The following is a 57671-nucleotide window of genomic DNA, read 5'->3' on the forward strand; positions in this document are numbered from 1 at the left end:
TAATTACGCCTTTCAGACGCTGATTGGCATTGGGCGTACGGCGACCGTTGAACCAGTCGAGCACTACCGGCAGATGATCAAGCGATGGATTTTTCGCCCAGGCCTCGGTTAGCGCTGGCAGCAGCTGTTTTTGGCTGGCTTTAATCTGGGACTGCAGCTCCGGGTGTTGCGCGGCAAGCTGTTCCAGCGGCCAGCTCAGCACGCGGCTAAACCAGGCATAAATATCGCCGAATGCAGACTGACCTGCCTCGAGGCCAATAAAATGCGGCACCACGCTGCCATCAACCTGGCCGCAAATGCCTTTCACCGCGCGCTCGCCGACGCTGTGCTTGTCGGCAATCAGAATGTCGCAGGTCGACGTGCCGATGACTTTCACCAGCGTATTGGGCTGTGCGCCCGCGCCGACCGCCCCCATATGGCAGTCAAAAGCGCCGCCGGCAATCACCACGCTTTCCGCTAACCCCAGACGCTGTGCCCACTCGGCGCACAGGGTGCCAACCGGCAGGTCGGCCGTGAAGGTATCGGTAAACATTGGGTATTGCAGATGGCGGTTGAGGATGGGGTCAAGTTCGTCAAAGAAGCTGGCTGGCGGCAGACCGCCCCAGCTTTCATGCCACAGGGATTTATGCCCGGCGCTGCAGCGACCGCGGCGAATATCCTGCGGGCGTACGGTGTTGGAGAGCAGGGCCGGAACCCAGTCGCACAGCTCAATCCACGAGACCGCAGCTTCGGCAACCGCGTGGTCCTGGCGAGTCACATGCAGGATTTTGGCCCAGAACCATTCGCTGGAATAAATACCGCCGATATAGCGGGAGTAATCGCTCTTGCCCGGCGTGTGGCACAGGCGGGTGATTTCTTCAGCTTCTTCTACTGAGGTGTGATCTTTCCACAGAACAAACATTGCATTTGGGTTTTCCGCGAACTCCGGACGCAGCGCCAGTACGTTGCCGTCGGCATCGATGGGGGCCGGGGTTGAACCGGTACTGTCAACGCCAATGCCGACCACTTCCGCGCGTTGTTCCGCGCTCAGTTTGGCCAGTACGGTTTTCAGCGCCGCTTCCATAGATTCAATGTAGTCGCGCGGATGATGGCGAAACTGGTTGTTCGGGCCGTCGCAATACTGCCCTTGCTGCCAACGTGGGTACCACTCTACGCTGGTGGCGATTTCTTCACCGGTGGCACATTCCACTGCCAATGCGCGTACTGAATCACTGCCAAAATCGAGGCCAATTGCAATCGCCATCGTCTTACTCCATCCAAAAATACGGGTATGGATAAACAGTAGTGAGTGGGGATAAAAACCGTCAGGCAGGATCCGCTAATCTTATGGACTAAAATGCTGTGGGATCACAAAGTGTGACGCTGTGCAAATAATCAATGTGGACATTTCTGCCGTAGTTATAGACACTTTTGTTAGCTGATTTTGACGTTGGCCCAGTACATGTTTTTTACAAATTGCTTTTCACAAGCGGGGTTGATGGTCCATTGCCGCAAACACTGCGGCACGCAGGGGCGATGCCGATGATGTCTGGCGTTATATGGACAAATTGTTTCTTAGCAGAATATAGGGAGTATTGAAATTATGGCTGAAACGCAAAACGATCCCTTGCTGCCAGGCTATTCGTTTAACGCGCATTTGGTGGCCGGATTAACCCCCATTGAGGCAAACGGGTACCTGGATTTTTTTATCGACAGACCGCTGGGGATGAAGGGTTATATCCTCAATCTCACCATCCGTGGCGAAGGGGTTATTAATAATCAGGGCAAGCAGTTTGTCTGCCGACCTGGTGATATTTTGCTGTTTCCACCTGGAGAAATTCACCATTATGGACGTCATCCTGACGCCAGCGAATGGTATCACCAGTGGGTTTACTTTCGCCCGCGCGCTTACTGGCAGGAGTGGCTGGCCTGGCCGGCCATTTTTGCCCAGACCGGTTTCTTTCGTCCGGATGAAGCGCATCAGCCGCATTTTAATGAACTGTTTGGGCAGATAATCAACGCCGGGCAGGGAGAAGGCCGCTATTCCGAACTGTTAGCGATTAATTTACTGGAGCAGTTATTGCTGCGACGGATGGAAGCTATTAACGAATCGCTGCACCCGCCCATGGACAACCGCGTACGCGATGCCTGCCAGTACATCAGCGATCACCTGGCGGACAGTAATTTTGACATCGCCAGCGTCGCGCAGCATGTCTGCCTGTCGCCTTCCCGCTTGTCGCATCTCTTCCGCCAACAGCTTGGAATTAGCGTATTAAGCTGGCGTGAGGATCAGCGCATCAGCCAGGCGAAGCTATTGCTGAGTACCACACGTATGCCGATCGCCACCGTCGGGCGCAATGTTGGCTTTGACGATCAGCTCTATTTTTCTCGTGTTTTCAAAAAATGTACCGGCGCCAGCCCGAGCGAGTTTCGCGCTGGATGTGAATAAAAAGTGAATGATGTGTCCTGAAAGTTGTCATAACTCGCAATCTATTCAGACAATTGATGGCTTGACGAAGTTGAGAAGGGTTATCAAAATCCCTGATTCGTAAATCTGACGGACACATTATGCAAGCATTGCTTGAACACTTTATTCTCCAGTCCGCCTTGTACTCTCTGATCGCCGTACTTCTGGTGGCCTTTTTGGAGTCGCTGGCGCTGGTTGGCCTGATTCTGCCCGGGACCGTGATGATGGCGGGGCTGGGGGCGCTGATTGGCAGCGGCGAACTGAACTTCTGGCATGCCTGTCTTGCGGGCATCATTGGTTGCCTGTTGGGGGACTGGATCTCCTTCTGGTTGGGTTGGCGCTTTAAAAAGCCGCTGCACCGTTGGTCGTTTATGAAAAAGAACAAGGCGTTGCTGGATAAAACCGAGCACGCGCTGCATCAGCACAGCATGTTTACTATTTTGGTGGGCCGTTTTGTCGGGCCGACGCGTCCGCTGGTGCCAATGGTGGCGGGCATGCTGGATCTGCCTGTCGCTAAATTTATCGTCCCGAACATTATTGGCTGCATCCTGTGGCCGCCGTTCTACTTCTTGCCGGGGATCCTGGCGGGGGCGGCAATTGATATTCCTTCTGATATGCAGAGCGGAGATTTCAAATGGTTGCTGCTGGGGACGGCGCTGCTGCTATGGGTGGGCGGTTGGCTGTGCTGGCGGCTGTGGCGCAGTGGTAAAGCGGCTGTCGATCGCTTAACTGCGTATTTCCCCCGCAGCCGTTTGCTGTATCTGGCGCCGTTGACGCTCGGGATCGGCGTGGTCGCGCTGGTGGCGTTACTGCGTCATCCGCTGATGCCGGTGTATATCGATATTCTGCGTAAGGTCGTGGGTTACTGACGAATCTTTTGCCGGATGGCGGCTTCGCCTTATCCGGCAACGCACTATGCTTTAATGCCCAGCAGCGCCGAGGCGCTGACCTGACCGCGTAATAACTCATCCGTTTCGCCCTGCCAGGCGATGCGCCCGTCGGCGACCACAACCGATCGGGGCGCAATTCGCGCCGCATCTTCTACGCTGTGAGAAACCATCAGCAATGTAAGCTGTTTCTCGCGACAGACCTCGGCGACCAGCGTTAACATCTCCTGGCGCAGCGCAGGATCGAGCGCAGAGAACGGTTCATCAAGCAGCAAAATGGGTTGTTCTCGCACCAGGCAACGTGCCAACGCCACGCGTTGTCGCTGTCCGCCGGAAAGTTCACCGGGGAGGCGCTCCAGCAGAGAGTCGATCCCCATTTGCTGGGCGATGTGGCGCATTTTCTCCCGCTGAAGCGCGTTCAGCTTCAATCCCGGATTAAGGCCCAGGCCAATGTTTTGCTGCACGCTCAGGTGGCTGAACAGGTTATTTTCCTGAAACAGCATGGAAACGGGGCGGCGTGAGGGCGGCGTGGCGGTGTGATCTTCACCTTCAATCATCATCGTGCCGCTGGCTGGCGTGAGAAAGCCGGCAATCAGATTCAGCAACGTACTTTTCCCGGCGCCGCTGGGCCCGAGCACCGCTACCTGCTCGCCGCGCGTGACCGACAGCGTAAAGCGCATGGGCAAATGGTGATAAAGCCATGTGATATCAATCAGTTTTAACATTTCGACCCGGCAATTTTTCAATAACGGTAAACAGCGTAAAGCACAGGATCAGCAGTAATAACGCCGTAACCGCGCCATCCTGACTGCGATAAGAGCCAATCTGCTGATATAAATAAAACGGCAGGGTGCGGAAATCCTCATTACCAAATAACGCCACCACGCCAAAATCGCCAATCGACAGCACGCAGGCAAAAGCCATCGCCTGCGCTAGCGGACGCTTCAGGGCGCGCAGTTCAACCACTTTCAGCCGCGACCATCCCTCTATTCCCAACGACTGGCACAACATACTGTAGCGCGCAGTGACGTCACGCATTGGGTTTTCCAGCACTTTCAGCGCGTAAGGGATCGCCATCAGCGCATTGGTAAAAATGACAATGCCGTCGGCAGATTCGGGGAGCCCAATAGTATTATTGAGCAGCAGAAAGAAGCCGGTAGCTAGCACGATACCCGGCATGGCGAGGATCATCATGCCGCTCAGCTCCAGCATTTGACCTGCCAGCACCTGCTGTCGGGCACGTAGTTCACGGCTGCTCCATAACAGCATCATGGTGAGTACAATGCACAACGCTCCTGCCGCCAGCGCAATGCGCAGCGAGGTTCCCAGCGCCTGCCACAGTACAGGTTGCCTAAGAACATCCAGCATATGGCGGTTAAAGCCATCGACAATCACCGCCAGCAGCGGCGGCAACAACAGCAGCAGGGCCAGAATAATCAGCAGAGCGTCTGTCAGGCGGCTGTGCAAACGATCGTCGGGATCGCGCCAGCCCTGAACCAGCGTGGTGCCGGGAGCAATAGCGCGGCTCAGACGTTGGCTGAGCAGTACCAGCGCTAAACAACAAACCATCTGGATCAACGCCAGCATGGCTGCACGACCGGGATCGTAATCAAAGTTAAGCGCCTGATAAATCGCCAGCTCGATGGTGGTGGCCTGCGGTCCGCCGCCCAGCGACAAAACGGTGGCGAAGCTGGCGAAACAGAGCATAAAGATGAGCGCCGCCACGGGAAGGATCTGACGGCGTAGCCATGGCCATTCAACAAAGCGGAAGAAATGCCAGCCGCGCATACCCAACTGAGCGGCTAACTGTCGTTGTTCGCCGGGAATATTTTCCAGTGATTGCAACAGCAGACGACTGGCCATCGGCAGATTGAAAAAGACGTGCGCCAGCAGAATGCCCTGTAAACCGTATGGCGAAAAGGTCCATTCCAGCCCCAATGTATGCCAGAGCGAGGCCAGCCAGCCCTGACGACCATAGACGCTAAGAATACCGAAGACCGCCACCAGCACTGGCAGGATTAGCGTCATCGCGCACAGGCGCAGCAGCGCCAGACGTCCAGGAAAACGACGACGATAGAGCGCTCTGGCCAGGAAAATCGCCGGGATGACCGACAGCACTGCGGATAAAAAAGCCTGCCAGAAAGAAAAGCGCACCACGTGCCACAGGTAGTCGTCCTGCCACAGCGAGAGCCATTCTCCCTGCGGGGCGTTAAACCACAGTGCCAGAAACGCGGCCAGGGCAACGGCCACCATCAGCGTGGCGGCGGTAAGCCCTGGAACCAGCCAGCCGGGAATTAACGGCTGACGGCGCGTTGCCATTCGCTAATCCATGCCTGGCGTTGAGCCGCAACCTGCTGCGGCGTAAATTCCAGCGCGGTGGCTGGTTTATTCAGTTGCTCGAATCCTGGCGGCAGGGCGACCTGCGTTACCGGATACATCCAGTTGCCGGTCGGAATCGCATTCTGAAATGCCGGAGACACCATAAACTTCAGGAATTTCTCGGCCAGTTCCGGCTGCTTGCTGGCCGCGGTACGGGCGGCGACTTCCACCTGCAAATAATGGCCCTCGCTAAAGTCGGCTGCGGCGTAGTTGCCTTTTTTCTCGGCGATGATGTGATAGGCCGGAGAGGTGGTGTAACTGAGCACCAGATCGCTTTCACCTTTCAGGAACAGGCCGTAGGCTTCGCTCCAGCCCTTGGTGACGGTGACGGTTTTGGCTGCCAGTTTCTGCAACGCCTCTGGCGCTTTATCGCCATAGACTTTCTGCATCCATAGCAGCAGACCCAGACCAGGCGTGCTGGTGCGCGGATCCTGATAAATGACGCGCCATTTCTGGTCGCTTTCTACCAGTTCTTTCAGACTTTTGGGCGGATTCTTCAGCTTGTTCTTATCGTAAACGAAGGCGAAATAGCCGTAGTCAAACGGAACGAAGGTATCGTTTTTCCAGCCGCCGGGCACGTTAACGGCGTCACCTGGTACACCGCTTTTGGCGAACAATTTGGTTTGCGTTGCGGCTTCCAGAAGGTTGTTATCCAGACCCAGCACGACGTCGGCTTTGCTGTTTTTTCCTTCCATGCGCAGGCGGTTAAGCAGTGAGACGCCATCTTCCAGCGCGACCAGTTTCAGCTCGCAGTTGCAGTCAGCTTCAAAGGCTTTTTTGATTGTCGGGCCTGGGCCCCAGTCAGCTGCGAACGAGTCGTAGGTGTAGACGGTCAGTACAGGTTTAGCGAAGGCAGGCGCTGCGCACAGCAGTAAAAGCGGAAGACATTTTTTAAACACTTTGCACCTCAAGAGTTGGGTGGCAAAGGACTTGAGGAACTGACTCAAATCCCTTCGCCGGCATTATCCGGATCAGGTTCGACGGGTATCTCTCAGCCCATACGCAGATCGAATGATTTTGTGTATGTTTTTTATTTAGCACCCCGTTGAGAACGGCGTTAGTGTAATGATTTTGTTGCTCAGCAGCAATTAAGGATCCGGCGGTGCAAACCACGCCGATTTAAAATCAAACCAGCCTAGAGTATTCATGCGTAGCCCGCGCATACTGCGCTGGCCCTGAATGATCAGCCAGTGGTGGATCAACGGCACAATGGCCTTTGTCGCGAGCATCTGTTGGCACCATGCCGCCAGGCTCATTTCACCGGTTCGCCAGCGGGCGGCATCGTTTTCCCAGTCCCGCGAGATACAGTTTTGCAGTAATGGGACTTCGCAGAGATGCGCGAACAACGAGAAGTCCAGCGGTAGGGTAAAGTTGGCGCTGTTGAGCCAGATATCACTGACTATTTCACCCGCATGCCATTGATCGTAGTCGATCTCCTGAATATTCAACTGTACCTGATGTTCCGCCAGCAGCGTTTTCATGATCTGCGCGATAATCCGGTGTTCGATGTGATCGCGATAGTAAGTGAGAGTCAGCGTTTCCAGTCCGGCTGGTTTTTCACCATGGCCGGGTCTGGCATGGTGCCAGCGGGGAAGCAAACCGTAGGCGGGGAACCACAGTCGCTGGTACTGTTCGTCGGCGTGGCAGATTAAATGGGTTGGCGAGAGAACGCGGCTAGCCCACTCGCGGACCTCCTGATTAGCGCCACGGTGGGTGCGCGTATCAAACAGCAGGTAGTAGCAGCCTTCTTCGAGCCGGCTCTCGATCGCCTTTTCATCCTCCGTGGGGCCTTTTAGCGTCAACCCGCCGCCAGGCTCTTCGCCGATGTCGGGCAGCACCCAAACGTTAACTTCGTCGATCAGCGCCCGGTAGCCAAAGTAATCATCAAATGCGTGAATCTTCAGTTGGTTATTGGTATTGCGAATCACCGCATATGGGCCAGTGCCAATCGGGTGACTGGAGAAGTTATTTAACGTTTCCCATTCTCGCGGCAGGATCATGGCGGGGACTTGCCCCAATAACCAGGGAAGCCAGCGGTCAGGCTGGGACAGATGGATATCCAACGTCCAGGCCGTGGGCGAGACGATTTGCGTGATGTGTGAGTACAGCGGCAGAGCGTTAATGCGCGTCAGCGAGGCGATGACATCTTCCATTTCCAGTTCGCGGCCATGATGGAAATGGATCCCCGGGCGCAGGAAAAATCGCCAGTGTAAAGGTGAAATCTGCTGCCAGTGATGGGCGATGTCCGCTTCCAGTTCCCCATTTTCCTCATTTACCCGTATTAGGGCGCTGAAGATTTGCCGGGCGATATGGGTTTCGGAGCGGCGCAATGCCGTACCCGGAAGCAGGTTGTGCATGGGACGATAATAGAGAACGCGCATGATGTGTCGACCCTGGCGAAAACTGCGGCCGAGGTGGGAAACCAGCATCTGCCGTACGGCCGTTTTGTCACCGACCAGTTGCACCAGTTGATCGATGCGATCCTGTTCCAGCAGGTCTTCTGCCCGCTGCTGCTGGAGCGCCAACCCGGTATAGAGGAATGTCAGGCGCGAGCGTTTACCTCGTCCAACTTCGGCTTCCCACGTTAACCAGCCGCGTTCCTGCATGGTATTAAGCAGCGTACGCATATGGCGGCGCGAGCAGCTCAGAAGCTCCGCCAGCTCGTTAAGCGTCGTGTCTTGCGTTTTGCCGTCGCAGCATTGCCACAGACGGATGAACTGTTGTTGCAAACGACCAGAAGACATAAAAGGGGAACTCCTGCGGAAAACTCAGCAATTTTATAATCCCTATATTAAGCCAATAATAAATTCCGATGAAGCGATGAGACAACGAAGGGGTCATCTATGCGTCAGTTCTGGTTGGAGTACTTTACCGCGACGGAAAAATCGTCCTGGTTGGCTTGCCTGAGCGCACCGCAGCGCTTAAAGATGCTCGAAGAGCTGATGCAGTGGGAGGTGACAGCCTGACTCCTGAATTGGGAATTGCAGACATCATGTGTGACTGAGTATTGGTGTAAAATCACCCGCCAGCAGATTTTTTCTGCTGGCTTTTTTCGTTTCAGCTGCGCTTAAAAGGAAAGATATGCTCTGGATTATGACCATGGGACGGCGCCTCAACGGCGTTTACGCGGCATTTATGCTGGTCGCTTTTATGATGGGCGTGGCGGGGGCATTACAGGCCCCCACGCTGAGCCTGTTCCTGAGCCGTGAAGTCGGGGCGCAGCCATTTTGGGTCGGGCTGTTTTACACCGTCAATGCGATTGTCGGGATCGTTGTCAGCCTGGGTCTCGCGAAACGATCCGACAGCCAGGGCGATCGGCGCAAGCTGATCATGTTCTGTTGCCTGATGGCAATTGGCAACGCGCTGCTGTTTGCGTTTAATCGCCACTATCTTACGCTGATCACCTGCGGTGTGCTGCTGGCCTCGCTGGCGAATACCGCGATGCCGCAGCTGTTTGCGCTGGCGCGAGAATATGCTGATAACTCCGCGCGTGAAGTGGTGATGTTTAGCTCGGTGATGCGTGCGCAGCTTTCACTGGCATGGGTGATTGGACCGCCGCTGGCCTTCATGCTGGCGCTGAATTACGGCTTTACGGCGATGTTTTCCATTGCCGCAGGGATTTTTGCCATTAGCCTGGTGCTGATTGCGCTGATACTGCCGTCCGTCGCGCGGGTGGAGCAGCCTGTAGATGTGCCGCTCGAACACACTGGCGGTTGGCAGGACAAAAATGTGCGCATGCTGTTTATTGCCTCCACGCTGATGTGGACCTGCAATACCATGTACATCATCGATATGCCGCTGTGGATAAGCCTTGAGCTGGGCTTGCCGGACAAGCTGGCCGGGATCCTGATGGGAACGGCGGCTGGGCTGGAAATTCCGGCGATGATTCTGGCGGGCTATTACGTGAAGCGCTTTGGTAAACGGCGAATGATGATCGCGGCAGTTGCGGCGGGCGTGCTGTTTTATCTGGGTTTAATCTTCTTTCACAGCCGTACGGCGCTGCTGGTGCTGCAACTGTTTAACGCGGTATTTATCGGTATTATCGCCGGGATAGGCATGCTGTGGTTTCAGGATTTGATGCCCGGACGAGCGGGGTCAGCGACCACACTATTTACTAACAGTATTTCAACGGGAGTCATCCTGGCGGGAGTGATTCAGGGAGCTGTTGCGCAAAGCTACGGCCACTTTGCCGTCTATTGGGTGATTGCGGCAATTTCTGTCGTTACGCTGGTGATGACCGGGCGGGTGAAGGACGTCTAATCATGTTGCCGGATGCGCTGCGCTTATCCGGCCTACAGTTGGAGTGCGTTTGTAGGCCGGATAAGCGCAGCGCATCCGGTATCGCAATGACTAGCGCATAAACGCTGGCTGCTTGTCTTCATACTCGGTGATGGCCGCTTCATGCTGCAGCGTCAGCCCGATGCTGTCCAGACCATTCAGCATGCAGTGGCGGCGGAAGTCGTCGATTTTAAAGCTGTAGGACTTATCGCCTGCTTTCACCACCTGCGCCTGGAGATCCACTTCAAATTTAATCCCCGGGTTGGCTAACACCAGCGCGAACAATTCATCTACCTGCGCGTCGCTCAGGGTCACCGGCAACAGTTGGTTATTGAAACTGTTGCCGTAGAAGATGTCGGCGAAGCTTGGCGCGATCACCACTTTAAAGCCGTAATCGGTCAGCGCCCATGGCGCATGTTCACGTGAAGAGCCGCAGCCAAAGTTTTCCCGTGCCAGCAGAATTGAGGCGCCTTTATATTCCGGGAAGTTCAGCACAAACTCTGGATTAGGCTGTTGCCCCTTTTCGTCCAGGAAACGCCAGTCGTTAAACAGATGTGCGCCAAAACCGGTGCGCGTAACCTTCTGCAAAAACTGTTTAGGAATAATTGCGTCGGTATCAACGTTGGCGGCATCCAGTGGGACAACCAGGCCGGTATGCTGGGTAAATTTCTCTGCCATGGTAGTTTCCTTATTTGATGCTGCGAATGTCGGCAAAATGACCGGTGACGGCGGCAGCGGCAGCCATGGCCGGACTGACTAAGTGCGTACGACCACCGCGGCCCTGACGACCTTCAAAGTTACGGTTGCTGGTGGATGCGCAACGCTCGCCAGGGTTCAGGCGGTCATTGTTCATGGCCAGGCACATGGAACAGCCAGGCAAACGCCATTCAAATCCTGCTTCGATGAAGATCTTGTCCAGACCTTCCGCTTCCGCCTGCGCTTTCACCGGACCAGAACCCGGCACTACCAGCGCCTGAACGCCAGGCGCGACTTTACGTCCTTTGGCGATTTCCGCCGCGGCACGTAAATCTTCAATACGCGAGTTGGTGCAGGAACCGATGAACACTTTATCGATAGCCACTTCAGTTAAAGGAATGCCCGGTTTCAGCCCCATATACGCCAGCGCTTTTTCAGCCGATGCGCGCTCAACGGGATCGGCAAATGAAGCCGGATCGGGAATATTATCGTTCACCGAGATGACCTGACCCGGGTTCGTACCCCAGGTGACCTGCGGCGCGATCTCTTCTGCCTGCAGAGTAACGACGGTATCAAACGTTGCATTGTCGTCGGTTTTCAGCGTTTTCCAGTACTCTACCGCGTGGGCGAAATCCTCGCCTTTCGGTGCGTGTAAACGACCCTGCACATAGTTAAAGGTCGTTTCATCCGGTGCGACCAGACCCGCTTTGGCGCCCATTTCAATGGCCATGTTGCACAGGGTCATGCGGCCTTCCATGCTCAGCGCGCGGATGGCTTCGCCGCAAAACTCAACGACGTGTCCGGTACCGCCTGCGCTACCGGTTTTACCGATAATCGCCAGTACGATATCTTTAGCGGTAATGCCAGCCGCTGCTTGACCGTTGACTTCAATCTTCATGGTTTTGGCGCGCCCCTGTTTCAGGGTCTGCGTTGCCAGAACGTGTTCAACCTCAGAGGTGCCAATACCAAAGGCCAGTGCGCCAAATGCGCCGTGTGTGGCGGTGTGGGAATCGCCGCAGACGATGGTCATACCCGGCAACGTTACGCCTTGCTCAGGTCCCATCACGTGGACGATACCCTGATACGGGTGGTTCAGGTCGTACAGTTCGACGCCAAATTCATTGCAGTTTTTGATCAATTCCTGCATCTGAATACGCGCCATTTCGCCGGAGGCGTTAATGTCTTTGGTCTGCGTGGAGACGTTGTGGTCCATGGTGGCGAAGGTTTTACCGGGCTGGCGCACCTGACGTCCATGCGCGCGCAGGCCATCAAACGCCTGCGGAGAGGTCACTTCATGCACCAGATGCCTGTCGATATACAACAGCGGGGTTTCGTTTTGCGCTTCAAAGACAACGTGCGCATCAAACAATTTTTCGTATAACGTTTTAGCCATGATTACACCCCTTCTGCGACGTAACGGGCAATGATGTCACCCATTTCATCAGTACCGACTGCGGCAGCGCCACGGGCTAAGTCACCGGTGCGAATGCCTTCTTCTAATGCGCGATTGATGGCGCTCTCAATAGCGGTGGCCGCATCATTGGCATCCAGGCTGTAGCGCAACAGCAGCGCCAGCGACAGGATTTGGGCGATAGGGTTGGCAATGTTTTTCCCGGCGATATCCGGGGCGGAACCGCCTGCGGGTTCGTACAGACCAAAGCCCTGCTCATTCAGGCTGGCGGACGGTAACATACCCATTGATCCGGTGATCATGGCGCATTCGTCAGACAGGATGTCGCCAAACAGGTTGGAGCACAGCAGCACGTCGAACTGGGACGGATCTTTAATCAACTGCATTGTCGCGTTGTCGATGTACATATGCGCCAGTTCAACGTCTGGATATTCATTCGCAATTTCATTGACGATTTGGCGCCAAAGAATCGATGTTTGCAGTACGTTGGCTTTATCAATCGATGTGACTTTGCGGCGGCGCTGGCGAGCGGATTCAAACGCGATACGCGCAATACGCTCGATCTCAAAACGGTGATAAACCTCGGTATCAAATGCTTTTTCATGTTGACCGCTGCCTTCGCGGCCTTTTGGCTGACCGAAGTAGATCCCGCCGGTCAGCTCGCGCACGCACAGGATGTCGAAACCGTTCGCGGCGATATCTGCCCGCAGAGGGCAAAATGCTTCCAGACCCTGGTACAGCTTAGCCGGGCGCAGGTTGCTGAATAATTTGAAATGCTTACGTAATGGCAGCAGCGCGCCGCGTTCAGGCTGCTGGTTTGGCGGCAGATTTTCCCATTTCGGACCGCCAACGGAGCCAAACAGAATGGCGTCAGCTTGCTCACAGCCTTCAACCGTTGCAGGCGGCAGCGGCTGACCGTGGTTATCAATAGCGGCACCACCCACGTCGTAGTGGCTGGTGGTAATACGCATGTTAAAACGGTTGCGGATTGCGTCCAGTACCTTCAGGGCTTGCGCCATCACTTCCGGGCCAATACCGTCACCCGGCAAAACAGCAATATGATAATTCTTCGACATCACACGGTTTCCTTGTTGTTCTCGTTGTTCTGAGCTTTGCGTTGCAATTCTTTTTCGACTTCTTCGGCGCGCCAGATGTTATTCAGCACATGAACCATTGCTTTAGCAGAAGATTCGACGATATCCGTAGCCAGACCGACGCCGTGGAAACGACGACCGTTATAGTTGGCCACGATATCTACCTGACCCAGCGCATCTTTACCGTGCCCTTTGGCGGTCAGGCTGTATTTCACCAGTTCGATGTTGTATTCAGTCACACGGTTGATGGCCTGATAAATGGCATCGACCGGACCGTTACCGTTCGCCGCTTCGGCTTTGACTTCTTCACCGCAGGCCAGCTTGACGGAGGCGGTGGCAATGTCATTTGAGCCGGACTGTACGCTGAAGTAATCCAGACGGAAATGCTCCGGCTCTTCCTGCTGTTTATTAATAAAGGCCAGTGCTTCCAGGTCGTAATCAAATACCTGACCTTTTTTATCCGCCAGCTTCAGGAACGCGTCGTACAGGTTGTCCAGGCTGTATTCATTCTCTTTATATCCCATCTCGTCCATACGGTGTTTAACCGCGGCGCGTCCGGAACGGGAAGTCAGGTTCAGCTGCACCTGGTTCAGGCCGATGGATTCAGGCGTCATGATTTCGTAGTTTTCACGATTTTTCAGCACGCCGTCCTGATGGATGCCGGAGGAGTGGGCAAACGCCCCGCTACCGACAATGGCTTTGTTGGCCGGAATAGGCATGTTGCAGATTTGGCTGACTAACTGGCTGGTGCGCCAGATTTCCTGGTGATTAATACGAGTCTGTACGTTCAGGATATCTTTGCGCACTTTGATCGCCATGATCACTTCTTCCAGTGAGCAGTTACCGGCGCGTTCGCCGATGCCGTTCATCGCACCTTCCACCTGGCGAGCACCGGCGTGGACGGCTGCCAGCGCGTTGCCGACGCCCAGGCCTAAGTCATCATGGGTATGTACGGAGATGATGGCTTTATCGATATTCGGTACGCGTTCATACAGACCAGAAATGATTGCCCCAAATTCGAAAGGCATAGTGTAGCCAACGGTATCGGGGATATTAATGGTTTTGGCACCCGCATTAATCGCCGCTTCAACCACGCGGGCCAGGTCGGCGATAGGGGTTCGTCCAGCATCTTCGCATGAGAACTCCACGTCATCCGTATAATTACGCGCACGCTTAACCATGTAGACAGCGCGCTCGATCACTTCATCCAACGTGCTGCGTAATTTCGTCGCGATATGCATCGGCGAAGTGGCGATAAACGTATGAATGCGAAAAGCCTCGGCGACTTTCAGAGATTCTGCGGCGACGTCGATATCTTTTTCTACGCAGCGTGCTAAGGCACAAACGCGGCTGTTCTTAACCTGACGAGCGATGGTTTGTACGGACTCAAAGTCACCCGGTGAAGAGACCGGGAAACCGACTTCCATCACGTCAACGCCCATTCGTTCGAGGGCCAGCGCAATCTGCAGTTTTTCTTTCACACTCAGGCTCGCCTGTAACGCCTGTTCACCGTCGCGTAAGGTGGTATCGAAAATAATGACTTGCTGGCTCATGGTTTAGGTCCTTGGTCTTTAGGGCGCCTTGCTTCGAGCATAAAAAAACCCGCGCAACGGCGCGGGTTTTTTGTCTTAACTGGAGCTGACTTAATGCTGAATGTCGTCCACCAGTCTACCGCGCAACGAAGGTGCGTTTAGTAGTAGTAGACCGTTGAAACGAGCAATGTAAGTCATCAATCAAGCTCCAGGCGAATGCGATATGCTTTTAGTGGTACTGGATATGAAGACTGATGTCAACCCCATCCCTCGGGAAGGCTCTGATTAAGGGATGAAATTTCTGCAAAACTTAAGCGAATTGTGCTGAATTTTTCGGGGTATATAAAATTAATCCGCTGATGGCTGAACATACTTTTCACGGTTTGACATATTTGAGCATATTTATTTGCATTTATTGTAACGATGAATCGAAGAAAGCTACTCTATTGAGATTTTATATCTTTATGATTTGCCTGTTCTTATAGCAACTCTGAATGTGTTAAGCCAGCCTGACGCCACATAATTGATAAATTAATGTTAACTTTTAATGTATTAATAATATAAACATTTAATTAAAACTTAAATACGTATTCACGGTGCGTATGATTGTGTATTCGTCGTGCTTATGGTTATATTGTTTTTGAAATTTAAACATATGAATCATCGTGCAGTGACCTCTGCCACACTGCGCTCGCATTGGTCTTTTGTTCATTTAGGTTTGTGCCTTTATGTTTTCCTAATTTTAATGTTTTTTCTTTTTCTCATTTTATATGCATGGTAAATCATATTAACGGAGATTATTTCTTCACTCCGTCTGGGAAAAGGGAGTTTAGAGTGACAGTGGAGTTAAATATGCCAGAAGTAAAAATAATAGATAAAACGAATCTTATAGAGATGGGTAAGCCACAGCTTCGTATGGTTGATCTCAATCTATTAACCGTTTTCGATGCGGTGATGCAGGAACAAAATATTACCCGTGCCGCGCATACGTTGGGGATGTCGCAACCCGCTGTCAGTAATGCGGTCGCGCGCCTGAAGGTCATGTTTAACGATGAGCTTTTTGTTCGATATGGACGCGGGATACAGCCTACAGCAAGAGCTTTTCAGTTGTTTGGCTCTGTTCGCCAGGCATTGCAATTAGTGCAGAATGAACTGCCTGGTTCCGGCTTTGAACCTGCCAGCAGTGAGCGTGTTTTCAATCTCTGTGTATGTAGCCCGTTGGATAATATTCTTACTTCATTGATTTATAATCGAGTTGAGCAAGTCGCACCGAATATTAATGTCGTTTTTAAATCTTCACTCAATCAAAATACTGAGCATCAATTACGTTATCAGGAAACTGAGTTTGTTATTAGCTATGAAGAGTTCCGTCGTCCAGAATTCTCCAGTATTCCATTATTCAATGACGAAATGGTGTTAGTGGCGAGTAAAAAGCATCCGCGTATTAGTGGCCCATTGCTGGAAAGCGATCTCTATAATGAACAGCATGCCGTGGTTTCCCTCGATCGCTTCGCATCATTCAGCCAGCCGTGGTATGACACACCGGATAAACAATCCTGCGTGGCTTATCAGGGAATGGCATTAATTAGCGTGCTTAATATTGTGTCGCAAACGCATCTGGTTTCTATTGCGCCGCGTTGGTTGGCAGAAGAGTTCGCCGATTCTTTAGAACTGCAAATATTGCCTTTACCTTTAAAATTGAATAGCCGCACATGTTATCTTTCATGGCATGAGGCTGCGGGTCGCGATAAAGGACATCAATGGATGGAAGAGCTGTTGGTCTCCGTCTGCAAGCAGTAGCAGTTGGCAGAATAAATCGGGGGATACATCTGGTTTATTCTGCTTTTTTCTTTATGTCTGAAATTTTATGCTGAACTCTACTTTTTATATATACCCTGACCTGTAAAAAAATAGAGTAATTGCTGTAAGTCTCCCTTTTTAAGCGATTATTTATCATATCAATTGCTTATGATGGTTTAATTCTCCATTTATTCGATTCTTTCCTCCGTTTTATTCTAATTTACTCCAGTGCCACCCCTTCGGAGTCAATTGCCATGCGTCATCGTCAGCGGTTAATGTGTTGTTAAACCGTAATTCATTATAAGAGTGAGGCAAGCCATGGAGATGTTGTCTGGAGCCGAGATGGTCGTCCGATCGCTCATCGATCAGGGTGTGAAGCAGGTATTCGGTTATCCCGGGGGGGCCGTCCTCGATATTTATGATGCGCTACATACGGTCGGCGGTGTTGATCATGTGCTGGTCCGTCATGAACAGGCCGCGGTACATATGGCTGATGGCCTGGCGCGCGCCACGGGGGAAGTCGGCGTTGTTTTGGTCACTTCCGGACCGGGGGCAACCAATGCAATCACCGGGATTGCAACGGCATATATGGATTCCATTCCACTGGTGATCCTCTCCGGACAGGTTGCCACCTCCCTGATTGGCTACGATGCCTTTCAGGAGTGCGACATGGTGGGCATATCCCGCCCAGTGGTAAAACACAGCTTCCTGGTTAAACAAACGGAAGACATCCCGCAGGTGCTGAAAAAAGCCTTCTGGCTGGCGGCAAGCGGTCGTCCGGGACCGGTGGTAGTGGATTTGCCGAAAGATATTCTGAATCCGGCGAAAAAACTGCCTTACAGCTGGCCGGAGTCTGTAAGTATGCGTTCATATAATCCGACAACGACCGGACATAAAGGTCAGATAAAACGTGCTCTGCAAACGCTGGTAGCGGCGAAGAAACCGGTGGTCTATGTGGGCGGTGGCGCGGTGAATGCCGCCTGCCACCAACAGCTGGGGCAGATTGCCGAAGCACTGAATCTGCCGGTTGTTTCCTCGCTGATGGGGTTAGGCGCGTTTCCGGCCAGGCATCGCCAGGCGCTGGGTATGTTGGGCATGCACGGTACTTACGAAGCCAATATGACCATGCATCATTCCGATGTGATCTTTGCCGTCGGCGTTCGCTTCGACGATCGAACGACCAATAACCTGGCCAAATATTGCCCGAATGCGACCGTACTGCATATCGACATCGATCCGACCTCCATTTCAAAAACCGTCACGGCGGATATTCCGATTGTGGGCGATGCTCGCCTGGTGCTGGATCAGATGCTTGAGTTGCTGGAGCAGGAAAAATCACAGCAGCCGCTGGATGATAACCGTGACTGGTGGCAACAGATTGAACAATGGCGCGCCCGTCAGTGCCTGAAATACGACACGCAAAGCGAAAGTATTAAACCACAGGCGGTAATAGAAACCATCTGGCGTCTGACGAAAGGGGAGGCATATGTGACCTCTGATGTTGGTCAGCATCAGATGTTTGCCGCACTTTACTATCCGTTCGATAAACCACGCCGCTGGATTAACTCAGGCGGCCTCGGCACCATGGGATTCGGTTTACCCGCGGCGTTGGGGGTGAAAATGGCGCTGCCCGATGAAACGGTGGTGTGCGTGACCGGAGATGGCAGCATTCAGATGAACATCCAGGAGCTGTCGACGGCGCTGCAATATGAACTGCCGGTGCTGGTGCTCAACCTTAACAACCGCTATCTCGGCATGGTCAAACAATGGCAGGACATGATCTACTCCGGGCGCCACTCCCAGTCTTACATGCAGTCGCTGCCCGATTTTGTACGCCTTGCCGAGGCTTATGGGCATATTGGTATCCAGATTAATCATCCAGATGAACTGGAGAACAAGCTGGGCGAAGCGCTGGAACATGTGCGTAACCATCGTCTGGTGTTTGTCGATGTCACCGTCGATGGCAGTGAGCATGTCTACCCGATGCAGATTCGTGGGGGCGGGATGGATGAAATGTGGTTAAGCAAAACGGAGAGGACCTGATTATGCGCCGGATATTATCAGTATTGCTGGAAAACGAGTCGGGTGCATTGTCGCGTGTGATTGGCCTCTTCGCCCAGCGTGGATACAACATTGAAAGCCTGACCGTCGCGCCGACTGACGATCCGACCTTATCGCGGATGACGATTCAGACGGTTGGGGATGAGAAAGTCCTGGAGCAGATCGAAAAGCAGCTTCACAAGCTGGTGGATGTTCTGCGCGTCAGCGAACTGGGGCAGGGCGCGCACGTTGAACGAGAAATCATGCTGGTGAAAATCCAGGCCAGCGGTTATGGCCGGGAAGAGGTGAAACGTAACACGGAGATTTTCCGCGGGCAAATCATCGACGTTACGCCGTCGATCTACACCGTACAACTGGCGGGCACCAGCGATAAGCTGGATGCGTTTCTGGCAACCCTGCGTGAAGTCGCCAAAATTGTGGAGGTTGCCCGTTCCGGCGTGGTGGGACTTTCTCGCGGCGATAAAATTATGCGTTAACGTGCAGGGATAACGTAGGCCTGATGAGGCGCGCTAGCGTCGGCATCAGGCAATTATACCTTGCCGGATGGTGCTAATGCTTATCCGGCCTGGGCGAGAAGCATTGGCTATCGGTTGCTTTTTTTTTGCGAAATCAGCAGTAACCAGAGACAAAAGCGGTTGCCGCAGTCATTATTCTGCGCTTAGATGTTAAGAAGTTTAACCCATGCCATCTAAAAGGTTATGGTTTGTACATTTTACGCAAGGGGCAATTGTGAAACTGGATGAAATCGCTCGGTTGGCCGGCGTTTCGCGAACGACTGCAAGCTACGTTATTAACGGCAAAGCAAAGCAATATCGCGTAAGCGACAAAACGGTCGAAAAAGTCATGGCGGTGGTGCGTGAGCATAATTACCACCCGAACGCCGTGGCGGCCGGGCTACGTGCTGGACGCACACGTTCTATTGGGCTTGTGATCCCGGATCTCGAGAACACGAGCTATACCCGGATCGCAAACTATCTGGAGCGCCAGGCGCGTCAGCGCGGGTATCAACTGTTGATTGCCTGCTCTGAAGATCAGCCGGATAACGAAATGCGTTGTATTGAGCATCTTTTACAACGCCAGGTTGATGCCATTATTGTGTCGACCTCCTTGCCGCCTGAACACCCGTTCTATCAGCGCTGGGCGAACAGTTCATTCCCGATTGTGGCGCTGGACCGCGCGCTGGATCGCGAACATTTCACCAGCGTGGTGGGCGCAGACCAGGATGATGCCCAAATGCTGGCGGAGGAGTTACGTAAATTCCCTGCTGAAACCGTGCTCTATCTGGGGGCGCTCCCTGAATTATCCGTCAGTTTCTTGCGCGAACAGGGTTTCCGTACCGCATGGAAAGACGATCCGCGTGAAGTGCATTTCCTCTATGCCAACAGCTATGAACGTGAAGCGGCCGCGCAGTTGTTTGATAAATGGCTGGAAACGCATCCAATGCCTCAGGCGCTGTTTACCACGTCGTTTGCTCTGCTGCAGGGAGTGATGGATGTGACCCTGCGTCGCGACGGGCAGTTACCGTCTGATTTGGCGATTGCGACGTTTGGCGACCACGAACTGCTCGACTTCCTGCAGTGCCCGGTACTGGCGGTAGCGCAGCGTCATCGCGATGTTGCTGAGCGCGTGCTGGAGATTGTGCTGGCAAGCCTGGATGAGCCGCGAAAACCAAAACCAGGATTAACGCGTATACGGCGTAATCTGTACCGTCGCGGTATACTTAGCCGTAACTAAGAGCCTCAATTGATGATGTCGGCGGGATAAGCCTCTGACGTCATCAATTATTCCATTCTCAGAAATAACCGCATTATAATTAAGAATATTCTTTAGAATTATCTGAAATTGATTCTTAAATTATGCCGAATTAAAAATGCAACTCTCCATTTTTGGGTTATTGAGAAGTAACGACGCGTTACGGTTGTATTATTTTGTTACATGCTTGTAGGGATTTGCCGAATTAACAAACACTTTGCTGCTGCGTTGTGGCAATCTCACCTTCACCTCGGTCCTGTGCGGCGTACAGACTGATTAACTGGTACTGTTATCTCGCTGCATATTGTCCTAAAATGCCGCTCGCGTCGCAAACTGACACTTTATATTTTCTTTTGATGATATTCAGTTGTTTTAAACAATCATGAGTTGTTGGATTTTTTTCTTACAAATATTCATGACGTTAATTTGCTTCGTTTGCTGTACGGAATTTGTTCAACGCTGATATTAGCCGTAAACAATGTGTTTTTTGCTCCGCTAAGCGCCGTGACTTGCTTGACAAGGTTTTCCTCCGCTCCGTAAACTCCTTTAAGTGGGAATTTGTGGGATAAAGTGGTAATCGGGGGTGAGGCTGGCATGTTCCGGGGAGCAACGTTAGTTAATCTCGACAGTAAAGGGCGCTTATCCGTGCCTACCCGTTATCGGGATCAACTGCTCGAGAGCGCTACCGGTCAAATGGTTTGCACCATTGACATCCATCACCCGTGCCTGCTGCTGTACCCCCTGCCTGAATGGGAAATCATCGAACAGAAGTTATCGCGTCTGTCGAGCATGAATCCAGTTGAGCGTCGCGTACAGCGCCTGTTGTTGGGTCATGCCAGCGAATGTCAGATGGATAGCGCTGGTCGCTTATTGATAGCGCCCATTCTGCGGCAACACGCAGGGTTAACGAAAGAAGTGATGCTGGTTGGGCAGTTCAATAAGTTTGAGCTGTGGGATGAAACGACCTGGTATCAACAGGTCAAGGAAGATATCGACGCTGAGCAGTCTGTTACCGGCGCGCTGTCGGAACGATTGCAGGATTTGTCTCTATAAAATGATGGAAAATTATAAACATACAACGGTGTTGCTGGATGAAGCCGTAAACGGCCTGAATATTCGTCCAGACGGCATCTACATTGACGGGACATTTGGTCGCGGTGGTCACTCACGTCTGATCCTCTCCCAGCTTGGCGAAGAGGGACGTTTACTGGCCATCGATCGCGATCCGCAGGCTATTGCCGTTGCACAGACGATTACCGATCCCCGTTTTTCCATCGTCCATGGACCTTTTTCTGCGCTGGCTGACTACGTCGCCGAGCGCGGACTGACCGGTAAGATCGACGGGATTCTTCTCGATCTTGGGGTTTCTTCTCCGCAGCTTGACGACGCTGAGCGCGGATTCTCATTTATGCGTGACGGTCCGTTAGATATGCGAATGGACCCGACACGCGGTCAGTCAGCGGCCGAATGGCTGCAAACCGCCGATGAAGCAGACATTGCCTGGGTGATCAAAACCTTTGGCGAAGAGCGCTTCGGCAAACGCATTGCTCGCGCCATCGTGGAGCGCAACCGCATCGAACCAATGACCCGCACTAAAGAGCTGGCAGAGGTGATTGCGGCGGCAATGCCGGTGAAAGACAAATTCAAACATCCCGCGACCCGTACCTTCCAGGCGGTGCGCATTTGGGTGAACAGTGAACTGGAGGAGATAGAGCAGGCGCTAAAAAGCTCGCTCAGCGTGCTGGCACCAGGTGGTCGCCTTTCGATAATCAGTTTCCATTCGCTTGAAGATCGCATTGTGAAACGCTTTATGCGCGAACAAAGCCGTGGTCCTCAGGTTCCGGCTGGAATACCGATGACCGAAGCGCAGATCAAAAAACTGGGCGGCCGTGAGTTAAGAGCACTAGGCAAGATGATGCCGGGTGAAGAAGAGGTAGCTGAAAATCCTCGTGCCCGTAGTTCAGTTCTGCGTATTGCAGAGAGGACGAACGCATGATCAGCAGAGTGACAGAAGCCCTCAGCAAAGTTAAAGGATCGATAGGAAGCAACGAGCGCCATGCCTTGCCTGGCGTGATCGGTGACGATCTTTTGCGGTATGGGAAGCTGCCACTCTGCCTGTTCATTTGCATTATTTTGACGGCGGTTACCGTCGTGACAACAGCACACCATACGCGGTTACTGACCGCGCAGCGTGAGCAGCTGGTTCTGGAGCGAGATGCGCTGGATATCGAATGGCGTAACTTGATCCTTGAGGAGAACGCGCTCGGCGACCATAGCCGTGTTGAACGGATCGCAACGGAAAAGCTGCAAATGCAGCATGTTGATCCCTCACAAGAAAATATCGTAGTACAAAAATAAGGATAAACGCGACGCATGAAAGCAGCGGCAAAAACGCACAAACCAAAACGCCAGGAAGAACAAGCCAACTTTATCAGTTGGCGTTTTGCGTTACTGTGCGGCTGTATTTTGCCGGCACTGGGTTTTCTGCTCGGGCGCGTTGCCTGGCTGCAAATCATCGCGCCGGACATGTTGGTGCGTCAGGGCGACATGCGTTCTCTGCGCGTCCAGGAAGTGTCTACGTCACGCGGGATGATTACCGACCGCTCAGGTCGTCCGCTGGCGGTGAGCGTTCCGGTGAAGGCGATTTGGGCCGACCCGAAAGAGGTGCATGATGCAGGCGGCGTGAGCGTTGGTGAACGCTGGCGGGCGTTGTCGACTGCCCTGAACCTCCCACTCGATCAACTGGCTTCCCGCATTAACGCCAACCCGAAAGGGCGCTTTATCTATCTGGCGCGTCAGGTAAACCCTGACATGGCTGACTACATCAAGAAACTGAAGCTGCCAGGTATTCATCTGCGCGAAGAATCCCGCCGTTACTATCCTTCCGGAGAAGTGACCGCTCACCTCATCGGCTTTACTAACGTCGACAGTCAGGGGATTGAAGGCGTTGAGAAGAGCTTCGACAAGTGGCTCACCGGGCAACCGGGCGAACGTATTGTACGTAAAGACCGTTATGGCCGCGTCATTGAGGATATTTCCTCTACCGACAGTCAGGCGGCGCATAACCTTGCGCTAAGCATTGATGAGCGTTTACAGGCGCTGGTTTACCGTGAACTGAATAACGCGGTGGCGTTTAACAAGGCGGAGTCAGGCAGTGCGGTACTGGTGGATGTGAACACCGGTGAAGTGCTGGCAATGGCCAACAGTCCGTCTTACAACCCGAATAATCTCACCGGTACGCCGAAAGATGCGATGCGTAACCGTACCATTACCGACGTGTTTGAGCCGGGTTCTACCGTCAAACCGATGGTGGTGATGACGGCGCTGCAGCGTGGTGTGGTACGTGAAAATACCGTACTTAACACCATCCCTTACCGAATTAATGGTCACGAAATCAAAGACGTGGCGCGTTATAGCGAATTGACCCTCACCGGGGTTTTGCAGAAGTCGAGTAACGTCGGTGTTTCCAAGCTGGCGTTAGCGATGCCGTCCTCAGCGTTAGTAGACACTTACTCACGTTTTGGGCTGGGAAAAGCGACCAATTTGGGGTTGGTCGGAGAACGCAGTGGCTTATATCCTCAAAAACAACGGTGGTCTGACATAGAGAGGGCCACCTTCTCTTTCGGCTACGGGCTAATGGTAACGCCGTTACAGTTAGCGCGAGTCTATGCAACGATCGGCAGCTATGGCGTATATCGTCCGCTGTCGATCACCAAAGTTGACCCTCCGGTTCCTGGCGAGCGTATCTTCCCGGAATCAACCGTGCGTACCGTGGTGCACATGATGGAAAGCGTGGCGCTGCCCGGCGGCGGCGGCGTGAAGGCGGCGATTAAAGGCTATCGTATCGCCATTAAAACCGGTACGGCGAAAAAAGTAGGCCCGGATGGCCGCTACATCAACAAATACATTGCTTATACCGCAGGCGTTGCGCCTGCGAGTCAGCCGCGCTTCGCGCTGGTTGTTGTTATCAACGATCCGCAGGCGGGTAAATACTACGGTGGCGCCGTTTCCGCGCCGGTCTTTGGTGCCATCATGGGCGGCGTACTGCGCACCATGAACATCGAGCCGGATGCGCTGACAACGGGCGATAAAAATGAATTTGTGAATAATCAAGGCGAGGCAACAGGTGGCAGATCGTAATTTGCGCGACCTTCTTGCTCCATGGGTGCCGGGTGCACCGGAGCGAGCACTGCGGGAGATGACGCTTGACAGCCGTGTGGCTGCATCGGGCGATCTCTTTGTCGCAGTATTGGGTCATCAGGCGGACGGGCGTCGGTATATCCCGCAGGCGATAGCGCAAGGTGTGGCTGCCATTATTGCAGAAGCAAAAGATGAAGCTACTGACGGTGAAATCCGTGAAATGCACGGCGTGCCGGTTATCTATCTCAGCCAGCTTAACGAACGTTTATCTGCACTGGCAGGCCGTTTTTACCACGAGCCTTCTGAAAAAATGCGTCTGGTCGGCGTGACCGGGACCAACGGTAAAACCACCACTACCCAATTGCTGGCGCAGTGGAGCCAACTGCTTGGCGAAACCAGCGCGGTAATGGGAACAGTAGGCAATGGCCTGCTGGGCAAAGTGATCCCGACGGAAAATACTACCGGCTCAGCCGTTGATGTCCAGCATGTGCTGGCGGGGCTGGTTGCGCAGGGCGCAACGGTTGGCGCGATGGAAGTGTCTTCACACGGTCTGGTTCAGCATCGCGTGGCGGCGCTGAAGTTTGCCGCATCAGTATTTACTAACTTAAGCCGTGATCATCTTGACTACCACGGCGATATGGAACATTACGAAGCCGCGAAATGGCTGCTGTATTCCACGCACCAATGCGGTCAGGCCATCGTCAACGCGGATGATGAAGTCGGTCGTCGCTGGCTGGCCAAACTCCCGGATGCGGTTGCCGTTTCGATGGAAGACCACATCAATCCGAACTGTCACGGTCGTTGGTTAAAAGCGGTTGACGTGAATTATCACGACAGCGGGGCAACGATTCGTTTTACCTCCTCATGGGGTGACGGCGAAATTGAAAGCCACCTGATGGGCGCGTTTAACGTCAGCAATCTGCTGTTGGCGCTGGCGACGCTGCTGGCGCTGGGATATCCGTTAGCTGATTTACTGAAAACGGCGACACAATTGCAGCCGGTTTGCGGGCGTATGGAAGTGTTCAGCGCGCCGGGTAAAACCACCGTTGTGGTTGATTATGCCCATACGCCAGATGCGCTGGAAAAAGCGCTGCAGGCGGCACGTCTGCACTGTGCTGGCAAACTGTGGTGCGTCTTTGGTTGCGGCGGCGATCGCGACAAAGGCAAACGCCCGTTGATGGGCGCGATTGCTGAAGAGTTTGCTGATGTTGTCGTGGTGACCGATGACAACCCACGTACTGAAGAGCCGCGCGCCATTATTAACGACATTCTGGCGGGGATGCTGGATGCCGGACAGGCGAAGGTAATGGAAGGTCGCGCAGAAGCGGTGACAAACGCCATTATGCAGGCGAAAGAAAATGACGTGGTGCTGGTGGCCGGTAAAGGTCATGAAGACTACCAGATCGTTGGTTCACAGCGCCTCGACTATTCTGACCGCGTCACGGCAGCGCGTCTGCTGGGGGTAATCGCATGATTAGCGTAACGCTCAGCCAACTGGCGGAGATCCTCCGTGGCGAATTAAAAGGGGCCGATCTGACCCTTGATGCGGTGACAACCGATACGCGTAAAGTGACGCCGGGCTGCCTGTTTGTGGCGCTGAAAGGCGAACGCTTTGACGCCCACGATTTTGCCGACAAAGCGCAAGAGAGCGGGGCGGGTGCGCTGCTGGTCAGCCGTCCGTTGGACACCGATCTGCCGCAGTTGATTGTTAAAGATACGCGTCTGGCGTTTGGTGAACTGGCCGCGTGGGTTCGCGCCCAGGTTCCGGCGCGCGTTGTTGCGCTGACCGGCTCTTCCGGGAAAACATCCGTCAAAGAGATGACGGCGTCCATTCTGAGTCAATGCGGCAACACCCTATATACCGCGGGCAACCTGAACAACGACATCGGCGTACCGATGACGCTGCTGCGCTTAAACAACGATTACGACTATGCCGTAATTGAACTCGGCGCCAATCATCAGGGTGAAATCGCCTGGACCGTTGGTCTGACACGTCCGGAAGCGGCGCTGGTGAACAACCTGGCCGCCGCGCATCTGGAAGGCTTCGGCTCTCTGGCCGGTGTTGCAAAGGCAAAAGGTGAGATTTTTACCGGCCTGTCAGCGAACGGTATCGCCATTATGAATGCCGACAACAACGACTGGCTGAACTGGCAAAGCATCATCGGCGATCGCAAAGTCTGGCGCTTCTCGCCGAATGCGGCTAACAGCGACTTTTCGGCGGATAACGTTCATGTGACCTCACACGGCACAGAGTTTTCGCTGCAAACGCCAACCGGAAGCATTGATGTTCTGCTGCCGCTGCCGGGTCGTCACAACATTGCTAACGCCCTTGCGGCGGCTGCGCTCTCTATGGCGGTAGGCGCGACGCCAGAGGCGATCAAAGCGGGCCTGAAGGATCTGCAAGCGGTGCCGGGGCGTCTGTTCCCGGTTCAACTGGCAGAAAATCAGCTGCTGCTGGACGACTCCTACAACGCTAACGTCGGCTCAATGACCGCAGCGGTACAGGTGCTGTCCGAAATGCCCGGCTACCGCGTGCTGGTGGTTGGCGATATGGCAGAGCTTGGCGCGGAAAGCGAAGCCTGCCACGTACAGGTAGGTGAGGCTGCAAAGGCTGCAGGTATCGACCGGGTGCTGAGTACAGGGAAACTGAGTCAGGCAATTAGCCACGCCAGCGGCGTTGGTGAGCATTTTGCGGATAAAACCGCGCTGACCGCGCATCTTAAGGCGCTGATTGCAGAACATCAGATCATGACGATTTTAGTGAAGGGTTCACGTAGTGCCGCCATGGAAGAGGTAGTACGCGCATTACAGGAGAATGGAACATGTTAGTTTGGCTGGCCGAACATTTGGTCAAATATTATTCCGGCTTTAACGTCTTTTCCTATCTGACGTTTCGCGCCATCGTCAGCCTGCTGACCGCGCTGTTCATCTCTTTGTGGATGGGCCCGCGCATGATCGCCCGCTTGCAAAAAATGTCCTTTGGACAGGTCGTACGTAACGACGGTCCGGAATCACACTTCAGTAAACGCGGTACGCCGACCATGGGCGGGATTATGATCCTCACCGCGATTGTTATCTCCGTACTGCTATGGGCATACCCGTCGAATCCATATGTATGGTGTGTGCTGGTGGTATTGGTCGGTTACGGCATTATCGGTTTTGTCGATGACTACCGTAAAGTGGTACGCAAAGACACCAAAGGCCTGATCGCGCGCTGGAAATACTTCTGGATGTCGGTGATTGCGCTGGGCGTGGCTTTTGCGCTGTATCTGGCCGGTAAAGATACCCCCGCCACCGAGCTGGTGGTGCCATTCTTTAAAGACGTGATGCCGCAACTGGGACTGTTCTACGTCCTGCTGGCGTACTTTGTGATTGTGGGGACTGGTAACGCGGTTAACCTCACCGACGGCCTTGATGGTCTGGCGATTATGCCGACCGTGTTTGTGGCCGCGGGTTTTGCGCTGGTGGCCTGGGCGACCGGTAACATGAACTTCGCCAACTATCTGCACATTCCTTATTTACGTCATGCCGGCGAACTGGTGATCGTCTGTACGGCGATTGTCGGCGCGGGCTTAGGCTTCCTGTGGTTTAACACCTATCCGGCGCAGGTCTTTATGGGCGACGTCGGATCGCTGGCGCTGGGCGGCGCGCTGGGCATTATTGCCGTGCTGCTGCGTCAGGAATTCCTGCTGGTGATCATGGGCGGCGTATTTGTCGTAGAAACCCTGTCGGTCATTCTGCAGGTTGGCTCCTTTAAGCTGCGCGGACAGCGCATCTTCCGTATGGCGCCGATTCACCATCACTATGAACTGAAAGGCTGGCCGGAACCGCGCGTAATTGTGCGCTTCTGGATTATTTCGCTGATGCTGGTGCTGATTGGCCTGGCAACGCTGAAGGTACGTTAATCATGGCTGATTACCAGGGTAAAAAAGTCGTCATTATCGGTCTGGGTTTGACCGGGCTGTCCTGCGTGGATTTCTTCCTGGCGCGTGGCGTGACGCCGCGCGTAATGGATACCCGCGCGACGCCACCTGGTCTGGACAAATTACCGGAAGCGGTTGAGCGTCATGTTGGCAGCCTGAATGATGACTGGCTGCTGGCCGCCGATCTCATCGTCGCCAGCCCTGGTATCGCCCTGGCGCATCCTTCGCTGAGCGCCGCCGCCGATGCGGGAATTGAAATTGTTGGCGACATTGAGCTGTTCTGTCGCGAAGCGCAGGCGCCGATCGTCGCGATCACCGGTTCCAACGGGAAAAGTACTGTTACTACGTTGGTAGGCGAGATGGCGAAAGCGGCCGGTGTGAACGTGGGTGTTGGCGGTAATATCGGCCTGCCCGCGCTGATGCTGCTGGACGACGAACGTGAGCTGTATGTTCTGGAACTGTCGAGCTTCCAGCTGGAAACAACCTCCAGCTTACACGCCGTAGCCGCCACCATTTTGAACGTCACCGAAGATCATATGGACAGATATCCGTTTGGCTTGCAGCAGTACCGTGCGGCCAAACTGCGCGTCTATGAAAACGCGAAAGTCTGCGTGGTCAACGCTGATGATGCGCTGACCATGCCGATTCGCGGGGCGGATGAGCGTTGCGTGAGCTTTGGCGTCAACATGGGTGACTATCACCTGAACCGTCAGCAGGGCGAAACCTGGCTGCGGGTGAAGGGGGAAAAAGTCCTCAACGTGAAAGAGATGACGCTTTCCGGCCAGCATAACTATACCAATGCCCTGGCCGCGTTGGCGCTGGCGGATGCTGCGGGTCTGCCGCGGGCGTCGAGTCTGAAAGCGCTGACCACGTTTACCGGTCTGGCGCACCGTTTTCAGACCGTGCTTGAGCACAACGGCGTGCGCTGGATTAACGATTCTAAAGCCACCAACGTGGGCAGCACTGAGGCCGCGCTGAATGGCCTGCATGTTGATGGTACTTTGCACCTGCTGCTGGGCGGCGACGGGAAATCCGCTGACTTTATGCCGCTGCAACGTTACCTGACCGGCGACAACATTCGTCTGTACTGCTTTGGTCGTGATGGCGCGCAGCTTGCCGCTCTGCGACCTGACGTTACGGAACAAACTGAAACCATGGAGCAGGCAATGCGCCTGCTCGCACCGCGCGTGAAACCGGGTGATATGGTGTTGCTGTCGCCCGCCTGCGCCAGCCTCGACCAGTTCAAAAACTTTGAGCAACGCGGTGACGTCTTTACCCGCCTGGCGAAGGAGTTGGGTTGATGCGCTTATCTCTCCCTCGTCTGAGAATGCCGCGCTTACCGGGACTGGGTGTCCTGGCGTGGGTCTTCGCGGCACTTAAAGGCTGGGTGATGGCTTCGCGTGATAAAGACGCGGACAGCCTGATCATGTATGACCGCATGCTGCTGTGGCTGACCTTTGGTCTGGCAGCGATCGGCTTTGTGATGGTGACATCGGCATCGATGCCCGTAGGGCAACGTCTGGCGGGCGATCCTTTCCTGTTTGCCAAGCGTGACGCGCTGTACATCTTCCTCGCGTTCTGTCTGGCGATGGTGACGCTGCGTCTGCCGATGGAGTTCTGGCAAAAATACAGTACGACGATGCTGATAGCCTCGATCATCATGCTGTTGATCGTGCTGGTGGTGGGGAGTTCCGTTAACGGTGCGTCGCGCTGGATTGCGCTGGGGCCGCTGCGTATTCAGCCTGCGGAATTTACCAAGTTGTCGCTGTTCTGTTATCTCGCCAACTACCTGGTGCGTAAAGTTGATGAAGTGCGTAACAACCTGCGCGGCTTCTTAAAACCAATGGGCGTGATCCTGGTGCTGGCTATTTTGCTGCTGGCACAGCCTGACCTGGGTACGGTGGTGGTGCTGTTTGTCACTACCCTGGCGATGCTGTTTCTCGCCGGTGCGAAACTGTGGCAGTTCATTGCCATCATCGGCATGGGGATTTCCGCGGTTGTGCTGCTGATCCTTGCTGAGCCGTATCGTATTCGCCGCGTAACCTCCTTCTGGAACCCATGGGAAGATCCGTTCGGCAGTGGCTACCAGCTGACGCAATCGCTGATGGCTTTTGGTCGCGGTGAGGTTTGGGGGCAAGGCTTAGGTAATTCCGTCCAAAAGCTCGAGTATTTACCGGAAGCGCACACCGACTTCATCTTCGCCATTATTGGGGAAGAGCTGGGTTATATCGGTGTGGTATTGGCACTTTTAATGGTATTCTTCGTCGCTTTTCGCGCGATGTCGATTGGCCGTAAGGCGCTGGAAATTGATCACCGTTTTTCAGGCTTTTTAGCCTGCTCCATTGGGATCTGGTTTAGCTTCCAGGCACTGGTAAACGTCGGCGCTGCAGCGGGTATGCTGCCAACCAAAGGTCTGACGTTGCCGCTGATCAGTTATGGTGGTTCCAGTTTGTTGATTATGTCGACGGCCATCATGTTTTTGTTACGTATTGATTATGAAACGCGTCTGGAAAAAGCCCAGGCGTTTACACGAGGTGCACGATGAGTGGTCAACCGAAGCGGTTAATGGTGATGGCAGGCGGTACCGGCGGGCATGTGTTCCCGGGGCTGGCGGTCGCGCACCATTTAATGGCCCAGGGCTGGCAGGTTCGTTGGCTGGGCACCGCCGATCGTATGGAAGCGGACTTGGTGCCGAAACACGGCATTGAAATTGACTTTATTCGCATCTCCGGATTGCGTGGCAAAGGCGTCTACGCGCTGCTAGCCGCGCCCGTGCGTATTTTTAACGCCTGGCGTCAGGCGCGCGCCATCATGAAGCAGTTTAAGCCTGATGTGGTGCTGGGAATGGGTGGATATGTGTCCGGCCCTGGCGGATTGGCTGCCTGGTCATTAGGCATTCCGGTTGTACTGCATGAACAGAACGGCATTGCGGGGTTAACCAATAAATGGCTGGCGAAGATTGCAACGAAGGTGATGCAGGCCTTTCCCGGTGCTTTCCCAAATGCGGAAGTGGTGGGCAACCCTGTACGCACCGACGTGCTGGCGCTGCCGTTGCCCGAAGCGCGTCTGGCCGGTCGTGAAGGTCCGGTTCGCGTGCTGGTGGTCGGTGGATCGCAGGGCGCACGTGTTTTGAACCAGACGATGCCGCAGGTTGCCGCAAAGCTTGGCGATGCGGTAACTATCTGGCATCAGAGCGGCAAAGGCGCGCAGCAGACCGTCGAGCAGGCGTATGCCGACGCGGGACAACCGCAGCACAAGGTTACTGAGTTTATTGATGATATGGCAGCGGCCTACGCGTGGGCGGATGTCGTGGTTTGTCGCTCAGGGGCGCTGACGGTGAGCGAGATTGCCGCCGCAGGTTTACCCGCGCTGTTTGTGCCGTTCCAGCATAAAGACAGACAGCAGTACTGGAATGCGCTGCCGCTGGAAAAAGCGGGCGCCGCCAAAATTCTCGAGCAGCCGCAGTTTACTGTGGATGCCGTCGCCAGCACCCTTGCCGGGTGGTCGCGAGAAACCTTATTAACCATGGCAGAACGTGCGCGCGCCGCATCCATACCGGATGCCACTGAGCGCGTGGCAAATGAAGTGAGCCGGGCTGCCCGGGCGTAATTGTGGTGATGCCTTTTGCATCGCATGAACTAAGAAGTTAATGGCTAAAGAATGAATACACAACAACTGGCAAAACTGCGTTCCATCGTGCCCGAAATGCGTCGCGTTCGGCACATCCACTTTGTCGGCATCGGTGGTGCTGGTATGGGCGGTATTGCCGAAGTTTTGGCCAATGAAGGTTATCAGATCAGCGGTTCTGACTTAGCGCCGAATCCGGTAACGCAGCAGTTGACGAATCTGGGCGCCACGATTTTCTTCAACCATCGCCCTGAAAATGTGCGCGATGCGAGCGTAGTGGTGGTCTCCAGCGCCATTTCTGCGGATAACCCGGAAATTGTTGCGGCGCATGAAGCGCGCATTCCGGTGATCCGTCGTGCGGAAATGCTGGCGGAGTTAATGCGTTTTCGTCACGGCATCGCTATTGCCGGTACGCATGGTAAAACCACGACCACGGCAATGGTCTCCAGCATTTATGCGGAAGCGGGCCTGGATCCCACTTTTGTCAACGGCGGTCTGGTGAAGGCCGCGGGCGTTCACGCGCGCCTGGGACATAGCCGTTATTTGATTGCGGAAGCGGATGAAAGCGATGCATCGTTCCTGCATTTGCAGCCGATGGTGGCGATTGTCACCAATATCGAAGCCGACCATATGGATACCTACCATGGCGACTTCGAAAATTTAAAGCAGACGTTTATTAATTTCCTGCATAACTTGCCGTTTTATGGTCGTGCGGTGATGTGCGTTGACGATCCGGTGATCCGCGAGCTGTTACCGCGAGTTGGTCGTCAAACCACAACCTATGGTTTTAGTGATGATGCCGATGTGCGCGTTGAAGATTACCAGCAGATTGGCCCACAAGGGCACTTCACGCTGGTGCGTCAGGGGATGGCCGATTTACGTGTGACGTTAAACGCGCCGGGCCGCCACAATGCGCTGAACGCCGCGGCTGCGGTGGCGGTTGCGACGGAAGAAGGTATTGAAGACGACGCTATTCTGCGTGCGCTGGAGAGCTTCCAGGGTACCGGACGTCGTTTCGACTTCCTCGGCGAATTCCCGCTTGAGCCAGTGAACGGTAAAACCGGGACCGCGATGCTGGTCGATGATTATGGTCACCACCCAACGGAAGTGGACGCCACGATTAAAGCCGCGCGTGCGGGCTGGCCCGACAAAAATCTGGTCATGCTGTTCCAACCGCACCGGTTTACGCGTACACGCGATCTGTATGACGACTTTGCCAACGTGCTGACCCAGGTCGATGCGCTGTTGATGCTGGACGTGTACGCCGCGGGCGAAGCCGCGATTCCGGGGGCCGACAGCCGCTCGCTGTGCCGTACGATTCGTGGTCGCGGTAAGATCGATCCGATTCTGGTATCCGATCCGGCCCTGGTGGCAGAAATGCTGGCACCAGTATTAACCGGCAACGATCTGATTTTGGTGCAGGGCGCTGGAAATATCGGCAAAATCGCGCGTTCCTTAGCTGAAATCAAACTGAAGCCGCAAAACCCGGAGGAAGAGCAACATGGCTGATAAAATCGCGGTCCTGTTAGGGGGAACCTCCGCAGAACGTGAAGTTTCGCTGAATTCCGGCGCGGCCGTACTGGCAGGGTTACGCAAAGGTGGTGTTGATGCCCATCCGGTTGATCCTAAAGAGGTCGATGTCACTCTTCTGAAATCAATGGGTTTTCAGAAGGTGTTTATTGCGTTGCATGGTCGTGGCGGGGAAGATGGCACGTTGCAGGGCATGCTGGAGCAAATTGGCCTGCCATATACCGGCAGCGGCGTCATGGCTTCCGCAATTTCGATGGACAAACTGCGCAGCAAGCTGCTGTGGCAGGGCGCAGGTTTACCCGTCGCGCCATGGGTGGCATTGACCCGCGCTGAGTTCGAAAAAGGTCTTAGCGATGAGGCAGTTACAAAAATTTCTGCGTTAGGTTTGCCGCTGATTGTGAAGCCAAGCCGTGAAGGCTCCAGCGTAGGGATGTCAAAAGTTGAAGAAGAAAATGCTTTGCAGGGTGCATTAGCATTGGCTTTTCAGCATGATGAAGAAGTACTGATTGAAAAATGGCTCAGTGGCCCGGAATTTACAGTTGCGATACTCGGCGAAGAAATTTTACCGTCAATACGTATCCAACCCGCGGGAACCTTCTATGATTATGAGGCGAAGTATCTCTCTGATGAGACACAATATTTCTGCCCTGCAGGTCTGGAAGCCGAACAAGAGGCCCGTTTGCAGGAATTAGTCCTGAAAGCATGGACCGCATTGGGCTGTAAAGGTTGGGGTCGCATTGACGTCATGCTGGACAGCGATGGCCAGTTTTATCTGCTGGAAGCCAATACCTCTCCGGGTATGACCAGCCACAGCCTGGTGCCGATGGCGGCACGTCAGGCAGGCCTGAGCTTCTCGCAGTTGGTGGTAAGAATTCTGGAGTTGGCGGACTGATATGTCGCAGGCTGCGCTGAACACGCGAAACGGTGATGAAGAAGAAGTAAACTCCTCACGCCGCAATAATGGAACGCGTCTTGCAGGAATACTGTTCCTGCTGACAGTGCTGTGCACCGTGTTTGTCAGCGGCTGGGTAGTGTTGGGGTGGATGGAAGATGCGCAGCGTTTGCCATTGTCAAAACTGGTGTTAACCGGCGAACGGCATTACACGCGCAATGACGATATCCGTCAGTCCATCCTGGCGCTGGGTGCTCCGGGTACCTTTATGACTCAGGATGTGAACATCATCCAGAGCCAGATTGAACGTCTCCCCTGGATAAAACAGGCGAGCGTCAGAAAGCAATGGCCTGATGAATTGAAGATTCATCTGGTTGAATATGTGCCAATAGCGCGTTGGAATGACCAACACATGGTGGATGCAGAAGGAAATACGTTCAGCGTCCCAACCGGTCGGGCCAATAAGCAGGTATTACCTATGTTGTACGGACCGGAAGGCAGCGCAAGTGAAGTGTTGCAAGGGTTCCGTGATATGGGGCAGGTGCTGGCTAAGGATAGATTCACCCTGAAGGAAGCGGCGATGACCGCGCGTCGTTCCTGGCAGTTGACGCTGAATAACGATATTAAGCTCAATCTGGGCAGGGGCGATACGATAAAACGTTTGGCTCGCTTTGTGGAACTCTACCCGGTTTTACAGCAGCAGGCGCAAACCGATGGCAAACGGATTAGCTACGTTGATTTGCGTTATGACTCAGGAGCGGCAGTAGGCTGGGTTCCCTTGCCTCCTGAGGAATCTAATCAGCAACAGAATCAGGCACAGGCAGAACAACAATGATTAAGGCGACGGACAGAAAACTGGTAGTTGGACTGGAGATTGGCACCGCGAAGGTAGCCGCTTTAGTAGGGGAAGTTCTGCCCGACGGTATGGTCAATATCATTGGCGTGGGCAGTTGCCCATCGCGAGGTATGGATAAAGGCGGGGTGAATGACCTTGAGTCAGTGGTGAAGTGCGTACAGCGCGCCATTGACCAGGCTGAACTGATGGCAGATTGCCAGATCTCCTCTGTGTATCTGGCGCTTTCCGGTAAGCATATTAGCTGTCAGAATGAAATTGGTATGGTGCCCATTTCCGAAGAGGAAGTGACGCAGGAAGATGTGGAGAACGTGGTACATACGGCAAAATCCGTACGCGTTCGCGATGAACATCGTGTTCTGCACGTTATTCCGCAGGAATACGCCATCGATTACCAGGAAGGTATCAAAAATCCGGTCGGTCTTTCCGGCGTGCGTATGCAGGCAAAAGTCCATCTTATTACCTGCCACAACGACATGGCGAAGAATATTGTCAAAGCCGTTGAACGTTGTGGCCTGAAAGTTGACCAACTGATTTTTGCCGGGTTGGCAGCCAGTTATTCCGTGTTGACGGAAGATGAACGTGAACTGGGTGTCTGCGTGGTGGATATTGGTGGTGGTACAATGGACATCGCCGTTTATACTGGCGGGGCGTTGCGCCACACTAAAGTGATCCCTTATGCAGGGAATGTCGTGACCAGCGATATCGCGTATGCCTTCGGTACGCCGCCGAGCGATGCAGAAGCTATCAAAGTGCGCCATGGTTGCGCACTGGGTTCCATCGTCGGTAAAGACGAGAGCGTTGAAGTGCCAAGCGTGGGTGGTCGTCCACCGCGTAGCCTGCAACGTCAGACCCTGGCAGAGGTCATTGAGCCGCGTTATACCGAGCTGCTCAACCTGGTCAACGAAGAAATTTTGCAATTACAAGAACAGCTTCGCCAGCAGGGTGTGAAACATCATCTGGCGGCGGGGATTGTGTTAACCGGCGGTGCTGCGCAAATTGAAGGTCTTGCGGCCTGCGCACAGCGCGTGTTCCATACGCAAGTACGTATTGGCGCACCGCTGAATATTACCGGTCTGACGGATTATGCTCAGGAGCCGTATTATTCCACGGCGGTGGGGCTGCTTCACTACGGGAAAGAATCCCATTTGAGTGGTGAAGCTGAAGTTGAAAAACGCGTAACGGCATCAGTTGGCTCGTGGATCAAACGACTCAATAGCTGGCTGCGAAAAGAGTTTTAATTTTTAAAGAGACCAACGCACATTCACGGTCTCAGGCGACAGGCACAACGGAGAGAGAAACTATGTTTGAACCTATGGAACTTACCAATGACGCGGTGATTAAAGTCATCGGCGTCGGCGGCGGCGGCGGTAATGCCGTTGAACACATGGTGCGTGAGCGCATCGAAGGTGTTGAATTCTTCGCTGTGAATACCGACGCTCAGGCGTTGCGTAAAACGGCGGTTGGACAGACCATTCAGATTGGTAGCGGCATCACCAAAGGTCTGGGCGCGGGTGCAAACCCGGAAGTCGGTCGTAATGCGGCAGACGAAGATCGTGAAGCTCTGCGTGCAGCGCTTGACGGCGCAGACATGGTGTTCATCGCAGCTGGCATGGGCGGCGGTACCGGTACCGGTGCAGCGCCAGTGGTGGCTGAAGTAGCAAAAGATTTAGGTATCCTGACCGTTGCCGTCGTGACTAAGCCTTTCAACTTTGAAGGCAAGAAGCGTATGGCATTCGCAGAGCAGGGTATCACCGAGCTGTCCAAACATGTGGACTCTCTGATCACTATCCCGAACGACAAGCTGCTGAAAGTGCTGGGTCGCGGTATCTCCCTGCTGGATGCGTTTGGCGCAGCGAACGACGTGCTGAAAGGCGCGGTTCAGGGTATCGCTGAACTGATTACTCGTCCGGGTCTGATGAACGTCGACTTTGCAGACGTGCGCACCGTGATGTCCGAAATGGGCTACGCGATGATGGGCTCCGGCGTGGCAAGCGGTGAAGACCGTGCAGAAGAAGCGGCTGAAATGGCTATCTCTTCTCCGCTGCTGGAAGACATCGATCTGTCCGGCGCGCGTGGTGTGCTGGTCAACATTACTGCGGGCTTCGACCTGCGTCTGGATGAGTTTGAAACCGTGGGTAACACGATCCGTGCATTTGCATCGGATAACGCGACTGTGGTTATCGGTACCTCTCTGGATCCGGATATGAACGACGAACTGCGCGTGACCGTTGTGGCGACTGGAATTGGTATGGACAAGCGTCCTGAAATCACTCTGGTGACCAACAAGCAGGTACAGCAGCCGGTAATGGATCGTTACCAGCAGCACGGTATGGCGCCGTTGACGCAAGAGCAGAAACCGGTAGCGAAAGTGGTTAACGACAATACGCCGCAAACCACGAAAGAGCCGGATTATCTGGATATCCCAGCATTCCTGCGTAAGCAAGCTGATTAAGAATTAGCTGGAATTTGGGAATTGTGGCTCTTTGTGCTAAACTGGCCCACCGAATGTATAGTACACTTCGGTTGGATAGGTAATTTGGCGAGATTATACGATGATCAAACAAAGGACTCTTAAACGTATCGTTCAGGCGACTGGCGTCGGTTTGCATACCGGCAAAAAAGTCACCCTGACATTACGCCCTGCGCCGGCCAACACCGGGGTCATCTATCGTCGCACCGACTTGAATCCTCCGGTAGATTTCCCGGCCGATGCCAAATCTGTGCGTGATACCATGCTCTGTACGTGTCTGGTCAATGAGCATGATGTGCGGATTTCAACCGTAGAGCACCTTAATGCTGCTCTGGCGGGCTTAGGTATCGATAACATCGTTATTGAAGTTAACGCCCCGGAAATCCCGATTATGGATGGCAGTGCCGCTCCGTTCGTTTATCTGCTGCTTGATGCAGGTATTGAAGAACTGAGCAGCGCCAAAAAATTTGTTCGCATCAAAGAGACCGTTCGTGTCGAAGATGGCGATAAGTGGGCTGAGTTTAAGCCATACAATGGTTTTACGTTGGATTTCACCATCGACTTTAACCATCCGGCAATCGACTCCAGCACGCAGCGCTACGCGATGAACTTCTCTGCGGATGCGTTCATGCGCCAGATCAGCCGCGCGCGTACTTTCGGCTTCATGCGTGATATCGAATATCTGCAGTCCCGCGGCCTGTGCCTGGGCGGCAGCTTCGATTGTGCCATCGTTGTTGACGATTATCGCGTATTGAACGAAGACGGCCTGCGTTTTGAAGACGAATTCGTTCGTCACAAAATGCTCGACGCGATTGGTGACTTGTTCATGTGTGGTCATAACATTATTGGTGCATTTACCGCGTATAAATCCGGTCATGCATTGAATAACAAACTGTTGCAGGCGGTCCTGGCAAAACAGGAAGCCTGGGAATATGTGACCTTCCAGGACGATGCAGAACTGCCACTGGCGTTCAAAGCACCTTCGACCGTACTGGCATAATAACTATACACAAAATCATTCAAGTTGCATCAAGGCGGCAACTGAACGAATCCGCAGGAGCGTACACTAGTACGTGACTGGGGTGAGAGAAAGCAGCCAACAAAGAGGCAGCTTGAAAGATGAAGTGTATACCTGTCGCATAAATTCGACTGGTTAATCTGGCACTCTCTCCGGCCAGGTGAGCTAGTCGTTTTTTTTATCTTCCGATTGCAAACCACCTTCTCTGAAGCGACTTTTCCCACAGGTAGATTAAAATACCGTTCGATCGCTGCTTTCTTAAGCATATTTACCCGCGACTTGCGTCATTACTGCTGTGGTGCGAACGCATTAATGGTAATATTTGTGCGCAAAAATGGTTTTGCATTTGTAACCCCAAACGCAGGGTATATCAGGTGGCAATAACGTGAGTGGAATACTGACGCGCTGGCGACAGTTAGGCAGACGGTACTTCTGGCCGCATCTCCTGTTGGGGATGGTCGCGGCTAGTTTTGGCCTGCCCGCGCTCGGTAATGCTGCTGAACCTAATACCCCTGCGAAGGCGACCGCCAGCAATCACGATCAAGGCGCTAAAGTTAACTTTAACCAGCTTGCTTTGCTGGAAGCGACCAATCGCCGCCCGAATTTTACCGTCGACTACTGGCATCAGCATGCTATTCGTACGGTTATTCGCCATCTTTCTTTTGCTATGGCCCCTCAGGCGCTACCCGTTGCCGAAGAGCCGTTGCCAATCCAGGCGCACCATCTTGCGTTACTAAATACGCTCAGCGCGATGCTGACGCAAGAAGGCAGACCGCCCGCGACCGTGAGTCGCGTGACATACGCCAATTTTACCTCTCAGGCCGCGTTTAGCGTTCCGGTCTGGATCAGTCAGCTGCAGGGAATCCGCGCTGGCCCTCAACGCCTCAGCTAAAAAAGAACCTTCCAACTTTTAATTTTCGACTCCGCAATGCGGGGCGTTTGAGATTTTATTATGCTAATCAAATTATTAACAAAAGTATTCGGTAGCCGTAACGAGCGTACGCTGCGTCGTATGCGCAAAGTGGTCAATGTCATCAACGCAATGGAACCGGAGATGGAAAAACTCTCCGATGATGAGCTGAAAGCGAAGACCGCTGAATTCCGCGCCCGTCTGGAAAAAGGCGCCAGCGTTGAGAGCCTGATCCCGGAAGCATTTGCGGTGGTCCGCGAAGCGAGTAAGCGTGTGTTCGGCATGCGCCACTTCGACGTTCAGCTGCTGGGCGGTATGGTCCTGAACGATCGCTGCATCGCGGAAATGCGTACAGGTGAAGGTAAAACCCTGACCGCCACGCTGCCTGCCTACCTGAACGCATTAAGCGGGAAGGGCGTACACGTGGTTACCGTGAACGACTACCTGGCTCAGCGTGACGCCGAAAATAACCGCCCGCTGTTTGAATTCCTCGGCATGACCGTGGGTATCAACATGTCTGGCCTGCCTGCGCCAGCCAAGCGTGAAGCCTACAATGCCGATATTACTTACGGTACCAACAACGAATACGGCTTTGACTACTTGCGCGACAACATGGCGTTTAGCCCGGAAGAGCGCGTTCAGCGAAAACTGCACTATGCGCTGGTCGATGAAGTCGACTCCATCCTGATCGATGAAGCGCGTACGCCGCTGATCATTTCCGGTCCGGCTGAAGACAGCTCGGAAATGTATAAAAAAGTGAACAAAATCATCCCGCACCTGATTCGTCAGGAGAAGGAAGATTCCGACACGTTCCAGGGTGAGGGCCACTTCTCCGTTGATGAGAAAGCGCGCCAGGTTAACCTGACTGAACGTGGTTTGGTGCTGATTGAAGAACTGTTGGTTAACGAAGGCATTATGGATGAAGGCGAGTCGCTGTACTCTCCGGGCAACATTATGCTGATGCACCACGTGACTGCCGCGCTGCGCGCACACGTACTGTTTACCCGCGACGTTGACTACATCGTGAAAGACGGTGAAGTGATCATCGTCGACGAACACACCGGTCGTACCATGCAGGGCCGTCGCTGGTCCGATGGTCTGCACCAGGCCGTTGAAGCCAAAGAAGGCGTAGATATCCAGAACGAGAACCAGACGCTGGCATCTATTACCTTCCAGAACTACTTCCGTTTGTACGAAAAACTGGCCGGTATGACTGGTACAGCAGACACTGAAGCCTTTGAATTCAGTTCCATCTACAAACTGGATACCGTGGTTGTGCCGACCAACCGTCCGATGATCCGTAAGGATTTACCGGATCTGGTGTACATGACCGAAGCGGAAAAAATTCAGGCGATCATTGAAGATATTAAAGAACGTACCGCAAATGGCCAGCCGGTGCTGGTGGGTACTATCTCCATTGAAAAATCGGAAGTGGTCTCTAACGAATTAACTAAAGCCGGTATCAAGCACAACGTCCTGAACGCTAAGTTCCACGCCAGCGAAGCGGATATCGTTGCTCAGGCGGGTTATCCGTCAGCCGTGACTATCGCGACGAACATGGCGGGTCGTGGTACCGATATCGTGCTGGGCGGTAGCTGGCAGGCGGAAGTTGCCGAGCTGGAAAACCCGACTCCGGAACAAATTGCGCAGATCAAAGCAGAGTGGCAGGTTCGCCATGATGCGGTGTTAGCCGCCGGTGGTTTACATATTATCGGTACTGAGCGCCACGAATCTCGTCGTATCGATAACCAGCTGCGTGGTCGTTCGGGTCGTCAGGGTGATGCGGGTTCTTCCCGTTTCTATCTGTCGATGGAAGATGCGCTGATGCGTATTTTTGCCTCTGACCGCGTGTCCGGCATGATGCGTAAACTGGGCATGAAGCCAGGTGAAGCGATTGAACACCCGTGGGTAACTAAAGCGATTGCAAACGCGCAGCGTAAAGTGGAAAGCCGCAACTTCGATATTCGTAAGCAACTGCTGGAATATGATGACGTTGCCAACGACCAACGTCGCGCAATCTACACCCAGCGTAACGAACTGCTGGACGTAACTGACGTTAGCGAGACCATCAACAGCATCCGTGAAGATGTCTTCAAAGCGACGATTGATGCCTATATTCCGCCGCAGTCTCTGGAAGAAATGTGGGATATCCCGGGTCTGCAGGAACGTCTGAAAAACGACTTCGATCTGGACATGCCGATTTCAGAATGGCTGGATAAAGAGCCTGAGCTGCATGAAGAAACGCTGCGTGAACGTATTCTGGCAAACGCTATCGAAGTTTATCAGCGTAAAGAAGAAGTTGTGGGCGCGGAGATGATGCGTCACTTCGAAAAAGGCGTGATGCTGCAAACTCTCGACTCTCTGTGGAAAGAGCACCTTGCGGCGATGGACTACCTGCGTCAGGGTATTCACCTGCGTGGTTATGCGCAAAAAGATCCGAAGCAGGAATACAAGCGTGAATCCTTCTCTATGTTTGCATCAATGCTGGAATCACTGAAGTACGAAGTGATCAGCACCCTGAGCAAAGTTCAGGTACGTATGCCTGAAGAAGTAGAAGCGATGGAGCAGCAGCGTCGTGAAGAAGCTGAACGTTTAGCGCAGATGCAGCAGTTGAGCCATAAAGGTGACGATTCTGCCGCGGCAGAAGAGCTGGCAGCACAAACCGGCGATCGTAAAGTGGGTCGTAACGATCCGTGTCCTTGCGGTTCTGGCAAAAAGTACAAACAGTGCCATGGCCGTCTGAGCTAATAAAATAACTTACTGAAAAGGCGCAGAATTCTGCGCCTTTTTTATGGACGATGAAGATGAAAATATTGCAGATCGCCGTCGGGATTATTCGTAATCAGCACCATGAAATTTTCATAACTCAGCGTGCGGCTGATGCCCACATGGCAAATAAGCTGGAGTTTCCCGGCGGAAAAATTGAAGCGGGTGAAACGCCAGAGCAGGCGCTGATTCGCGAGTTACAGGAAGAAGTGGGCATTACGCCGACCCATAGCTCGCTGTTCGAAAAGCTGGAGTATCAGTTTCCGGACCGGCATATCACTCTGTGGTTCTGGCTGGTTGAAAGCTGGGAAGGCGAACCATGGGGAAAAGAGGGGCAACCAGCGCAGTGGATTGCGCAAGCTGCTCTAAATGCGGAAGATTTTCCGCCGGCGAATGCGCCGGTCATTGAAAAGCTGATTGCTGGCTAATGGTGTTCGTAGGCCGGATAAGGCAACGCCGCATCCGGTAAATTATTAACGGGGCGCAATGCTTGCCCGGCCAACCGTTTTAGCGCAATTACTTCTGCTCTTCACTCCAGTCATCGCTTTCCGACAGATCGCCAGAGCTTGGGATGCGTTTCTCTTCCGCGGCCCACTCACCCAGATCGATTAACTGGCAGCGTTTGCTGCAGAATGGGCGAAACGGACTGACTTCAGCCCATATCACGGGTTTGCCACAGGTTGGGCAGTTGACGATAGTTTGTTCAGACATGTTGACTCCTTAACAGCACGCCAGCTCAAAATCGAGACGCTCAGGCACCTGGCCATTTTCGCTATCCAGCGGCATAAAGCGAATGGCAAAACGGCTCTTATGACCAGAAATTTGCGGATAAAGCTGCGAATCAAGCGGCAGCTGCAAGCGAAGCAGATCGGCATCTTCGCCGTTGTCCTGGTAAAAACCATTCAGGCTGGTTTGCTTACGGAACGGCGCAGAGTTGCGAATCAAATCCAGCACCAGTGCTAGCGCCTGATTGAGCGGATTCAGGCTGGCAAGCCAGGCTTCAACCTGCGCGTCGCGTTGCGGCTGTGGTAAATGCAACCAAATATGCAGGGTTGGCAAATCGAAACTACAGCACCCGCCAGGAATGCTTAAACGCTGACGCACGAGGCCAATCAGACGATCTTCGCGTAGTGTCTGTCCAATACGCGGGGCCGAAATCAGAACGCTGCCCGCGCTTTTTAACTGCTGGCGCAATGCGTCGATCCTGCTTTGATCGACGCCGGGAACTTCAACCCAGGCCTGGAGTTTTCGCTGTTGTCGCTCTAACTCTTTGAGGAGTTCGGTGCGGACTTCACCGCGTTCAAAGACATCCAGTAAATCGCCGATATTACGGAAAAAATGCAGTGCGCCTGCATGGTCTGTAATAGGTAAATTAACGGAGAGCTGTTGGATTAAAAACTCAATGCGCAGCCATGTACGCATCTTCTCATTGAGAGGGTGTTCAAAAAGGACCTGGGTGTACATTACGGTTTTTCCTGTGAGACAAACTGCAACGCGCATTGCAAATAGAGCGCGTGCAGGCGGGCGACATCCGAGGCGATGGCTTCCGGTGCGCCATTATTATCAATAACATCGTCTGCCACGGCCAGACGCGCTTCACGCGTTGCCTGGGCAGCAAGAATTTGTTCAACATGCTCACGCGTGACGTCATCGCGCTGCATCGTGCGTCTGAGCTGTGTCTCGGGGGTAACATCCACCACGAGTACACGGTTGGCTTTTTTATACAGCGAATTTTCTACCAGCAAAGGTACAACCCACAACACATAAGGGGAGGTCGCTTGCTGAAACTGGCGCTGTGTTTCCTGCTGAATAAGCGGATGAAGCAGGGCATTTAGCCAGCTTTTCTCCTCAGGATTGGAAAAAATGCGTTCGCGTAAAATGCGCCGCTGCAACGATCCGTCCGCGGCTATAACCTCGGAACCAAAATGTTCTTCGATCGCCTTAAGGGCAGGTGTGCCGGGTTCAACCACCTGGCGCGCAATAATATCTGCATCGATGACGTTTATTCCGAGGTCAGCGAACGCATTTGCAACGGTACTTTTACCACTGCCAATGCCGCCGGTTAAGGCTACCGTATACCTCATAGATGCAGATCCTGGAGTTTGAGTTTGATTATCAAACAGTTAAAAGTTAAGCGTGCGAAGGCGAGGCTGTTGCAGGATTAACCTACTATTCGCCAGGTAAATTTATGGGATTGTAGCGTAAAAAAAGAGAATTTCGCAGTCTTGCGCGGCATTGATTAGTGCGTATGATAGCGTCACTGGAGTTGTGAGTTTCGATTTTTCGCCATTAACCCCAGGAATCCGCACATGCGTATCGAAGAAGATCTGAAGTTAGGTTTCAAAGACGTTCTTATCCGCCCTAAGCGTTCTACTCTCAAAAGCCGTTCCGATGTTGAGCTGGAGCGTCAATTTACCTTTAAGCATTCAGGTCAGACCTGGTCCGGCGTTCCCATTATTGCGGCGAACATGGACACTGTCGGGACGTTTGCCATGGCAACGGCACTGGCATCTTTCGACATCCTGACCGCTGTGCACAAACACTATTCTGTTGAAGACTGGGCTGCCTTTATCGCGCAGAGTTCTGCCGATGTGCTCAAACACGTGATGGTTTCAACCGGTACCTCTGACGCAGATTTCGAAAAAACCAAACAGATTCTGGCGCTTAACCCAGCGCTGAACTTTATCTGCATTGACGTGGCAAATGGCTACTCAGAGCATTTTGTTCAGTTTGTGTCGAAAGCGCGTGAAGCATGGCCGACAAAAACAATTTGTGCGGGCAATGTGGTCACCGGCGAAATGTGTGAAGAGCTGGTACTTTCCGGCGCGGACATTGTTAAAGTCGGCATCGGCCCGGGTTCTGTATGTACCACGCGTGTAAAAACCGGCGTTGGCTATCCACAGCTTTCGGCGGTTATTGAATGTGCCGATGCAGCCCACGGTCTGGGCGGCATGATTGTCAGCGACGGCGGCTGCACAATGCCGGGTGACGTGGCAAAAGCGTTCGGCGGCGGCGCGGACTTCGTGATGCTCGGCGGCATGCTGGCCGGTCATGAAGAAAGCGGCGGCAAAATTGTCGAAGAGAACGGTGAGAAATTCATGCTGTTCTACGGAATGAGTTCTGAATCTGCCATGACGCGTCACGTTGGTGGTGTTGCGCAATACCGTGCAGCGGAAGGTAAAACCGTTAAGCTGCCTCTGCGTGGCCCGGTTGATAATACCGCGCGTGATATCCTCGGTGGCCTGCGTTCTGCCTGTACCTATGTTGGTGCTTCTCGTCTGAAAGAACTGACCAAACGTACAACGTTTATTCGCGTACAGGAACAAGAAAACCGCGTTTTCAATAGCCTGTAAAAACAGGTCGTTCTGTGAAATGCCTGATGGCGTTACGCTGCCATCCGGCATTTGAATCTATCCCACCCCGCTCATCGCATCTCCCAAATGGAAAATCGGTAAATACATCGCGACGACCAGCGTACCGATGATAAGCCCCGTAATGACCAGCAACGCAGGCTCAAGCAGCGCGGCCAGATTCTCCGCCTGAGACAACGTTTTCTCGCCGTGGTGATGTGCGAGATTGCGCAGCATGGCATCCAGTGAGCCGGAAGCTTCACCTGTTCTGACCAGTTGTATACACAATGGGCTGAATTCACCGCAATTTTTAAGCGCTAACCAGACCGGTTTTCCGGCGCTGATGTCGTGGTGTGCCCGCGCTAAGCGCTGTGACCAGAAAGGGTTGTCCAGCGTTTCAGTCACGCTCTCAAGACCCTGCAAAAAGGGAATTCCTGCATTTTGCGTTAACGCCAGCACGGTGAAGATCTGCGTGAGTTTTTGGCCTCTCACCATCGGCCCTATAACCGGCAGACCGAGCAGTAATGTCTGGCGCAGAATAAGCCAGTACGGTTTCTGCTTTATCAAATAATATACAGCAACCGCGACCAGGCTGAATGCTCCGATCAGCCCTCCCCATTGGCCGCTAAAGTGCGCGATGGCAATAATCCACTGAGTGAGCGCTGGTAGCGGAGTGTTAAACGTCCGGTAAATGGCGGCAAACTCAGGGAGTACAAATTGCAGCATCGCAAACACGACCATTACCGCCATCGTGATAATGATAATCGGATAGCGCAGGGCTTTTTTTACTTTATCGGCAAGTTGCTGTTGATTCTTCTGCTGACGGGCGAGTTCAAAGCAACAGTCGTCCAGCTTCCCCGTAAGCTCTCCGGTGCGGATCATTGCCTGATAAAGAGGCGGAAAAACGTGGTGCCATTGCGACAGAGAGGTGGAGAGAGAAATGCCCTGCTCCATATCGTGAGCCAGCGTGCGCAGTAGCGCCTGCCACTGACGGCTGGGATGCTGTTCAGCCAGCAGGGTTAGGCCTGCCGAGAGCGTTAACCCGGCTTTTAGTAATGTTGCCAGTTGGTGTATGGTTTCGGCGCTTCGTTCACGGCTCCAGTGTGAGGCTTTGGCGCGCATACGGTTTATACGTAGCGGTGTAATACGCTGTTGCTCGAGAGCAAGCATTAATGAGGGGCGGGTATCGGCCCACAATACACCTTCCAGCGGTTGACCTTCGTTGTTAATGCCTTGCCAGCGCCAAAGCTGTTTAGCTGACATGAGGCATGCCCAGTACGCGTATCAGCTCTTCAAATGTCGTTAGCCCTTGTTCGACTGCCTGGCAACCAGTTTCGAAAAGCGTACTCATCCCCAATTGCTTTGCATCTGACTCCACTTCTTCTGCGGACGTACCGTTGGCGATGCTCTGGCGCAATACCGGCGTAACGGGGAGTACTTCAAACAATGCCGTACGACCATAAAATCCTTGATAGCAATGTTCACAGCCAGTGGCCTGCCAATGTGGCAGTGGCGCAGGCCATATCGCTTCCGGGAGCGCGATCGGCGTTTCCAGCCGTTGTCGGCAATGGGGACACAATTTTCTCACCAACCGCTGCGCAATGACGAGCGTCAGCGCGGAGGCGATCATCCAGCGTGCGACCCCCATTTGCTGCAGGCGTATCAGCGTTTCAGTGGTGGAGTTAGTGTGCAGTGTTGATAGAACCAAATGACCGGTTTGTGCGGCTTTTAGGGCTATTTCAGCCGTTTCGCCATCGCGGATTTCACCCACCATGATAATGTCGGGATCCTGGCGCAGCAGCGCGCGTAATACGCCCTGAAAAGTGAGACCGGCGCGAGGATGAATTTGCGTCTGGTTAAGACCTGCGATCGGGATTTCTACCGGATCTTCTACGCTACAAAGATTCACATCCGGGGTGTTTCGGGTTTGCAGCGCACTGTACAGCGTGACTGTTTTACCGCTCCCGGTCGGTCCGGTGACCAGAATTAGCCCCTGAGGCTGCTGTAACGCGTGCGAAAATGCGCCCAGTTGCGCGTCCTGCATTCCTAGCGCGGTGATCTCCAGCGTTTGATCGACCTGATGCAGTAGCCGCAGCACTACTTTTTCGCCGTAGCGACAGGGCAGGGTGGCGATGCGAAACGAGACCGGCTCTCCAGAAATCTCAACGGTAAATTGTCCGTCTTGCGCAAGTCTGTGCTCGGCAATATCCAGACTGCCTAAAACTTTTAGTCTTGCAGTGATAGCGATGCCCATCTCAGTTGTGACTTCCGGTAAAGCATGCAGTACGCCATCTACACGTAATCTGATTCGGTAGTGATTTTCCGCTGGCTCAATATGAATATCAGAAGCCCGTTGCATCAGAGCAGAATGAAACGTCTGATTCAGCAGGTCTGCTGCGCTGGCGCTGCTTTTGGTGACTACAGCCGGGAGCATGTTCCGCGGCGTATGCGTGTGGCCTTCCATTTGCTGACGCGTCCAGCAGACAATGTCTATACGTCGGGTGGTGGCAAAATGCAGCGCGTCCAGCAGTTCGTGGGACGGGGCATCCACGACGGCGATGTGCACCACTTCATTGTCTGCATCCAGTAATATTCCCTGATAACGTTGGCACAGTGCCGTAAGTTGGGTGGTATTCATCTCTTTTCCTTAATTGGTGTCGAAACGGAAAACGTCTTCACAGGCTTGTTGCAGTGCGCTGTCATTCTGGATGACGCAGTTACGACTCCAGCCAGTAATGCCGTTGGCATTGTCCCAACCTGGCGTCATGGTGATGGTTAGTCCGTTCAGACTTTCTTGTCCGCTGAGGCTGACCACCCCTTTTTCAACGCTCATGGCGGAGATATAACGGGTAGTGGCTGGAGAAGGGATGCCATTCGTTCCGGCATCGCAGGTTGCTGTTCCGCCATGCTCAAGCGCACAAAGCTCAACCGCCGTGCGATAGGGAACAAAGGTTTGCAGCATGTCTGTCAGCGCAGCTTTGCGCAGATAGTTTTGATAGGCCGGAATGCCGATGGCGCTAAGGATGGCAATAATGCCAATGACCACCATGAGTTCGATAAGCGTGAAGCCGCGTTGCTTGTCCATCGTTCGCTCCTTGAGTTAGCTGGCGCTACTTTGGCAAACGGTCGGGGTCACGGCGAGAGGCAAAAAACAGAATGGGAAGGCGGGTTCCGAGGATCTTTACGAGATTACAGAATCAAACAACGTATTTGCGAAGAGGCTCGAAGAAACTGCCGAATAGCGGCGAAAACGCTTTCTCCGGCATGCAGAATGGCCCGATAAGCGAAATCACTACCGGGCTAAACCATCAGTATTTAGCGAAAACGCATCGAGAGATCGAGTGCGCGAACATGCTTGGTCAGTGCGCCAACAGAGATGAAATCCACGCCGGTTTCGGCAAATTCGCGCAGCGTTTCATAGGTGACGTTACCCGACACTTCCAGACGCGCCTGGCCGTTGGTGCGTTTGACCGCTTCACGCATTTGGTCAGTTTCGAAATTATCGAGCATGATGATGTCGGCCCCGGCTTTCAGCGCGTCATCAAGTTCATCCAGGCTTTCCACTTCGACTTCAACCGACACATCCGGGTGCAGCCAGAAGGCTTTTTCAACGGCCTGACGTACTGAGCCAGAAGCAATAATGTGGTTTTCTTTAATCAGGAAAGCGTCAGAAAGCCCCAGGCGATGATTCGCGCCGCCGCCGCACAATACGGCGTATTTCAGGGCGGTGCGCAGCCCAGGCAGGGTTTTACGCGTGTCCAGCAACTGGGTTTTTGTTCCCGCCAGCAGGTCGACGTATTTACGCACTTCGCTCGCCACACCTGAAAGGGTCTGCACAAAATTAAGCGCGGTACGTTCGCCGGTCAGCAGCACGCGGGAAGGGCCGTCCAGTTCAAACAGCGGCTGATTGGCCTTGATGCTGTCGCCATCTTCAACATGCCAGGTGATGTTGACATCATCGCCAGCCAGTTGAATAAAGACTTCCTCCACCCAGCGTTTTCCACAAAAAACGCCATCTTCGCGGGTGATCACGGTGGCGTGGGAGCGCATATCTTCGGGCAAAAGCTGTGCGGTGATATCGTTATTGGCATCAACTTCTCCGCCTAAATCTTCACGCAGCGCCTGAGCTACAGCGGCAGGGATATCCAGATTTATGCGTTCCAACAGCGCGTCACGTCGGTAGTCAGGGTTATAGCGGCGAGGCGGCATGATAAAACTCCAAATTGCTAACGAATCATAAGGTGGAAACATGCTACCCTGAACCTGATATGAGCACCACCAATAAGGAGATTCTGCATGTTGTTAGACGAGGGCTGGCTGGCAGAGGCGCGACGCGTTCCCTCTCCTCATTACGATTGCCGCCCGGATGACGAAAACCGTTCTCTGCTGGTGGTGCATAATATCAGTCTGCCGCCCGGCGAGTTCGGCGGACCGTGGATTGATGCGCTGTTTACCGGCACGATTGATCCTAATGCCCATCCTTATTTTGCCGGGATCGCCCATCTGCGCGTGTCGGCCCATTGTTTAATTCGCCGTGATGGTGAAATCGTGCAGTATGTCCCCTTTGATAAACGCGCCTGGCATGCTGGCGTGTCGAACTATCAAGGGCGCGAACGCTGTAATGATTTTTCAATTGGTATTGAGCTGGAAGGGACGGATACGCTGGCCTATACCGATGCGCAGTACCAGCAACTTGCAGCCGTGACCAATGCCCTGATTACGCGTTATCCGGCTATTGCTAACAATATGACAGGACATTGCAATATTGCGCCCGAGCGTAAGACCGATCCCGGGCCCTCTTTTGACTGGGCAAGGTTTCGCGCCCTGGTCACCCCCTCGTCGCAAAAGGAGATGACATGACGCTGTTTACAACATTACTGGTGTTGATTGTTGAACGCCTGTTTAAGCTGGGTGAGCACTGGCAGCTTGATCACCGGGTTGAAGCATTTTTCCGCCGGGTGAAGCATTTCTCAATGATGCGTACCGTAGGCATGGCCCTGATTGCGATGGGGGTGACGTTTCTGCTGCTGCGCGCACTTCATGGACTGCTGTTTAACGTGCCCTTGCTGGTGGTGTGGATCTTAATTGGCTTGCTGTGTATTGGGGCTGGCAAAACGCGTCTTCATTATCATGCCTATCTGAACGCGGCGGCTCGCGATGACGCTCACGCCCGTGAGGCGATGGCCAGCGAGCTGACGCTTATCCATGGTGTTCCGCCGGACTGTGATGAGCGTGAGTTCCTGCGCGAACTGCAGAACGCGCTGCTATGGAACAACTTTCGCTTTTATCTGGCGCCGTTATTCTGGCTGATTGTCGGTGGCCCGTGGGGACCGGTAACGCTGGTGGGTTACGCCTTTTTACGTGCCTGGCAGTCCTGGCTGGCGCGCTATCAGACCCCGCACCAGCGTTTGCAATCGGGTATTGATGCGATCCTGCATGTGCTGGACTGGATCCCGGTGCGTCTGGCGGGCGTGGTCTATGCGCTGTTAGGACACGGCGAGAAGGCGTTGCCAGCCTGGTTTGCATCGCTTGCCGATCTACATACTTCGCAATACCAGGTACTTACGCGCCTGGCGCAGTTTTCTTTGGCGCGCGAACCCCATACCGATAAAGTCGAAACGCCAAAAGCGGCTGTTTCAATGGCGAAGAAGACTTCGTTTGTGGTGGTGGTGGTCATTGCGCTGCTGACAATTTATGGAACACTGATCTAGCGATTGTTGCCGGATAGCGGCATAACCGCCTTATCCGGCCTGGCGCATGTCTAGACCGGATAACGGCGCAATGACTCAATACGTATCCGCTGGCGGCACGCCAAAATCAGGCATCCCGTTTTCGTCCCAGCGCACGAGCTTCAGGCGAGTGTGGCGGTTTGGATCGTACAACGGATCGCCTTCAATTTCGGTGTAATTTCTCGCGTGGTACACCAGCACATCCTCACCTTCCGGCGTTTGCGTAAAGCTGTTGTGTCCCGGTCCGTACTGGCGGTTTTCGTAGCTGGTGGAAAAGACCGGGCGTGGTGATTTGTGCCAGTTCTGCGGGTTGAGCGGATCGGCGTTGAGGTCAATCCACAATAATCCCATACAGTAGTTCTCATCGGTGGCGCTGGCCGAATAGCTGATAAACAGCTTGTCGCCGTGAACCATGACAGCCGGACCTTCGTTGACCCAAAAACCCCGGCATTCCCAGTCATACTCTGGATGGCTGAGCATGACTGGCTCGCCTTTAATCGTCCATGGATTTTCCAGCTCAGCGAGATAGATATTGGAGTTGCCTGCGATATCGGGGGATTTCTGCGCCCACAGATACCACTGTTTTCCCTGGTGATGAAAGGTGGTGGCATCAAGCGCAAAGGTATCAAACTGTGTCTTAATCTGGCCTTTCTCTGTCCACTTGCCTGCCAGCGGATCGGTGTCCGCACATTCGAGCGCAAACATACGGTGCTGGAACATCCCCAGCTTGTCGAGCGCCTGTGTGTGGGTGGCGGCAAAATAGATGTACCACTTGCCTGCCAGATGATGGATCTCAGGCGCCCAGATGAGTTGGCTCATGGGGCCGCTTTCTGGTTTGCGCCAGACGACAACCGGGACGGCGGTGCGCAGCCCTTCCAGCGTGTCAGCGCGACGGAGCTCCAGTCGATCGTATTCGGGCACTGAAGCAATGAAATAGTAGTGGCTACCGTCACGTAAAATAAACGGGTCGGCACGTTGTTCAATAAAGGGATTAGGCCACTGATTCATTAGGCTTTCCTTACGGTTTCAGTCGTTTTTATATCGTGGTATTCATTCAGTTCACGGTAGTTGGCGCGACGCTTTTCTAAATCTGCCTGGATTTGCTGCATAAACTCGCGATCAACTTTCAGCAGACGAACCACGCCTGCGGTAATCAGGTAGCCTACGCCAGGTATGATGGTAAACAGCAGCATAATACCGTTAATGGCGGAGTCGCTTTGCGCTTTCGCCCCTGCGTCGTAGCCGTACCAGGAAAGCAGGAAGCCAACCATCGCTCCGGCAATCGCCAGGCCCAGTTTCAGGAAGAACAGGTTGCCGGAAAAGCTGATTCCGGTGATGCGTTTACCGGTTTTCCACTCGCCGTAGTCATCGACATCCGCCATCAGCGACCAGTGCAGTGGGGAAGGGATCTGATGCAGAATGTTGAGCAGGAAGTAGAGCACCATAATCATCATGGTGGCTTTTGGATCGAAGAAGTAAAACGCGCCGGAGAAAATCGCCAGGATGATATTGGTCCAGAAGAAGACTTTCAGTTTGCACCAGCGATCGGTTAACACCTTTGCCAGCATGCTGCCGATCATCATGCCGACAACGCCAAGGCTGATAAACAACGTGGCAAACTGCGTGCTTTGCTGCATTACCCAGGTCACGTAGTACATAGTGGCGGCCATGCGAATAAAGCCCGGACAGACGTTGCACAGGGTTAACAGCAGAATTTTTACCCACTGATCGTTCTTCCACACGTCCTTCAGGTCTGCTTTTAAGTCGTCGTTAGTCGGGACCGCAGGACGGACGCGCTCACGCACAGTTGCAAAGCAAAACAGGAACATACACATACCGATGAAGGCAAGGACCGCCATCGCCATCTGATAGCCTTTGGCTTTGTCTTCCCCACCAAACCAGTCCGCCATGGGCAACAGGGTGAGCGAGAGTAACAAGGTTGCTATCCCGACCAATACAAAGCGATATGACTGGCAAGCGACGCGTTCCTTTGGATCGTTGGTGATGACGCTGCCGAGCGAGCAGTAAGGAATGTTGATTGCCGTATAGGTGATAGAGAGCAGGAAGTAAGTGACGAACGCATAGATAACTTTGCTGTTATATGTCCACTCAGGGGTGGTAAACATAAGTACGCTGAATAATGCGTAAGGGAAAGCCATCCACAAAAGCCATGGACGAAATCGACCATATTTGCTGCGGGTGCGGTCGGCCATCGCGCCCATTATAGGGTCAGTAACGGCATCGATAACGCGTACTGAGAGCAGTAATACGCCGACCAGGGCAGGCGCCAGACCAAAAATATCTGTGTAAAAGTAGTTAACAAACAACATGATGGCGCCAAAGATGATGTTGCATCCGGCGTCGCCCATTCCATAGCCGATCTTTTCTTTCACCGTGAGCTTACTGGTTTCCATCAACTGCACTCCATTAATGAGATATGGAGAGAATTATTGTCTGGTACCGTTGTTTTTGCGTTGCAGGATAACGCCGCTGATATGGACTAAACAGTCGTGAGTGGGAAAGTGTGAGGCAGGTAACAACCCCCACCCGATGCAGGTGGGGGGAGGGAGAATTAATGCGCTTTAACCGCGCCAGCAGTTTTCTGCTTGCACAGGTAGCCGATGCCAAGAATGGCAATCCATACCGGAATTAAGTATACCGAAATCGCCATACCCGGCGTCATCAGCATAATCACCAACACCGCAGCCATGAAAATCAGGCACACCCAGTTACCCAGCGGATAAAGCAGCGCCGGGAAGCGTGTGGTAACGCCCTGCTGCTGTTTGGCTTTGCGGAACTTCATGTGCGCCAGGCTGATCATTGCCCAGTTGATCACCAGTGCGGAAACCACCAGCGCCATCAGCAGGCCAAAGGCGGATTCCGGCGCCAGATAGTTGATCAGTACGCACAGCGCCGTAACCAGTGCGGAGACCAGAATGGTGTTTACTGGTACGCCGCGTTTGTCGACGTTCATCAGCGCTTTTGGCGCATTGCCTTGTTGTGCCAGACCGAACAGCATACGGCTGTTGCAGTATACGCAGCTGTTATAGACAGAAAGGGCAGCGGTCAACACTACGATGTTCAGGGCATTAGCAACAAAGGTGTCGCCCAGCTCGTGGAAAATAAGGACAAATGGGCTGGTATCAGCCGTGACGCGCGTCCACGGCATCAGGGAAAGCAGAACCGCCAGCGAACCTACATAGAAAATCAGGATACGGTAGATAACCTGGTTGGTTGCTTTGGGAATGCTTTGCTCCGGGTTATCGGCTTCTGCCGCGGTGATCCCGACCAGCTCCAGCCCACCGAAAGAGAACATAATAATAGCCATCATCATCACCAGACCGGTGAATCCATGCGGTAGGAAGCCCCCCTGGTCCCACAGGTTACTGACGCTGGCCTGCGGACCGCCGTTGCCGCTAAACAGCAACCAGCCGCCGAACAGGATCATCGCAACCACGGCAATGACTTTAATAATGGCAAACCAGAACTCCATTTCGCCAAACACTTTCACGTTGGTCAGGTTGATGGCGTTAATCAGCACGAAGAAGGCCGCCGCAGAAACCCAGGTTGGGATCTCTGGATACCAGAATTGGATATATTTACCCACGGCTGTCAGTTCAGCCATGGCAACCAGCACGTACAGAACCCAATAGTTCCAGCCAGAAGAGAAGCCTGCGAAACCGCCCCAGTATTTATAAGCAAAGTGGCTAAAGGAGCCTGCAACCGGCTCTTCAACCACCATTTCACCTAACTGACGCATAATCAAAAAGGCGATAAAGCCGGCAATAGCGTAACCCAGAATAATACCCGGTCCTGCAGACTGGATAACGGATGCGCTACCGAGGAATAACCCGGTACCAATCGCGCCACCCAGTGCGATTAGCTGTATATGGCGGTTCTTAAGACCGCGCTTGAGCTGATCGCCATGCTGTTGACTTTCCATCATTAAACCTCGTGTGTGGTTTTACTCTTCATATTTCGAGTACTTATTTTTTGAACTACGCAGTAATGCGTGTGTAAGTTTGCAATTCCGTTTGTTGTATTAATTAGTTTACAGATGCTTTAGATAAAATGTTGCCTTAAGACTTTTGTCTTGATCAGAATAATGATATGCGAGCGCGAATGCACCTGCTTTGTGCGGGGAAGATGACGAGTTGAATAAAAAGAAACCATTTGTAAATACGAGTTTATCTACCACAAAATTTCCGTTTTGAATTTCTATTCATTAATTGTGGTTGATACGTCGATAAATAAGCAGGTGAATCGGTTCAGATGAGATAATATTTCGTTTCAATTCCGTTAAAACTACCCCGTGGTGGGTAAATTTAACATTTGTGCATAGTTACATGTTTGAAACGTTATTTCTGTAATGTTGTTAAAATATGCCCCCTTTACTGATTTCAATCAAAACCTGTATGGACAGAAGGTGAATACTTTGTTACTTTAGCGTCAAGAACATGAAATTGGTAAGACCAATTGACTCCGGGCAAATGGCTTAAGACAGGAAATCATGGCCTACAGCAAAATCCGCCAACCAAAACTCTCCGATGTGATTGAGCAGCAGCTGGAGTTTTTAATTCTTGAGGGGACACTTCGCCCCGGAGAAAAACTCCCACCGGAACGCGAGCTGGCAAAACAGTTCGACGTCTCCCGCCCCTCCTTACGCGAGGCGATCCAACGCCTTGAAGCGAAGGGGTTACTGCTTCGTCGTCAGGGCGGTGGCACTTTTGTTCAGAGCAGCCTGTGGCAGAGCTTTAGCGACCCACTGGTAGAGCTGCTCTCCGACCATCCTGAATCCCAGTTTGACCTGCTTGAAACGCGCCATGCGTTGGAAGGTATTGCAGCTTATTACGCTGCACTGCGCAGCACGGATGAAGACAAAACGCGTATCCGTGAACTCCACCATGCAATCGAGCTTGCGCAACAGTCCGGCGATCTTGACGGCGAATCTGATGCGGTACTTCAGTATCAAATTGCTGTCACCGAAGCGGCACACAATGTAGTGCTGCTCCATTTGCTAAGGTGTATGGAGCCGATGTTGGCCCAGAACGTTCGGCAAAACTTCGAATTGCTGTATGCGCGTCGCGAGATGCTGCCGCTGGTAAGCAGTCATCGTACCCGTATCTTTGAAGCAATCATCGCCGGGAAGCCTGAAGAAGCGCGTGAAGCGTCTCATCGTCACCTGGCCTTTATCGAAGAGATTCTGCTGGACAGAAGCCGTGAGGAAAGTCGTCGTGAACGCGCCTTACGCCGCCTGGAGCAACGAAAGAATTAGTGATTTTTCTGGCAGAACGTTAACCAGAAGATGTTGTAAATCAAGCGCCATATAAAGTGCGCGGCAACTAAACGCAGAACCTGTCTTATTACGCTTTTGGTTGTTCAAAATAATTCGGGTTGTATCGCGGCGGCAAGCGCGCGAGTTGCCAGGAGCATAGTGAACTATGTGACTGGTGCGAGGAAGCGCAGCCAACAAAGAGACAACCTGAAGTATGAAGAACAAAGAGCGTAATGGGACAGGTTCCAGATAACTCAACGTATTAGATAGATAAGGAATACCCCCATGTCAGAACGTTTCCCAAATGACGTGGATCCGATCGAAACTCGCGACTGGCTACAGGCGATCGAATCGGTCATCCGTGAAGAAGGTGTTGAGCGTGCTCAGTATCTGATCGACCAACTGCTTTCAGAAGCCCGCAAAGGCGGCGTGAAAGTAGCGGCAGGTGCAGGGGCCAGCAATTATGTAAACACTATTGCCGTTGAAGATGAACCGGAATACCCGGGCAATCTGGAGCTGGAACGTCGTATTCGTTCTGCTATCCGTTGGAACGCCATCATGACCGTACTGCGCGCGTCTAAAAAGGACCTCGAGCTGGGTGGCCACATGGCATCCTTCCAGTCCTCCGCAACGGTATATGATGTTTGCTTCAACCACTTCTTCCGTGCACGCAACGAGCAAGATGGCGGCGATCTGGTGTACTTCCAGGGCCACATCTCTCCGGGCATCTACGCACGCGCATTCCTGGAAGGTCGTCTGACTGAAGAGCAGATGAACAACTTCCGTCAGGAAGTACATGGCAAAGGCCTGTCTTCCTACCCGCACCCGAAACTGATGCCGGAATTCTGG

General features: G+C 53.4%; 52 protein-coding genes and 1 riboswitch (2 of these 53 cut by a window edge). Of the genes, 32 read left to right on the forward strand and 20 right to left on the reverse strand.

What is annotated here, in order from left to right; translation table 11 throughout:
* Positions 1–1243, reverse strand: the 5' portion of a protein-coding gene (gene araB / locus OGV80_RS05015) for a ribulokinase (protein WP_286513898.1). The gene continues 467 nt to the left of window position 1, outside the view; only the first 1243 of its 1710 coding nucleotides appear in the window; it begins with the start codon at positions 1241–1243; the stop codon falls past the left edge of the window.
* Between the two features lie 339 nt (positions 1244–1582).
* On the opposite strand from araB, the gene araC reads away from it, so the two are divergent.
* Together araC and OGV80_RS05025 are read left to right on the forward strand one after the other, a co-directional pair.
* Entirely contained in the window at positions 1583–2428 is an 846-nt protein-coding gene (araC, locus tag OGV80_RS05020) for an arabinose operon transcriptional regulator AraC (protein WP_006686679.1), read from the forward strand.
* Positions 2429–2547: 119 nt separating this feature from the next.
* On the forward strand, positions 2548–3315 hold the full coding sequence (locus OGV80_RS05025) for a DedA family protein (RefSeq protein ID WP_286513900.1): 768 nt from the start codon (positions 2548–2550) through the stop codon (positions 3313–3315).
* A gap of 44 nt (positions 3316–3359) precedes the next feature.
* On the opposite strand, the gene thiQ is transcribed toward OGV80_RS05025, so the two are convergent.
* From thiQ to sgrR, 4 genes are all read right to left on the reverse strand, one after another.
* Positions 3360–4058, reverse strand: coding sequence for a thiamine ABC transporter ATP-binding protein ThiQ (gene thiQ / locus OGV80_RS05030; RefSeq protein WP_043018410.1), 699 nt, complete (start codon positions 4056–4058; stop codon positions 3360–3362).
* Complete coding sequence (gene thiP / locus OGV80_RS05035) at positions 4042–5652, reverse strand: thiamine/thiamine pyrophosphate ABC transporter permease ThiP (protein WP_075145211.1); 1611 nt, start codon at positions 5650–5652, stop codon at positions 4042–4044. The genes thiQ and thiP overlap by 17 nt, the downstream gene beginning before the upstream one ends.
* Positions 5628–6611 carry a thiamine ABC transporter substrate binding subunit gene (thiB, locus tag OGV80_RS05040; RefSeq protein ID WP_172862688.1) on the reverse strand — a complete coding sequence of 328 codons (984 nt, stop codon included), beginning with the start codon at positions 6609–6611 and terminating at the stop codon, positions 5628–5630. Before thiB ends, thiP begins: the two co-directional genes overlap by 25 nt.
* Positions 6612–6642: 31 nt before the next feature.
* Positions 6643–6767: riboswitch (TPP riboswitch) on the reverse strand.
* Positions 6768–6800: 33 nt separating this feature from the next.
* Complete coding sequence (gene sgrR, locus OGV80_RS05045) at positions 6801–8456, reverse strand: HTH-type transcriptional regulator SgrR (RefSeq protein ID WP_075145209.1); 1656 nt, start codon at positions 8454–8456, stop codon at positions 6801–6803.
* A gap of 99 nt (positions 8457–8555) precedes the next feature.
* Here sgrR and sgrT point away from each other — a divergent pair, with 99 nt between their 5' ends.
* Positions 8556–8678, forward strand: coding sequence for a glucose uptake inhibitor SgrT (sgrT, locus tag OGV80_RS05050; protein ID WP_043018414.1), 123 nt, complete (start codon positions 8556–8558; stop codon positions 8676–8678).
* A 115-nt stretch (positions 8679–8793) separates the two neighbouring features.
* The gene (locus OGV80_RS05055; RefSeq protein ID WP_043018415.1) at positions 8794–9972 is read left to right on the forward strand and encodes a sugar efflux transporter; all 1179 of its coding nucleotides are present in this window, start codon (positions 8794–8796) and stop codon (positions 9970–9972) included.
* A 90-nt stretch (positions 9973–10062) separates the two neighbouring features.
* Here OGV80_RS05055 and leuD read toward each other — a convergent pair whose 3' ends face one another.
* The 5 genes from leuD to leuL all read right to left on the reverse strand — a co-directional run bounded on the left by leuD (position 10063) and on the right by leuL (position 14921).
* Complete coding sequence (gene leuD / locus OGV80_RS05060) at positions 10063–10668, reverse strand: 3-isopropylmalate dehydratase small subunit (RefSeq protein WP_043018416.1); 606 nt, start codon at positions 10666–10668, stop codon at positions 10063–10065.
* Between the two features lie 10 nt (positions 10669–10678).
* Positions 10679–12079, reverse strand: a complete 1401-nt coding sequence (gene leuC, locus OGV80_RS05065) for a 3-isopropylmalate dehydratase large subunit (protein WP_080625727.1) — start codon at positions 12077–12079, stop codon at positions 10679–10681.
* 2 nt (positions 12080–12081) lie between these two features.
* On the reverse strand, positions 12082–13173 hold the full coding sequence (gene leuB / locus OGV80_RS05070; protein ID WP_016155686.1) for a 3-isopropylmalate dehydrogenase: 1092 nt from the start codon (positions 13171–13173) through the stop codon (positions 12082–12084).
* Positions 13173–14744, reverse strand: coding sequence for a 2-isopropylmalate synthase (gene leuA / locus OGV80_RS05075; RefSeq protein WP_003829569.1), 1572 nt, complete (start codon positions 14742–14744; stop codon positions 13173–13175). The genes leuB and leuA overlap by 1 nt, the downstream gene beginning before the upstream one ends.
* Positions 14745–14834: 90 nt before the next feature.
* Complete coding sequence (gene leuL / locus OGV80_RS24400; protein WP_100193950.1) at positions 14835–14921, reverse strand: leu operon leader peptide; 87 nt, start codon at positions 14919–14921, stop codon at positions 14835–14837.
* A 654-nt stretch (positions 14922–15575) separates the two neighbouring features.
* On the opposite strand from leuL, the gene leuO reads away from it, so the two are divergent.
* The 23 genes from leuO to mutT all read left to right on the forward strand — a co-directional run bounded on the left by leuO (position 15576) and on the right by mutT (position 42896).
* On the forward strand, positions 15576–16523 hold the full coding sequence (gene leuO / locus OGV80_RS05080; protein WP_043018419.1) for a transcriptional regulator LeuO: 948 nt from the start codon (positions 15576–15578) through the stop codon (positions 16521–16523).
* 318 nt (positions 16524–16841) lie between these two features.
* Entirely contained in the window at positions 16842–18566 is a 1725-nt protein-coding gene (gene ilvI / locus OGV80_RS05085) for an acetolactate synthase 3 large subunit (RefSeq protein WP_286513905.1), read from the forward strand.
* A 2-nt stretch (positions 18567–18568) separates the two neighbouring features.
* On the forward strand, positions 18569–19060 hold the full coding sequence (gene ilvN, locus OGV80_RS05090) for an acetolactate synthase small subunit (RefSeq protein ID WP_003829566.1): 492 nt from the start codon (positions 18569–18571) through the stop codon (positions 19058–19060).
* Positions 19061–19313: 253 nt separating this feature from the next.
* Entirely contained in the window at positions 19314–20318 is a 1005-nt protein-coding gene (gene cra / locus OGV80_RS05095; RefSeq protein ID WP_016151689.1) for a catabolite repressor/activator, read from the forward strand.
* A gap of 612 nt (positions 20319–20930) precedes the next feature.
* Positions 20931–21389 carry a division/cell wall cluster transcriptional repressor MraZ gene (gene mraZ, locus OGV80_RS05100; RefSeq protein WP_005124560.1) on the forward strand — a complete coding sequence of 153 codons (459 nt, stop codon included), beginning with the start codon at positions 20931–20933 and terminating at the stop codon, positions 21387–21389.
* A 1-nt stretch (position 21390) separates the two neighbouring features.
* Positions 21391–22332, forward strand: a complete 942-nt coding sequence (rsmH, locus tag OGV80_RS05105) for a 16S rRNA (cytosine(1402)-N(4))-methyltransferase RsmH (RefSeq protein ID WP_042312345.1) — start codon at positions 21391–21393, stop codon at positions 22330–22332.
* Positions 22329–22694, forward strand: coding sequence for a cell division protein FtsL (gene ftsL, locus OGV80_RS05110; RefSeq protein ID WP_006686695.1), 366 nt, complete (start codon positions 22329–22331; stop codon positions 22692–22694). Before rsmH ends, ftsL begins: the two co-directional genes overlap by 4 nt.
* A gap of 15 nt (positions 22695–22709) precedes the next feature.
* On the forward strand, positions 22710–24476 hold the full coding sequence (gene ftsI, locus OGV80_RS05115) for a peptidoglycan glycosyltransferase FtsI (RefSeq protein WP_286513908.1): 1767 nt from the start codon (positions 22710–22712) through the stop codon (positions 24474–24476).
* On the forward strand, positions 24463–25950 hold the full coding sequence (gene murE / locus OGV80_RS05120) for a UDP-N-acetylmuramoyl-L-alanyl-D-glutamate--2,6-diaminopimelate ligase (RefSeq protein WP_043018421.1): 1488 nt from the start codon (positions 24463–24465) through the stop codon (positions 25948–25950). Before ftsI ends, murE begins: the two co-directional genes overlap by 14 nt.
* Positions 25947–27305 (forward strand): UDP-N-acetylmuramoyl-tripeptide--D-alanyl-D-alanine ligase, encoded by a 1359-nt coding sequence (gene murF / locus OGV80_RS05125; protein ID WP_047406203.1) that lies wholly within the window; start codon positions 25947–25949, stop codon positions 27303–27305. Before murE ends, murF begins: the two co-directional genes overlap by 4 nt.
* Positions 27299–28381 (forward strand): phospho-N-acetylmuramoyl-pentapeptide-transferase, encoded by a 1083-nt coding sequence (gene mraY / locus OGV80_RS05130; protein WP_016151694.1) that lies wholly within the window; start codon positions 27299–27301, stop codon positions 28379–28381. Before murF ends, mraY begins: the two co-directional genes overlap by 7 nt.
* 2 nt (positions 28382–28383) lie before the next feature.
* The gene (gene murD / locus OGV80_RS05135; protein ID WP_043018423.1) at positions 28384–29700 is read left to right on the forward strand and encodes a UDP-N-acetylmuramoyl-L-alanine--D-glutamate ligase; all 1317 of its coding nucleotides are present in this window, start codon (positions 28384–28386) and stop codon (positions 29698–29700) included.
* Positions 29700–30944, forward strand: a complete 1245-nt coding sequence (gene ftsW, locus OGV80_RS05140) for a cell division protein FtsW (protein ID WP_016155689.1) — start codon at positions 29700–29702, stop codon at positions 30942–30944. The genes murD and ftsW overlap by 1 nt, the downstream gene beginning before the upstream one ends.
* The gene (gene murG / locus OGV80_RS05145) at positions 30941–32008 is read left to right on the forward strand and encodes an undecaprenyldiphospho-muramoylpentapeptide beta-N-acetylglucosaminyltransferase (protein ID WP_286513910.1); all 1068 of its coding nucleotides are present in this window, start codon (positions 30941–30943) and stop codon (positions 32006–32008) included. Before ftsW ends, murG begins: the two co-directional genes overlap by 4 nt.
* Positions 32009–32059: 51 nt before the next feature.
* Positions 32060–33535: a UDP-N-acetylmuramate--L-alanine ligase gene (murC, locus tag OGV80_RS05150; RefSeq protein WP_043018425.1), complete on the forward strand. Its 1476-nt coding sequence runs from the start codon at positions 32060–32062 to the stop codon at positions 33533–33535.
* Positions 33528–34448 carry a D-alanine--D-alanine ligase gene (locus OGV80_RS05155; RefSeq protein WP_286513913.1) on the forward strand — a complete coding sequence of 307 codons (921 nt, stop codon included), beginning with the start codon at positions 33528–33530 and terminating at the stop codon, positions 34446–34448. The genes murC and OGV80_RS05155 overlap by 8 nt, the downstream gene beginning before the upstream one ends.
* A 1-nt stretch (position 34449) precedes the next feature.
* Positions 34450–35283, forward strand: a complete 834-nt coding sequence (gene ftsQ / locus OGV80_RS05160) for a cell division protein FtsQ (RefSeq protein WP_003018758.1) — start codon at positions 34450–34452, stop codon at positions 35281–35283.
* A complete protein-coding gene (gene ftsA, locus OGV80_RS05165; RefSeq protein WP_003018755.1) occupies positions 35280–36542 on the forward strand; it encodes a cell division protein FtsA in 1263 nt (420 codons plus the stop codon). Before ftsQ ends, ftsA begins: the two co-directional genes overlap by 4 nt.
* 62 nt (positions 36543–36604) lie before the next feature.
* The gene (gene ftsZ, locus OGV80_RS05170) at positions 36605–37756 is read left to right on the forward strand and encodes a cell division protein FtsZ (RefSeq protein ID WP_003018753.1); all 1152 of its coding nucleotides are present in this window, start codon (positions 36605–36607) and stop codon (positions 37754–37756) included.
* A gap of 100 nt (positions 37757–37856) precedes the next feature.
* Positions 37857–38774, forward strand: coding sequence for a UDP-3-O-acyl-N-acetylglucosamine deacetylase (lpxC, locus tag OGV80_RS05175; protein ID WP_006686706.1), 918 nt, complete (start codon positions 37857–37859; stop codon positions 38772–38774).
* Positions 38775–39177: 403 nt separating this feature from the next.
* Positions 39178–39684, forward strand: a complete 507-nt coding sequence (gene secM / locus OGV80_RS05180; protein WP_043018427.1) for a secA translation cis-regulator SecM — start codon at positions 39178–39180, stop codon at positions 39682–39684.
* Between the two features lie 60 nt (positions 39685–39744).
* A complete protein-coding gene (secA, locus tag OGV80_RS05185; RefSeq protein ID WP_043018428.1) occupies positions 39745–42450 on the forward strand; it encodes a preprotein translocase subunit SecA in 2706 nt (901 codons plus the stop codon).
* Between the two features lie 56 nt (positions 42451–42506).
* Positions 42507–42896, forward strand: coding sequence for an 8-oxo-dGTP diphosphatase MutT (mutT, locus tag OGV80_RS05190; protein WP_047406187.1), 390 nt, complete (start codon positions 42507–42509; stop codon positions 42894–42896).
* An 88-nt stretch (positions 42897–42984) separates the two neighbouring features.
* Here mutT and yacG read toward each other — a convergent pair whose 3' ends face one another.
* Genes yacG through coaE form a run of 3 tightly spaced genes read right to left on the reverse strand, consistent with a single transcriptional unit; the run spans position 42985 to position 44552 of the window.
* On the reverse strand, positions 42985–43179 hold the full coding sequence (gene yacG / locus OGV80_RS05195; RefSeq protein ID WP_087051013.1) for a DNA gyrase inhibitor YacG: 195 nt from the start codon (positions 43177–43179) through the stop codon (positions 42985–42987).
* Positions 43180–43188: 9 nt separating this feature from the next.
* Positions 43189–43932: a cell division protein ZapD gene (gene zapD / locus OGV80_RS05200; protein WP_087052183.1), complete on the reverse strand. Its 744-nt coding sequence runs from the start codon at positions 43930–43932 to the stop codon at positions 43189–43191.
* Positions 43932–44552, reverse strand: a complete 621-nt coding sequence (coaE, locus tag OGV80_RS05205) for a dephospho-CoA kinase (RefSeq protein ID WP_087052182.1) — start codon at positions 44550–44552, stop codon at positions 43932–43934. Before coaE ends, zapD begins: the two co-directional genes overlap by 1 nt.
* 225 nt (positions 44553–44777) lie before the next feature.
* Here coaE and OGV80_RS05210 point away from each other — a divergent pair, with 225 nt between their 5' ends.
* The gene (locus OGV80_RS05210; RefSeq protein WP_047406183.1) at positions 44778–45821 is read left to right on the forward strand and encodes a GMP reductase; all 1044 of its coding nucleotides are present in this window, start codon (positions 44778–44780) and stop codon (positions 45819–45821) included.
* 57 nt (positions 45822–45878) lie between these two features.
* On the opposite strand, the gene hofC is transcribed toward OGV80_RS05210, so the two are convergent.
* From hofC to nadC, 4 genes are all read right to left on the reverse strand, one after another.
* Positions 45879–47081, reverse strand: a complete 1203-nt coding sequence (gene hofC, locus OGV80_RS05215; protein ID WP_043018434.1) for a protein transport protein HofC — start codon at positions 47079–47081, stop codon at positions 45879–45881.
* Positions 47071–48456 carry a type II secretion system protein GspE gene (gspE, locus tag OGV80_RS05220; protein ID WP_286513919.1) on the reverse strand — a complete coding sequence of 462 codons (1386 nt, stop codon included), beginning with the start codon at positions 48454–48456 and terminating at the stop codon, positions 47071–47073. The genes hofC and gspE overlap by 11 nt, the downstream gene beginning before the upstream one ends.
* A gap of 9 nt (positions 48457–48465) precedes the next feature.
* On the reverse strand, positions 48466–48903 hold the full coding sequence (gene ppdD / locus OGV80_RS05225) for a prepilin peptidase-dependent pilin (RefSeq protein ID WP_286513924.1): 438 nt from the start codon (positions 48901–48903) through the stop codon (positions 48466–48468).
* A gap of 230 nt (positions 48904–49133) precedes the next feature.
* Positions 49134–50027 carry a carboxylating nicotinate-nucleotide diphosphorylase gene (gene nadC, locus OGV80_RS05230; protein ID WP_286513926.1) on the reverse strand — a complete coding sequence of 298 codons (894 nt, stop codon included), beginning with the start codon at positions 50025–50027 and terminating at the stop codon, positions 49134–49136.
* Between the two features lie 87 nt (positions 50028–50114).
* Here nadC and ampD point away from each other — a divergent pair, with 87 nt between their 5' ends.
* Together ampD and ampE are read left to right on the forward strand one after the other, a co-directional pair.
* Positions 50115–50678, forward strand: a complete 564-nt coding sequence (gene ampD, locus OGV80_RS05235) for a 1,6-anhydro-N-acetylmuramyl-L-alanine amidase AmpD (protein ID WP_286513929.1) — start codon at positions 50115–50117, stop codon at positions 50676–50678.
* The gene (ampE, locus tag OGV80_RS05240) at positions 50675–51529 is read left to right on the forward strand and encodes a beta-lactamase regulator AmpE (RefSeq protein WP_043018439.1); all 855 of its coding nucleotides are present in this window, start codon (positions 50675–50677) and stop codon (positions 51527–51529) included. Before ampD ends, ampE begins: the two co-directional genes overlap by 4 nt.
* A gap of 75 nt (positions 51530–51604) precedes the next feature.
* Here ampE and OGV80_RS05245 read toward each other — a convergent pair whose 3' ends face one another.
* From OGV80_RS05245 to aroP, 3 genes are all read right to left on the reverse strand, one after another.
* A complete protein-coding gene (locus OGV80_RS05245) occupies positions 51605–52555 on the reverse strand; it encodes a glycoside hydrolase family 43 protein (protein WP_080625723.1) in 951 nt (316 codons plus the stop codon).
* Complete coding sequence (locus OGV80_RS05250; RefSeq protein ID WP_080625722.1) at positions 52555–53961, reverse strand: glycoside-pentoside-hexuronide (GPH):cation symporter; 1407 nt, start codon at positions 53959–53961, stop codon at positions 52555–52557. The genes OGV80_RS05245 and OGV80_RS05250 overlap by 1 nt, the downstream gene beginning before the upstream one ends.
* A 158-nt stretch (positions 53962–54119) precedes the next feature.
* Complete coding sequence (aroP, locus tag OGV80_RS05255; protein ID WP_008786209.1) at positions 54120–55493, reverse strand: aromatic amino acid transporter AroP; 1374 nt, start codon at positions 55491–55493, stop codon at positions 54120–54122.
* Positions 55494–56057: 564 nt separating this feature from the next.
* Here aroP and pdhR point away from each other — a divergent pair.
* A complete protein-coding gene (gene pdhR / locus OGV80_RS05260) occupies positions 56058–56822 on the forward strand; it encodes a pyruvate dehydrogenase complex transcriptional repressor PdhR (RefSeq protein ID WP_003018699.1) in 765 nt (254 codons plus the stop codon).
* 285 nt (positions 56823–57107) lie between these two features.
* Positions 57108–57671 carry the 5' portion of a pyruvate dehydrogenase (acetyl-transferring), homodimeric type gene (gene aceE, locus OGV80_RS05265; RefSeq protein ID WP_043018442.1) on the forward strand. 2100 nt of this gene lie beyond the right edge of the window, so 564 of the gene's 2664 nt are visible here — the first part of the coding sequence; the start codon lies at positions 57108–57110; the stop codon falls past the right edge of the window.

The sequence above is a fragment of the Citrobacter sp. Ce119 genome (genome assembly GCF_030334525.1).
In the GTDB taxonomy this organism is placed as follows: Bacteria; Pseudomonadota; Gammaproteobacteria; order Enterobacterales; family Enterobacteriaceae; genus Citrobacter; species Citrobacter europaeus.

What these genes read in the sequence shown, in the direction of transcription:
- araC (WP_006686679.1), top strand. Translation starts at nt 1,583, where the DNA reads ATGGCTGAAACGCAAAACGATCCCTTGCTGCCAGGCTATTCGTTTAAC.
- OGV80_RS05025 (WP_286513900.1), top strand. Translation starts at nt 2,548, where the DNA reads ATGCAAGCATTGCTTGAACACTTTATTCTCCAGTCCGCCTTGTACTCT.
- thiQ (WP_043018410.1), bottom strand. Translation starts at nt 4,058, where the DNA reads ATGTTAAAACTGATTGATATCACATGGCTTTATCACCATTTGCCCATG.
- thiP (WP_075145211.1), bottom strand. Translation starts at nt 5,652, where the DNA reads ATGGCAACGCGCCGTCAGCCGTTAATTCCCGGCTGGCTGGTTCCAGGG.
- sgrR (WP_075145209.1), bottom strand. Translation starts at nt 8,456, where the DNA reads ATGTCTTCTGGTCGTTTGCAACAACAGTTCATCCGTCTGTGGCAATGC.
- sgrT (WP_043018414.1), top strand. Translation starts at nt 8,556, where the DNA reads ATGCGTCAGTTCTGGTTGGAGTACTTTACCGCGACGGAAAAATCGTCC.
- OGV80_RS05055 (WP_043018415.1), top strand. Translation starts at nt 8,794, where the DNA reads ATGCTCTGGATTATGACCATGGGACGGCGCCTCAACGGCGTTTACGCG.
- leuD (WP_043018416.1), bottom strand. Translation starts at nt 10,668, where the DNA reads ATGGCAGAGAAATTTACCCAGCATACCGGCCTGGTTGTCCCACTGGAT.
- leuC (WP_080625727.1), bottom strand. Translation starts at nt 12,079, where the DNA reads ATGGCTAAAACGTTATACGAAAAATTGTTTGATGCGCACGTTGTCTTT.
- leuB (WP_016155686.1), bottom strand. Translation starts at nt 13,173, where the DNA reads ATGTCGAAGAATTATCATATTGCTGTTTTGCCGGGTGACGGTATTGGC.
- leuA (WP_003829569.1), bottom strand. Translation starts at nt 14,744, where the DNA reads ATGAGCCAGCAAGTCATTATTTTCGATACCACCTTACGCGACGGTGAA.
- leuL (WP_100193950.1), bottom strand. Translation starts at nt 14,921, where the DNA reads ATGACTTACATTGCTCGTTTCAACGGTCTACTACTACTAAACGCACCT.
- leuO (WP_043018419.1), top strand. Translation starts at nt 15,576, where the DNA reads ATGCCAGAAGTAAAAATAATAGATAAAACGAATCTTATAGAGATGGGT.
- ilvI (WP_286513905.1), top strand. Translation starts at nt 16,842, where the DNA reads ATGGAGATGTTGTCTGGAGCCGAGATGGTCGTCCGATCGCTCATCGAT.
- ilvN (WP_003829566.1), top strand. Translation starts at nt 18,569, where the DNA reads ATGCGCCGGATATTATCAGTATTGCTGGAAAACGAGTCGGGTGCATTG.
- mraZ (WP_005124560.1), top strand. Translation starts at nt 20,931, where the DNA reads ATGTTCCGGGGAGCAACGTTAGTTAATCTCGACAGTAAAGGGCGCTTA.
- rsmH (WP_042312345.1), top strand. Translation starts at nt 21,391, where the DNA reads ATGATGGAAAATTATAAACATACAACGGTGTTGCTGGATGAAGCCGTA.
- ftsL (WP_006686695.1), top strand. Translation starts at nt 22,329, where the DNA reads ATGATCAGCAGAGTGACAGAAGCCCTCAGCAAAGTTAAAGGATCGATA.
- ftsI (WP_286513908.1), top strand. Translation starts at nt 22,710, where the DNA reads ATGAAAGCAGCGGCAAAAACGCACAAACCAAAACGCCAGGAAGAACAA.
- murF (WP_047406203.1), top strand. Translation starts at nt 25,947, where the DNA reads ATGATTAGCGTAACGCTCAGCCAACTGGCGGAGATCCTCCGTGGCGAA.
- mraY (WP_016151694.1), top strand. Translation starts at nt 27,299, where the DNA reads ATGTTAGTTTGGCTGGCCGAACATTTGGTCAAATATTATTCCGGCTTT.
- murD (WP_043018423.1), top strand. Translation starts at nt 28,384, where the DNA reads ATGGCTGATTACCAGGGTAAAAAAGTCGTCATTATCGGTCTGGGTTTG.
- ftsW (WP_016155689.1), top strand. Translation starts at nt 29,700, where the DNA reads ATGCGCTTATCTCTCCCTCGTCTGAGAATGCCGCGCTTACCGGGACTG.
- murG (WP_286513910.1), top strand. Translation starts at nt 30,941, where the DNA reads ATGAGTGGTCAACCGAAGCGGTTAATGGTGATGGCAGGCGGTACCGGC.
- murC (WP_043018425.1), top strand. Translation starts at nt 32,060, where the DNA reads ATGAATACACAACAACTGGCAAAACTGCGTTCCATCGTGCCCGAAATG.
- OGV80_RS05155 (WP_286513913.1), top strand. Translation starts at nt 33,528, where the DNA reads ATGGCTGATAAAATCGCGGTCCTGTTAGGGGGAACCTCCGCAGAACGT.
- ftsQ (WP_003018758.1), top strand. Translation starts at nt 34,450, where the DNA reads ATGTCGCAGGCTGCGCTGAACACGCGAAACGGTGATGAAGAAGAAGTA.
- ftsA (WP_003018755.1), top strand. Translation starts at nt 35,280, where the DNA reads ATGATTAAGGCGACGGACAGAAAACTGGTAGTTGGACTGGAGATTGGC.
- ftsZ (WP_003018753.1), top strand. Translation starts at nt 36,605, where the DNA reads ATGTTTGAACCTATGGAACTTACCAATGACGCGGTGATTAAAGTCATC.
- lpxC (WP_006686706.1), top strand. Translation starts at nt 37,857, where the DNA reads ATGATCAAACAAAGGACTCTTAAACGTATCGTTCAGGCGACTGGCGTC.
- secA (WP_043018428.1), top strand. Translation starts at nt 39,745, where the DNA reads ATGCTAATCAAATTATTAACAAAAGTATTCGGTAGCCGTAACGAGCGT.
- mutT (WP_047406187.1), top strand. Translation starts at nt 42,507, where the DNA reads ATGAAAATATTGCAGATCGCCGTCGGGATTATTCGTAATCAGCACCAT.
- yacG (WP_087051013.1), bottom strand. Translation starts at nt 43,179, where the DNA reads ATGTCTGAACAAACTATCGTCAACTGCCCAACCTGTGGCAAACCCGTG.
- zapD (WP_087052183.1), bottom strand. Translation starts at nt 43,932, where the DNA reads ATGTACACCCAGGTCCTTTTTGAACACCCTCTCAATGAGAAGATGCGT.
- coaE (WP_087052182.1), bottom strand. Translation starts at nt 44,552, where the DNA reads ATGAGGTATACGGTAGCCTTAACCGGCGGCATTGGCAGTGGTAAAAGT.
- OGV80_RS05210 (WP_047406183.1), top strand. Translation starts at nt 44,778, where the DNA reads ATGCGTATCGAAGAAGATCTGAAGTTAGGTTTCAAAGACGTTCTTATC.
- hofC (WP_043018434.1), bottom strand. Translation starts at nt 47,081, where the DNA reads ATGTCAGCTAAACAGCTTTGGCGCTGGCAAGGCATTAACAACGAAGGT.
- gspE (WP_286513919.1), bottom strand. Translation starts at nt 48,456, where the DNA reads ATGAATACCACCCAACTTACGGCACTGTGCCAACGTTATCAGGGAATA.
- ppdD (WP_286513924.1), bottom strand. Translation starts at nt 48,903, where the DNA reads ATGGACAAGCAACGCGGCTTCACGCTTATCGAACTCATGGTGGTCATT.
- nadC (WP_286513926.1), bottom strand. Translation starts at nt 50,027, where the DNA reads ATGCCGCCTCGCCGCTATAACCCTGACTACCGACGTGACGCGCTGTTG.
- ampD (WP_286513929.1), top strand. Translation starts at nt 50,115, where the DNA reads ATGTTGTTAGACGAGGGCTGGCTGGCAGAGGCGCGACGCGTTCCCTCT.
- ampE (WP_043018439.1), top strand. Translation starts at nt 50,675, where the DNA reads ATGACGCTGTTTACAACATTACTGGTGTTGATTGTTGAACGCCTGTTT.
- OGV80_RS05245 (WP_080625723.1), bottom strand. Translation starts at nt 52,555, where the DNA reads ATGAATCAGTGGCCTAATCCCTTTATTGAACAACGTGCCGACCCGTTT.
- OGV80_RS05250 (WP_080625722.1), bottom strand. Translation starts at nt 53,961, where the DNA reads ATGGAAACCAGTAAGCTCACGGTGAAAGAAAAGATCGGCTATGGAATG.
- aroP (WP_008786209.1), bottom strand. Translation starts at nt 55,493, where the DNA reads ATGATGGAAAGTCAACAGCATGGCGATCAGCTCAAGCGCGGTCTTAAG.
- pdhR (WP_003018699.1), top strand. Translation starts at nt 56,058, where the DNA reads ATGGCCTACAGCAAAATCCGCCAACCAAAACTCTCCGATGTGATTGAG.